This window comes from Aeromicrobium sp., from assembly GCF_047607065.1.
Taxonomy (GTDB): Bacteria; Actinomycetota; Actinomycetes; order Propionibacteriales; family Nocardioidaceae; genus Aeromicrobium.
Map to the genome: position 1 here is coordinate 1 of NZ_JASGDU010000010.1, position 46,799 is coordinate 46,799.

At 67.1% G+C, this 46,799-nt stretch carries 43 protein-coding genes, 3 tRNA genes and 2 pseudogenes; 25 read left to right on the top strand and 23 right to left on the bottom strand.

Annotated features, from left to right (window positions below):
- Window positions 1-135 precede the first annotated feature (135 nt).
- Both QM597_RS01140 and QM597_RS01145 read left to right on the top strand, forming a co-directional pair.
- Complete coding sequence (locus QM597_RS01140) at window positions 136-1,299, top strand: DNA cytosine methyltransferase (RefSeq protein WP_415003043.1); 1,164 nt, start codon at window positions 136-138, stop codon at window positions 1,297-1,299.
- Window positions 1,292-1,804, top strand: a complete 513-nt coding sequence (locus QM597_RS01145) for a GIY-YIG nuclease family protein (RefSeq protein WP_415003044.1) — start codon at window positions 1,292-1,294, stop codon at window positions 1,802-1,804. Before QM597_RS01140 ends, QM597_RS01145 begins: the two co-directional genes overlap by 8 nt.
- A gap of 525 nt (window positions 1,805-2,329) precedes the next feature.
- Here QM597_RS01145 and QM597_RS01150 read toward each other — a convergent pair.
- Entirely contained in the window at window positions 2,330-3,136 is an 807-nt protein-coding gene (locus tag QM597_RS01150) for a crotonase/enoyl-CoA hydratase family protein (protein ID WP_415003045.1), read from the bottom strand.
- A 42-nt stretch (window positions 3,137-3,178) separates the two neighbouring features.
- On the opposite strand from QM597_RS01150, the gene QM597_RS01155 reads away from it, so the two are divergent.
- The 3 genes from QM597_RS01155 (at window position 3,179) to QM597_RS01165 (ending at window position 4,121) form a co-directional block, all read left to right on the top strand.
- Window positions 3,179-3,424, top strand: coding sequence for a hypothetical protein (locus tag QM597_RS01155; RefSeq protein WP_415003046.1), 246 nt, complete (start codon window positions 3,179-3,181; stop codon window positions 3,422-3,424).
- Window positions 3,425-3,489: 65 nt separating this feature from the next.
- Window positions 3,490-3,735, top strand: a complete 246-nt coding sequence (locus tag QM597_RS01160) for a type II toxin-antitoxin system Phd/YefM family antitoxin (protein ID WP_415003047.1) — start codon at window positions 3,490-3,492, stop codon at window positions 3,733-3,735.
- On the top strand, window positions 3,732-4,121 hold the full coding sequence (locus QM597_RS01165; RefSeq protein ID WP_415003048.1) for a type II toxin-antitoxin system VapC family toxin: 390 nt from the start codon (window positions 3,732-3,734) through the stop codon (window positions 4,119-4,121). The genes QM597_RS01160 and QM597_RS01165 overlap by 4 nt, the downstream gene beginning before the upstream one ends.
- 113 nt (window positions 4,122-4,234) lie before the next feature.
- Here the strand turns inward: QM597_RS01165 and QM597_RS01170 are convergent.
- Window positions 4,235-4,317: transfer RNA gene (locus tag QM597_RS01170), tRNA-Leu, on the bottom strand.
- A gap of 116 nt (window positions 4,318-4,433) precedes the next feature.
- On the opposite strand from QM597_RS01170, the gene QM597_RS01175 reads away from it, so the two are divergent.
- The 6 genes from QM597_RS01175 to pknB all read left to right on the top strand — a co-directional run bounded on the left by QM597_RS01175 (window position 4,434) and on the right by pknB (window position 11,570).
- A complete protein-coding gene (locus tag QM597_RS01175; RefSeq protein WP_415003049.1) occupies window positions 4,434-5,162 on the top strand; it encodes an FhaA domain-containing protein in 729 nt (242 codons plus the stop codon).
- Complete coding sequence (locus tag QM597_RS01180; RefSeq protein ID WP_415003050.1) at window positions 5,162-5,659, top strand: FHA domain-containing protein; 498 nt, start codon at window positions 5,162-5,164, stop codon at window positions 5,657-5,659. The genes QM597_RS01175 and QM597_RS01180 overlap by 1 nt, the downstream gene beginning before the upstream one ends.
- Before the next feature lie 2 nt (window positions 5,660-5,661).
- Window positions 5,662-6,939 carry a BofC C-terminal domain-containing protein gene (locus tag QM597_RS01185; RefSeq protein ID WP_415003051.1) on the top strand — a complete coding sequence of 426 codons (1,278 nt, stop codon included), beginning with the start codon at window positions 5,662-5,664 and terminating at the stop codon, window positions 6,937-6,939.
- Entirely contained in the window at window positions 6,936-8,306 is a 1,371-nt protein-coding gene (locus QM597_RS01190; RefSeq protein ID WP_415003052.1) for an FtsW/RodA/SpoVE family cell cycle protein, read from the top strand. The genes QM597_RS01185 and QM597_RS01190 overlap by 4 nt, the downstream gene beginning before the upstream one ends.
- Window positions 8,303-9,772 carry a peptidoglycan D,D-transpeptidase FtsI family protein gene (locus tag QM597_RS01195; protein ID WP_415003053.1) on the top strand — a complete coding sequence of 490 codons (1,470 nt, stop codon included), beginning with the start codon at window positions 8,303-8,305 and terminating at the stop codon, window positions 9,770-9,772. The genes QM597_RS01190 and QM597_RS01195 overlap by 4 nt, the downstream gene beginning before the upstream one ends.
- Before the next feature lie 79 nt (window positions 9,773-9,851).
- Window positions 9,852-11,570: a Stk1 family PASTA domain-containing Ser/Thr kinase gene (gene pknB / locus QM597_RS01200; RefSeq protein ID WP_415003054.1), complete on the top strand. Its 1,719-nt coding sequence runs from the start codon at window positions 9,852-9,854 to the stop codon at window positions 11,568-11,570.
- Window positions 11,571-11,645: 75 nt separating this feature from the next.
- Here the strand turns inward: pknB and QM597_RS01205 are convergent, their stop codons facing one another.
- On the bottom strand, window positions 11,646-12,368 hold the full coding sequence (locus tag QM597_RS01205; protein ID WP_415003055.1) for a DUF881 domain-containing protein: 723 nt from the start codon (window positions 12,366-12,368) through the stop codon (window positions 11,646-11,648).
- Between the two features lie 104 nt (window positions 12,369-12,472).
- On the opposite strand from QM597_RS01205, the gene QM597_RS01210 reads away from it, so the two are divergent.
- Entirely contained in the window at window positions 12,473-12,922 is a 450-nt protein-coding gene (locus tag QM597_RS01210) for a cell division protein CrgA (protein ID WP_415003056.1), read from the top strand.
- Window positions 12,923-13,185: 263 nt separating this feature from the next.
- Here QM597_RS01210 and QM597_RS01215 read toward each other — a convergent pair whose 3' ends face one another.
- Window positions 13,186-14,022: a rhomboid family intramembrane serine protease gene (locus tag QM597_RS01215; protein ID WP_415003057.1), complete on the bottom strand. Its 837-nt coding sequence runs from the start codon at window positions 14,020-14,022 to the stop codon at window positions 13,186-13,188.
- Window positions 14,019-14,543, bottom strand: a complete 525-nt coding sequence (locus QM597_RS01220; protein WP_415003058.1) for a peptidylprolyl isomerase — start codon at window positions 14,541-14,543, stop codon at window positions 14,019-14,021. Before QM597_RS01220 ends, QM597_RS01215 begins: the two co-directional genes overlap by 4 nt.
- Window positions 14,544-14,768: 225 nt before the next feature.
- Here QM597_RS01220 and QM597_RS01225 point away from each other — a divergent pair, with 225 nt between their 5' ends.
- Window positions 14,769-15,542 (top strand): enoyl-CoA hydratase/isomerase family protein, encoded by a 774-nt coding sequence (locus QM597_RS01225; RefSeq protein ID WP_415003059.1) that lies wholly within the window; start codon window positions 14,769-14,771, stop codon window positions 15,540-15,542.
- 206 nt (window positions 15,543-15,748) lie between these two features.
- Here the strand turns inward: QM597_RS01225 and QM597_RS01230 are convergent, their stop codons facing one another.
- From QM597_RS01230 to glyA, 3 genes are read right to left on the bottom strand one after another with little or no spacing between them, the layout of a single operon-like run.
- Entirely contained in the window at window positions 15,749-16,093 is a 345-nt protein-coding gene (locus QM597_RS01230; RefSeq protein WP_415003060.1) for a DUF3817 domain-containing protein, read from the bottom strand.
- Window positions 16,094-16,102: 9 nt separating this feature from the next.
- Window positions 16,103-16,891, bottom strand: a complete 789-nt coding sequence (locus QM597_RS01235) for an SURF1 family protein (protein WP_415003061.1) — start codon at window positions 16,889-16,891, stop codon at window positions 16,103-16,105.
- Window positions 16,892-16,900: 9 nt separating this feature from the next.
- Window positions 16,901-18,169: a serine hydroxymethyltransferase gene (glyA, locus tag QM597_RS01240; protein ID WP_415003062.1), complete on the bottom strand. Its 1,269-nt coding sequence runs from the start codon at window positions 18,167-18,169 to the stop codon at window positions 16,901-16,903.
- 166 nt (window positions 18,170-18,335) lie between these two features.
- Between glyA and QM597_RS01245 the strand changes: the two are divergent.
- Window positions 18,336-18,636: pseudogene (locus QM597_RS01245) on the top strand (NAD-dependent epimerase/dehydratase family protein); the annotation flags it as partial.
- Window positions 18,637-19,331: 695 nt separating this feature from the next.
- On the opposite strand, the gene QM597_RS01250 reads toward QM597_RS01245, so the two are convergent.
- The 6 genes from QM597_RS01250 to gyrB form a co-directional block, all read right to left on the bottom strand.
- On the bottom strand, window positions 19,332-19,487 hold the full coding sequence (locus QM597_RS01250) for a hypothetical protein (protein WP_415003063.1): 156 nt from the start codon (window positions 19,485-19,487) through the stop codon (window positions 19,332-19,334).
- Between the two features lie 392 nt (window positions 19,488-19,879).
- Window positions 19,880-19,952 (bottom strand) — tRNA-Ala (locus tag QM597_RS01255).
- A gap of 143 nt (window positions 19,953-20,095) precedes the next feature.
- A tRNA-Ile gene (locus QM597_RS01260) sits at window positions 20,096-20,170 on the bottom strand.
- A 49-nt stretch (window positions 20,171-20,219) separates the two neighbouring features.
- Entirely contained in the window at window positions 20,220-20,993 is a 774-nt protein-coding gene (locus QM597_RS01265) for a DUF3566 domain-containing protein (protein ID WP_415003064.1), read from the bottom strand.
- Window positions 20,990-23,542 carry a DNA gyrase subunit A gene (gene gyrA / locus QM597_RS01270; RefSeq protein ID WP_415003065.1) on the bottom strand — a complete coding sequence of 851 codons (2,553 nt, stop codon included), beginning with the start codon at window positions 23,540-23,542 and terminating at the stop codon, window positions 20,990-20,992. Before gyrA ends, QM597_RS01265 begins: the two co-directional genes overlap by 4 nt.
- A 108-nt stretch (window positions 23,543-23,650) precedes the next feature.
- Window positions 23,651-25,618: a DNA topoisomerase (ATP-hydrolyzing) subunit B gene (gene gyrB, locus QM597_RS01275; protein ID WP_415003066.1), complete on the bottom strand. Its 1,968-nt coding sequence runs from the start codon at window positions 25,616-25,618 to the stop codon at window positions 23,651-23,653.
- A gap of 231 nt (window positions 25,619-25,849) precedes the next feature.
- On the opposite strand from gyrB, the gene QM597_RS01280 reads away from it, so the two are divergent.
- On the top strand, window positions 25,850-26,659 hold the full coding sequence (locus tag QM597_RS01280; protein WP_415003067.1) for a phosphatase PAP2 family protein: 810 nt from the start codon (window positions 25,850-25,852) through the stop codon (window positions 26,657-26,659).
- A 310-nt stretch (window positions 26,660-26,969) separates the two neighbouring features.
- On the opposite strand, the gene QM597_RS01285 is transcribed toward QM597_RS01280, so the two are convergent.
- From QM597_RS01285 to dnaA, 5 genes are all read right to left on the bottom strand, one after another.
- On the bottom strand, window positions 26,970-27,458 hold the full coding sequence (locus QM597_RS01285) for a DUF721 domain-containing protein (RefSeq protein WP_415003068.1): 489 nt from the start codon (window positions 27,456-27,458) through the stop codon (window positions 26,970-26,972).
- On the bottom strand, window positions 27,451-28,575 hold the full coding sequence (gene recF / locus QM597_RS01290; RefSeq protein WP_415003069.1) for a DNA replication/repair protein RecF: 1,125 nt from the start codon (window positions 28,573-28,575) through the stop codon (window positions 27,451-27,453). Before recF ends, QM597_RS01285 begins: the two co-directional genes overlap by 8 nt.
- Before the next feature lies 1 nt (window position 28,576).
- Complete coding sequence (gene gnd / locus QM597_RS01295) at window positions 28,577-29,488, bottom strand: phosphogluconate dehydrogenase (NAD(+)-dependent, decarboxylating) (protein ID WP_415003070.1); 912 nt, start codon at window positions 29,486-29,488, stop codon at window positions 28,577-28,579.
- Window positions 29,489-29,510: 22 nt separating this feature from the next.
- Window positions 29,511-30,656 (bottom strand): DNA polymerase III subunit beta, encoded by a 1,146-nt coding sequence (gene dnaN / locus QM597_RS01300; RefSeq protein WP_415003071.1) that lies wholly within the window; start codon window positions 30,654-30,656, stop codon window positions 29,511-29,513.
- A gap of 610 nt (window positions 30,657-31,266) precedes the next feature.
- Window positions 31,267-32,724: a chromosomal replication initiator protein DnaA gene (gene dnaA, locus QM597_RS01305; RefSeq protein WP_415003072.1), complete on the bottom strand. Its 1,458-nt coding sequence runs from the start codon at window positions 32,722-32,724 to the stop codon at window positions 31,267-31,269.
- 356 nt (window positions 32,725-33,080) lie between these two features.
- Here dnaA and rpmH point away from each other — a divergent pair, with 356 nt between their 5' ends.
- From rpmH to QM597_RS01345, 8 genes and pseudogenes are all read left to right on the top strand, one after another.
- Entirely contained in the window at window positions 33,081-33,218 is a 138-nt protein-coding gene (gene rpmH / locus QM597_RS01310; RefSeq protein WP_414988839.1) for a 50S ribosomal protein L34, read from the top strand.
- Window positions 33,219-33,221: 3 nt separating this feature from the next.
- Complete coding sequence (gene rnpA / locus QM597_RS01315) at window positions 33,222-33,593, top strand: ribonuclease P protein component (protein ID WP_415003073.1); 372 nt, start codon at window positions 33,222-33,224, stop codon at window positions 33,591-33,593.
- Window positions 33,593-33,784, top strand: a pseudogene (yidD, locus tag QM597_RS01320) (membrane protein insertion efficiency factor YidD); the annotation flags it as partial. The gene rnpA and the pseudogene yidD, both read left to right, overlap by 1 nt.
- Window positions 33,785-33,839: 55 nt before the next feature.
- Window positions 33,840-34,784, top strand: a complete 945-nt coding sequence (gene yidC / locus QM597_RS01325) for a membrane protein insertase YidC (protein WP_415003074.1) — start codon at window positions 33,840-33,842, stop codon at window positions 34,782-34,784.
- Complete coding sequence (locus QM597_RS01330; RefSeq protein WP_415003075.1) at window positions 34,781-35,254, top strand: protein jag; 474 nt, start codon at window positions 34,781-34,783, stop codon at window positions 35,252-35,254. The genes yidC and QM597_RS01330 overlap by 4 nt, the downstream gene beginning before the upstream one ends.
- Window positions 35,254-35,874: a 16S rRNA (guanine(527)-N(7))-methyltransferase RsmG gene (rsmG, locus tag QM597_RS01335; RefSeq protein WP_415003076.1), complete on the top strand. Its 621-nt coding sequence runs from the start codon at window positions 35,254-35,256 to the stop codon at window positions 35,872-35,874. Before QM597_RS01330 ends, rsmG begins: the two co-directional genes overlap by 1 nt.
- A gap of 52 nt (window positions 35,875-35,926) precedes the next feature.
- On the top strand, window positions 35,927-36,844 hold the full coding sequence (locus QM597_RS01340) for a ParA family protein (RefSeq protein WP_415003077.1): 918 nt from the start codon (window positions 35,927-35,929) through the stop codon (window positions 36,842-36,844).
- Window positions 36,841-37,740, top strand: a complete 900-nt coding sequence (locus tag QM597_RS01345) for a ParB/RepB/Spo0J family partition protein (protein ID WP_415003078.1) — start codon at window positions 36,841-36,843, stop codon at window positions 37,738-37,740. Before QM597_RS01340 ends, QM597_RS01345 begins: the two co-directional genes overlap by 4 nt.
- Window positions 37,741-37,897: 157 nt before the next feature.
- Here QM597_RS01345 and trxA read toward each other — a convergent pair whose 3' ends face one another.
- From trxA to murJ, 4 genes are all read right to left on the bottom strand, one after another.
- The gene (trxA, locus tag QM597_RS01350) at window positions 37,898-38,221 is read right to left on the bottom strand and encodes a thioredoxin (protein WP_415003079.1); all 324 of its coding nucleotides are present in this window, start codon (window positions 38,219-38,221) and stop codon (window positions 37,898-37,900) included.
- A gap of 41 nt (window positions 38,222-38,262) precedes the next feature.
- Window positions 38,263-39,198, bottom strand: a complete 936-nt coding sequence (gene trxB / locus QM597_RS01355) for a thioredoxin-disulfide reductase (protein WP_415003080.1) — start codon at window positions 39,196-39,198, stop codon at window positions 38,263-38,265.
- A gap of 67 nt (window positions 39,199-39,265) precedes the next feature.
- Window positions 39,266-40,843 carry a protein kinase family protein gene (locus QM597_RS01360; protein WP_415003081.1) on the bottom strand — a complete coding sequence of 526 codons (1,578 nt, stop codon included), beginning with the start codon at window positions 40,841-40,843 and terminating at the stop codon, window positions 39,266-39,268.
- A gap of 185 nt (window positions 40,844-41,028) precedes the next feature.
- Complete coding sequence (gene murJ, locus QM597_RS01365; RefSeq protein ID WP_415003082.1) at window positions 41,029-44,730, bottom strand: murein biosynthesis integral membrane protein MurJ; 3,702 nt, start codon at window positions 44,728-44,730, stop codon at window positions 41,029-41,031.
- 113 nt (window positions 44,731-44,843) lie between these two features.
- Here murJ and QM597_RS01370 point away from each other — a divergent pair, with 113 nt between their 5' ends.
- On the top strand, window positions 44,844-46,277 hold the full coding sequence (locus QM597_RS01370) for a CCA tRNA nucleotidyltransferase (protein ID WP_415003083.1): 1,434 nt from the start codon (window positions 44,844-44,846) through the stop codon (window positions 46,275-46,277).
- A gap of 156 nt (window positions 46,278-46,433) precedes the next feature.
- Window positions 46,434-46,799 (top strand): hypothetical protein (locus QM597_RS01375; RefSeq protein WP_415003084.1); only part of this gene is annotated, 366 nt, incomplete at its 3' end.

Genomic DNA, 46,799 nt, shown 5'->3' on the forward strand with positions numbered 1-46,799 from the left:
GACCTCCCGGTCACCGTCGGCATCAACGGTTCCATCACCGACCACACCTCGTCAGAGATCTCCTGCCGCATCACCGTTCAAGACTCACCCATGCGAAGACGAAACCACTTGATCAACACGCCCTAGGGTGCTCATATGGGAAACGTGACCCTGATCGACGCCGCCCGGCCGCGCGTGCTGGAGTTCTTCGCTGGGATCGGCCTCGCTCGCATAGGGCTGGAAGCGGCGGGGTTCCGGGTCGCCTGGGCCAACGACTACGAACCTGACAAGAAGGCGATGTACGACGCGCACTTTGGCGAGTCCGCCGGCCACACCTTCTCGCTTGGTGACATTGCCGAGGTTCCGGCCGCTGATCTGCCACGGGACACCGCACTCGCCTGGGCATCGTCGCCCTGCACCGATCTTTCACTTGCAGGTTCACGGGCAGGTCTGGCGGGCACACAATCTGGGACGTTCTGGCACTTCGTGCGCCTTCTTCAAGAGCTCGAAGGCCACCGCCCACCGGTGGTCGTACTGGAGAACGTCGTTGGCCTGGCCACGTCGCATGGTGGTGATGATCTGACAGCGGCGATCCGTGCCTTCAACGAACTCGACTACTCGGTTGATGTCCTGTCCATAGATGCCAGGCGATTCCTCCCGCAATCACGACCTCGCCTGTTCTTGGTCGGAGCCAAGAACCCGCCCACTGACGTGCCCGAGTCCAACTCTGAACTGCGACCCGACTGGCTTCAATGGGTCTTCGGCGACGAATCGCTGAGAACCCATCGCGCTCAGATCCCAACACCCCCTGCGCCGAAGACACAAGGGCTGGGTCAAGTCATCGAGGACATTCCTTTGACGGACGAGCGCTGGTGGGACAGTGCTCGAACTAGCGCATTCGTCTCCTCTCTTTCCTCAACTCAATCCGCGCGACTCGCAGAATTGAAGAGAGGTAGTGGGGTCAAGTACCGGACGGCCTACCGTCGCACGCGCAACGGGGTCGCGGTATGGGAAGTCCGTCCGGACGACATTTCCGGATGCTTGCGCACTGCCCGTGGCGGCTCATCCAAGCAGGCCGTCGTGCGGCTTGGAAACAATCGTCTCCAGGTTCGCTGGATGACACCCCGTGAATACGCACGCCTTATGGGTGCCGATGACTACGACCTGAGCAAGGCGCGCACCAACCAGGCATTTTTTGGCTTCGGCGACGCTGTGGCCGTCCCTGTCGTGTCCTGGCTTGCAGAGAACTATCTGATGCCCCTCGTGCGCGGCCACATGGCGCCCGGAGAGTCGGTCAACGAGGAGGCCGTCAATGGGTAGCAGGGGCATCGCAAGCTACAACGAATCCGACAAGAGGCCGCCGACGAAGAAGTCGATGCCAACTCGCTTCGTGCAGGGTTTTCGCGAACTACTCACAGAGGCTCTCGACACAGTCGACCCGGCGAGCAGCAAGAAGCTCAACAAGTGCATCGGCGTGTACGCCTTCTACGACTACGACGGCGAGCCGATCTACGTCGGGCAGACGCGGGAAGACTTCGGCACGAGGATCGGACGACACCTCCGCGGTCAGCGCTCCGACACCCTTGCCTACCGCATTCTCGATCCATTTGAGGTCGCCGACGTGGAGTTGTACCCCATCGAGGACCTCAGAACCGACCCTGACAGGAAGTCGAAACTCGATGCGATCGAGTACTCGGTCTATGTGAACGCGATCAAGAACTCGAAGTACCAGGCCATCCTCAACGAGAAGATCCCTCCCCGTCTCAACGCCCGTCGCCTTGCCCGCGTCATACCGTTTCGGTCTCATACCCCCGGACATGCGTGAAGATCGAGAGCATCCCGACGTGCGCATTGCTCGTAGGGCCGAGACACTCGCCAGAGTCGCAGCCGTCGCTCATGAGCGCGGTGAAGTCTCGGCTGGACTTCGCCGCGTCATAGTGATTCAGGCAGTTCGACTGGCGGACCTCGCGGCGGCGCGTCTCGCCTACGCAGAAGGCCGCGTGCGCCCCGCGCCCGATGCAATCGACGTACCCGCACTTGTCGGCAACGTGATGGCCGAACTCTCACACGAGAACGAGTCCGACTAAGAACATGCTCCCATAGGTGAACCTCGATCCCTGAGGAGCGAGCGCAGCACATTCGAAGGGACCCGCCCACAGCAGGCTTCGAGGCTCGCTCGTTCCTCGCTCGCACCTCAGCCAACGGGACCTACTGGCGGAATCTCTATGAACATGCACCATATAGCCTCGGGACTGAGAACTGACCCCACGCCGTGCCCCCACCTGAGTTCGATGACTGCGGATCCGGGGTCGAACTTCTCCCTCGTGGCTACGTCATCAGGGCATCACAGCTAACGCAGGGTGCGGGGGCCGAACGCGGGAGCCTCGCCCGTGGTACCGGCCTTCCGGGCGATCTTGGCATTGGCCGATCGGAGCATGTGGAACTGCAGCCGCCGCTCCAGCGCGAACTGCGCGCGGACACTACGCCGCGCGGCCTCGTTGAGCAGCCGCTTGGTGCCGCTGACCGAATCCGGTGAACGCGCGATGAGCTGATCGGCCAGGTCGAGCGCGAGCTTCTCGGGATCGGTATCGCAGCCCGTCGCCAGTCCCCACGCGGCAGCCTGCTCCCCGGAGAAGATCTCGCCGGTCATCGTCAGCCGCTTGGCCAGGTCCAACGGCACCTGCTCGACCAGTGGGATCGTGCCGCTCATGTCCGGCACCAGGCCCCACTTGGCCTCCAGCACCGACCATTTCGCGTCCGGCGTCGTGAACCGGAAGTCGGCCGCGAGTGCCAACTGGATACCCGCACCGAAGACATGCCCGCGGGTGATCGCGATGACCGGTACCGGAAGGCGACGCCACGCCCACAGCGCCTGCTGGAACAGGTTCGTGCCGCGCAGCGGGTTGGGAACGAAGCCCAGGGCGACCCGTCGCGGCTGCTTCATCACGGCGGGGAAGTCCAGGCCCGCGCAGAACGAGTCGCCCTCGCCCGACAACAGCACGACCCGCAGGTCACGGTTCGCGGACAGCTGCGACGCGCTCGCCAGGAGACCGTCAAGAATCCCGAAGTCAACGCCGTTGAGCTTGCCGGGACGGTTGAGCCGCACCCGGGCGACAGGGCCGTCGACGTCGGTCACCACGCGAGGAGCAGAAGCCATGCGCCCGATGCTACGCGGCGCGCGTCGGGCTAGGGTCGGATCATGGACCCGATCGGCATGGTCATCTGGGGCGTGGGCCTGCTGGCCGTCGGCACCGTGATCGCCGCAGCGCTCGGCTGGCGGACGCCGGCGGTCCCCGTGGCTGCGCTGACGGGGATCGGCTGCATCGCCACGCGATTGTTCAGCGACGGCGACCTCTCGCGGCGCTGGACCGCACTGCCCGCCGCAGCCATCTGCGTCGTCGTCGCGCTGACGCTCCTGTCCTGGCTCCGCACCGCCCACCGCTGAGCCGCTTCCGTGCCTCTCGCCAGTCGCGCCGCCTCAGAAGTGCTACAGGGTGCTACATTCGGGGCATGGAGGCGATCAGTCAGCGCGAGTTGCGCAACGACAACGCCGAGGTGATCCGCCGCGTCGAGGGCGGCGAGTCCCTGACGGTGACGCGCCGCGGCGTCCCGGTGGCCCGACTGGTGCCCATGACCGAAGACACCCTGCGATGCGAGCGCCCCGCGCGCCTGCGGGTGTCGTTCTCCGGCCTTCGCCGTGTTCGCGCCGAGTTGTCGTCACAGACCGTGCTCGATGACCTCCGAGGGGAGCGATGAGCCGCTGGCTGCTGGACTCATCGGCCGCCTTGAAACTGGTCCTGGAGGAGGACGAGTCTGCGGCGCTCGCGGCAATCCTTGACGGGTTCGACGGCGATCTGGTGGGCTGCTGGCTCCTGGAGACCGAGGTGCGGCGGGCAGCGCAGCACGTGGAGTCTCTCGATCAATCCATGGTGTCGGCTGTGCTGGCCGGCGTCTCACTGTTCGAGCTCTCCTCGTCGGTGTTCCGCGAGGCTGGACTCCTGCCGGGGCAGAGCCTGCGGTCCCTCGACGCGATCCATCTCGCCGTGGCGGTCCGCCTGGGCGTTGACGCCGTCGTGACCTACGACCTGCGCATGCAGGAGTCCTGCCACGCACTCGGCCTGGATGTCGTCGCCCCGACCTGAGATCGATACGAAGCGTGAGGGGGACCCGCGCGTTCTCCTCACATCACCGGCCCAGGAAATGAAGATCGGTGGGAGGGTTCAAGGAGCGAACCTTCCCACCGATCTTCGTCGCGTGCGCGAGGGGGGATTTGAACCCCCACGCCCATAAGGACACTGCCACCTGAAGACAGCGCGTCTGCCGTTCCGCCACTCGCGCGACATCGTCCGGCAACGCCGAACGGGAAGTGAGTCTAGCACCGGTCAACGACACCGTGGAGCGGGTGTCGATACGATCAGGGTGGCACACGACTCGTCAACGGGAAAGGGGCTGTCATGGCCGGAGTGCTCCAGCGCTTCGAGCAGCGGCTCGAAGGTGTGGTCACCGGCGCGTTCGCGCGCGCCTTCCGCAGTGCTGTCCAGCCGGTCGAGATCGCTGCGGCCCTCCAGCGGGAAATCGACAACAGCGCGCAGATTCTGTCGCGCCACCGCCGGCTCGTACCCAACGACTTCACCGTCGAGTTATCCCCGAGCGACCACGAACGGCTCGTCCCCTTCGGCGAGACACTGACCAACGAGTTGTCGACCCTCGTCCGCGAATACGTCCACGAGCAGCGCTACACCCTCGCCGGACCCCTGACGATCTCCTTCACCGAGGCCCCCGAACTGGGCACCGGCCGCTTCCGTGTCCGCAGCCGCACCAACGCCTCGGTGCGCTCAGCCGCCAGTACCGACGTGAGCGACTCCGCAGCCCGCAACGCCGAGGCCCGCCTCGAGATCGGCGGCACCCGACACCCCCTGACCCCGCCCGGCCTGGTCATCGGCCGCGGCTCGGAATCGGACCTGCGCATCGACGACCCGGGCATCTCCCGGCGGCACTGCGAGATTCGCATCCACGACACCGGGGAGGCCGTCCAGATCACCGTCCTGGACCTCGATTCGACCAACGGTGTGATCCTCAACGGCCATCGCGTTTCCTCGGCGCCAGTGCCCGACGGATCCGAACTGCGCCTCGGCAACACCACCATCCTCGTCCGGCTCACCCCTCGGGAGGACCCGTCGTGATGTCGGAACTGACGCTGACGCTGATCAAACTCGGCTTCCTGGCGGTGCTGTGGATCTTCGTGTTGTCGGCCGTCTCGGTCATCCGCACTGACATCTTCGGCACCAAGGTGCCCAAACCACCTGCGGCTCGCAGTGCTTCGACGCCCAAGAAACGTGTCACCCCTCCCGCCGCCGCGCCCCGCAAGCCCCGCAAGTCCCAGCGCGGTACCCCCCAGACTCTCTATATCGTCTCCGGCCCGAACGCCGGCCAGAGCGTCCCGCTCGGTGACGAGCCGATCCTGCTCGGGCGCGGAACCGACGCCGCGATCCGACTCAACGACGACTACGTCTCGACCCGCCACGCGCGCTTCTCCACCAACGGCCAGGAGTGGTTCGTCGATGACGTCGGCTCCACCAACGGCACGTTCATCGGCAGCCAGCGGATCACCAATCCCGTTCCGATCACCCTCGGGACCCAAGTCCGCCTGGGCAAGACGATCGTCGAATTGCGGAAGTGACGATGAGCCACCACCTCGCCCTGCGCTACACGGCCCTGACCGATGTCGGACTTCGGCGCTCCAACAATCAGGACTCCGGCTACGCCAGCTCGCACCTGCTGCTGCTGGCCGACGGCATGGGCGGCGCAGCGGCCGGCGACCTCGCCTCGTCAGCAGCCGTCACCGTCATCCGGCGCGCCGACTCTGGCACCGACGACGACGCACTCGACCGGCTGAGCGAGGCCGTCGACGCCGCCAACCGCCGCCTGGGCGACCTCATCGAGGCCGATCCAGCCGTCGAAGGCATGGGCACCACCATCGAAGCGATGCTGTGGGACGGCCAGCGGTTCGCCGTGGCCCACCTCGGCGATTCACGCGCCTACCGCCTGCGCGACGGCGAGTTGACGCAACTCAGCACCGACCACACCTTCGTCCAAAGCCTCGTCGACGAAGGCCGCATCACCCCCGCTGAGGCCCGCTACCACCCGCACCGCTCCCTGCTGCTGCGTGCGATGCTCGGCCGCGACGACTTGGAGGTCGACTACTCCTGGCTGGAGCCGCGCGAGGGCGACCGCTACCTGCTGTGCAGCGACGGCCTGTCCGACATGGTCACCGACGACCTCATCGCTGAGGCGCTCGCCGCTGATTCCATCGACGTGGCCGCCACCGAACTGGTGCGCCTGGCCCTCGAAGGAGGCGGGGCCGACAACGTCACCGTCGTCATCGGCGAGATGGTTGACGCCCGTGCCGAAGCCGATTCGGGCCTTTCCTGCGCCGACGGTCGGCCGCACCTCGTCGGCGCAGCTGCCGAGGCACCGCAGCCGCGCATCAGTGCGGAGGTCGACCTGCACGACTCCACTGCAAGCTTGGCGGTCGATCCTGAGGAACTTCGTTACGCGCCACGGCCCCCGTCTCGCTGGCGCGCTCTGTGGTGGGCCGCGTCGATCCTCACCGTCCTGCTGGCCATCGGTGCCGCCGGCTGGCTCGCTTACCAATGGAGCCAAGAGCAGTACTTCGTCAGCGAAGACGACGGCTACGTCGCTATCTACCGTGGCGTCAACGTCGATCTGCCGCTGCTTACGCTCAAGCACCTCGAATCGGTCACCGACCTCGACGTCGACGACCTCCCCTCCTACCAGCGCGACCAGATCCGCGAAGGTATCGAGGCCAACAGCCTCGACGACGCCGAGCAAATCGTCGACGACCTGCGCGACGAAGCCGCGCCCGAATCCAGCCCGACCCCTTCGCCGACCGTGCCCACCACAACCCCCTCCACAGCCCCGGCGGTGGTGACGCAGTGAGCGAGGCCGCCTGGATGCCGCGCAAACGCCGCGGTGCCGAACTCGTCTTGACCGTCATGGCTGTCGCTTTGGCGATCTTCGCCTATTGCGCGGTCGGTCTGGGCGCGAAAGGGCGCGTGCCGGCCGGAGTGGTGGGCCTGTCGATCACCCTCATCGCGGTCGCGGTCGCGGCGAACCTGCTGATCCGCCGGTTCGCGGCCTATGCCGACCCGGTGCTGCTGCCACTCGTGCTGTGCCTCAACGGCCTCGGCCTGGCGATGATCTACCGGATCGACCTCGGCTACCGCGAGATCCGCGACCACTGGGGCAGCCTGGCACCCAACCAGCTCATGTGGACCGCCCTCGGCCTGCTGGCCTTCGCCGCCGTGCTGCTCGTCGTGCGTGACCATCGGCGACTACAGACCCTCGGCTACAGCTTCGGTCTCGCGGCCCTCGTGCTGCTGATCCTGCCGCTGTTGCCGGGCCTCGGCCAGAACATCCGCGGCGCGCGCATCTGGATCAGCCTCGGCCCGTTCAGCTTCCAGCCCGGTGAAGCCGCCAAGATCTGCCTGGCGATCTTCTTCGCCAGCTACCTCGCCCAAAAGCGAGACGTTCTCGCGCTGGCCGGCCGCCGCGTCGCGGGTATCGACCTGCCACGGGCCCGCGACCTCGGACCGATCATCCTCGGTTGGCTCATCAGCATCGGCATCCTCGTGCTGCAGCGCGACCTCGGCTCGTCACTGCTGTTCTTCGGACTGTTCGTCGTCTTGCTGTACATCTCCACCGAACGGCCCGGCTGGCTGCTCGTCGGCGGCCTGCTGTTCGTCGCCGGGGCCTGGTTCGGCTACCTGCGCTTCGGGCACGTGCGGGCACGCTTCGACGCCTGGCTACACCCCTTCGACGATCCCGACACCAACTTTCAGGTCATCAACGGCCTGTACGGGCTGGCCCACGGCGGACTCCTCGGCCGCGGCTGGGGCCAGGGCAGCCCGGAATCCACGCCGTTCGGCTTCTCGGACTTCATCGCCGCCTCGATGGGCGAGGAGTTGGGCCTGACCGGGATCATGGCGATCCTGCTGATCTACGGTCTCATCGTCGAGCGCGGCCTGCGCATCTCGCTAACCTGCCGGGACGCCTTCGGCAAACTACTCGCGGCGGGCCTGGCGATCTCGCTCGCGCTGCAAGTGTTCGTGGTCATCGGCGGTGTCACTCGGCTTATCCCGCTGACCGGCCTGACCACGCCCTTCCTCGCCCAAGGCGGGTCATCCATCGTGATGAACTGGGCGATCATCGCCATCTTGCTGCGTATCAGCGACCAGACCCGGCGCCCCGCACCGAGCGTCCGCCCGGTCACCGAGGACGAGGCGACCCAGGTGGTGAAGCTGTGAACACCCCGATCCGCCGCCTGGCCATCGCCTGCCTGGTGCTGTTCCTGGCGCTCATGGGCAATGCGACGTGGATCCAGTACGTCCAGGCCGGCGATCTCAACGCCCGGCCCAACAACAAGCGTGTCCTCGACGACGAATACTCCCGCGAACGCGGGGCCATCCTCGTCGGCGGCGAACCCATCGTCGAGAGCGTGCCGTCGAACGACCAGTACGTCTACCAGCGCACCTACGCCAACGGCCCGCTGTACGCCCCGATCACCGGCTACTTCTCCTACACCTACGGCCGCTCCGGCATCGAGAACAGTCAGAACTCGATCCTGTCCGGTAGCGACGACCGGCTGTTCGTCAACCGGGTCGTCGACCTGCTGGCCGACAACCAGCCGAAGGGCGGCAGCGTCGAGTTGACCCTCGACCCGGTCGCGCAGAGCACCGCCGCCGCCGCACTGGCCGCCATGCCCGAGGGAACCAAGGGTGCCGCTGTCGCCCTCGACGTCAAGACCGGCGCGATCTTGGCGATGGTCTCCCAGCCGTCCTACGATCCCAACGCGCTCGCCTCGCACGACTTCGCCGCAGTCCGTCAGACCTGGGCGGCGCTAGACGCCGATCCGAACAAACCCACCCGCAATCGGGCCACTCAGGAGATCTTCCCGCCGGGGTCGACCTTCAAGTTGGTCACCGCCTCGGCGGCCATCGCCAACTTGAACCTCACCCCCTCCTCGATCGTCCAAGGCGGCTCTCAGCTGACCTTCCCCGGCATGGACTACACGCTGCCGAATGCCGGCGGCGGAAACTGCGGCGGCGAGCAGATCACCTTGGAGCATGCGCTCAACGTCTCGTGCAACGTCAGTTTCGGCTCACTGGCCATGCAGGTGGGGCAGGGCGCGCTGGCCGAGCAAGCCGCCAAGTTCGGCTTCGGAGACAAGGTCATCGAGCAGGTGGCCTCCTCGGCGAGCCGGTTCACCCAGGGCGGCGACGACCTGGAGGCCCCGCAACTGGCGCAGTCCGGCATCGGTCAGTTCGAGGTGGCCGCCACTCCGCTGCAGATCGCCATGGTCGCGGCCGGGATCGCCAACGACGGCGTCGTGATGAAGCCCTACCTCGTCGAAACGGTCCGTGACCCGAGCTTGCGGGTGCTGGAGGAGGCAGACGGCGGCGAGGAGTACAGCACCGCGCTGACTCCCGATCAGGCCGCGATGCTGCAGCAGATGATGGTCAGTACCGTCCAACAGGGCACCGCCTCGTCGGCGCGCATCGATGGTGTCGAGGTCGGCGGCAAAACCGGCACCGCCCAGCGCGGCGGCGGCCTGCCGAACCTCGCCTGGTTCGCCTCCTATGCCAAGTCCGGCGACCGTCAGGTGGCCGTGGCCGTCATGGTCGAATCGGCCCAGGCCACCGACGATATTTCCGGCGGGCGACTCGCCGGACCGATCGCCCGCGCGGTCATGGAGGCGTTGCTGACACCATGATGACCCGAGCCTCCGACGCACCACAGATCCCCGCCGACTTCGGCCCCTTCGCCCTCGACTTTCTGGGAGAATGACCCACATGACCGAATCGCACAACCCCGCGCTCCTCGGCGGCCGCTACGAACTCCGCGAGGTTCTTGGCCGCGGCGGCATGGCCGATGTCCGGATCGGCACCGACCTGCGCCTGGGGCGCGCGGTGGCCGTCAAGCAGTTGCGCGCCGACCTGGCCTCCGACCCGACCTTCCAGGAGCGGTTCCGCCGCGAGGCCCAGTCGGCCGCCGCATTGAACCATCCCTCCATCGTCGCGGTGTATGACACCGGTGAGGCACCGAACGCCCAGGGCACATCGATCCCCTACATCGTCATGGAATTGGTCGAGGGCCAGACGCTGCGCGAGGTGTTGCGCGACGGCCGCAAGATCCTGCCCGAAAGGGCGATGACGATCACCGCCGATATTCTGAGCGCGCTGGACTACAGCCACCGCTCGGGCATCATCCACCGCGACATCAAGCCGGCCAACGTCATGCTGACACCCACCGGCCAGGTCAAGGTCATGGACTTCGGCATTGCGCGGGCCATCGCGGACTCCTCTTCGGCCATGACGCAGACCGCTGCGGTCATCGGCACCGCGCAATACTTGTCGCCCGAGCAGGCGCGTGGCGAAACCGTCGATGCGCGCAGCGACATCTACTCAACCGGCTGCGTGCTGTACGAGTTGCTGACCGGACGCCCGCCCTTCGTCGGCGACAGCCCGGTGTCGGTGGCCTACCAGCACGTACGGGAGGAGGCCCGGCCGCCGTCGCAACTCAATCCCGAGGTGTCGATGACGATCGATCACATCGTGGCCAAGGCACTCGCCAAACGAGTCGACGACCGGTACCAGTCGGCCGCCGACATGCGCCGCGACATCGACCGAGCGGTGGCCGGCCACCGTGTCGATGCCCCGACCACCACCGCTCCCGTGGTCGGTGCCACGCAGGTAGCCCCGGCGGTCGCCCCGCCCCCGCGCGATCCGGGTGCCCGCCGCGCGCTGCCGACGGAGGAGGACGAGCAGAGCGGCAAAGGTAAGTGGTGGGCCATCGGCGCGCTCGTCGTCTTGCTGCTGATCGCGGCAGGCTTCGGTATCTGGAAGCTCACCGAGCCCGATACCCCGGATGTCGCCCAAGTCGAGGTGCCCGATGTCGCCGGGCAAACAGTCGAAGCGGCCACGGGTCGACTCACTGAGGCCGGATTCACCGTCGCTAGCGAGCAGGAGACCCGCGCAGACGCCTCAGTGCCCGAGGGGTCGGTTATCACCACCGACCCGGCGGCCGGCCAGGAAGTTGACGAGGGCAGCGAGATCACGCTCATCGTCAGCAGCGGACCCGAACCAGTCGAGGTGCCCGATGTTCGTGATCTCACCTATGACCAGGCTGCGGCCACCTTGCAGGGCCTTGGCCTACAGGTGACCCGGGAGGACCGTGACTCCGAAAAGCAGAAGGACACGGTCATCCAGACCAATCCGCCGAACGGCACGATGGTCGACCCCAATACGACCATCACGCTCATCGTTTCCAAAGGCCAGATCACTGTGCCGAACATCGAGGGTATGGATATCGAAGCTGCCAAGTCGACGCTCACCTCGGCCGGCTTCGACGTGTCCAAGATCGCCCAGCAGAGTGATCCGACGTCCTCGGAAACCGCCGGTACGGTAATCGCGCAGTCGCTGACGGCTGGCTCGAAGGTGTCTTCGGACTCGTCGATCTCGCTGACCGTCTCGGCTGGAACGGGTACCAGCACCACTGACTCCGGCGACTGACGCCACCTGCGGCCGGACCGGTCATTGAGGTGCGAGCTTGCGAGCCTCGAAATGACCCGCCTGCGGCAGGCTTCGTCAGTCCTGGAGGACGGTGGCGTGCTGCAGTGCGACCTGGCCGGTATAGGCCGGGGCGACGAGCGACGGTTTGGTCTCGGTCTGCAAACCGAGGCCGTATTTGCGCGCGTACTCGCGGTACACCTCGACCTGTGCCGAGCCATCGAGACCGGCCTGCAACTTCGACGGAGTGCCGATGGCCTCGATGACGTAGGGCGGCGCGTACGGAACGCCGTCAACAACCACCGTACTGCCGACGCACTTGATACCCGACGTCGACACGAGCCGCTGCCCCTGCAACGTCACCGCACGTGCGCCGCCGGCCCACAGAGCGTTGACGAATCCCTGGATGTCCTGCTGGTGGACGACGAGTTGGTTCGGGTCGACTGCGTCGTCGTCAGACGAGCGCGGCGCGTCGGTCAGCGTGACGCGCATCCCCGATCCGCTGACCACTTCGACCCCGGCGGCAAGAGCGGCGTCGTCGGCCGCAGCGAGTAGCTGTTCCAGCTCCGGCGACCCGACGGCGGCCGAGAGATCGGCGATCTGATCCTCCAGCGCGGTGGCGCTTGATCGCTTGACCTCGACCTGGCGGGCACGATCTTGCAGCAACGTACTGATGTCGCCGCCGACCGAGCGCAGATCCGAACCCCGCGAGGTGACCGCGCTGGACACGAAAACGTACCCGGTCAACACGCTGACGCACAGCGCCCCGATCCGCCACGCGCGCGAATCCACTTCTGCCATGCCGATCTCCCGGTGTCTCGGTGCGGTGACTACGCTAGCGGAGGCACCGCTTCGGTCCGCCGATGCGCACTGTTGTTTTCACCACCGAGACCAGAGGTATACCTGTGAGCACGAAGCCCTCCTCGACCCCACGTTTCCGCGGCGGCTGGTGGCATCCGGCCGCCATCGTCTTGGGTGTGCTCGGAGCCGGCTGGCTGGTGGCCTGGCTGTTCTACACGATCGAAACGAACCTGCCCGGTCCGCACATCCCGCAGTTCGTCACCGACCTCGGCAACTGGAACTGGGCCATCGCTGCGGTATTACTACTGGCCGGCTCGTGGGTTGCCTCGGGCACGCGCCCGGAGCCGGCACCGGGGGCGAGCCTGGGCTGGCGCTACGCCCCGCACCTGATGATCGCCAGCGCGCTGATCGGCCTGCTGTGGATCGTGACCTTCTACACGATCTCCAACACCGAGGTCGACCTGCCGGTCATCACCGACCTCGGCAACTGGAACCTCGTGGTCGGCATGGGCTTCATCGTCGCGGCCTTCGGTTTCGCGACCAAGTGGGAGTAGGCACTTACGTCAGTAGGCGGGTCCGGTCATTGAGGTGCGAGCGCAGCACACCTCGAAATGACCCACCCACGGCAGGCTTCGCCCTTCGAGGCTCCTCGTTCCTCGTCGCACCTCAGGACCCGGCTCCGACCGCTTGCGGCCTACGCACCCAGCCAGCGGACCTACCGGCGGGTAATGACACCGGTGTAACTATGCACAGTGTGCATAACCCCTGTGGATAACTAGCGCCTCCCGCGTCACACCGGTCACAACGACCGGCGGGGCTAGACCGTCAGGGACGCGGTGCGCAGCACGACGATGCCTGCGGCCACCGCGACGAGCAGCAGCACCCCGAGACCCTGTGCCAGCGCCCCGCGGCGCGGCGGCACCACCACCAGCGCCAGGCCGAACAGCACCCCCGCGACGAAACCGCCCAGGTGCCCCTGCCAGCTGATGCCGCCCTGGAGGCTCATCACCGCGTTGATCGCCAGCAGCACGATCAGCGTGCGCACATCCTGTCCTGCCTTCAACAGCACCACCAGCGCCAGGCCGAACAGCGCGAACACCGCGCCGGAGGCACCGACCGTCACCGTGTGAGGGCCGGACAGCCAGTACACGACCGCCCCGGAGAACAACGCCGCCGCCAGGTAGAACACCGCGAAGCGCACTGTGCCGAGCACGTTCTCCAGGAACGGCCCGAACAAATACAGCGCGAGCATGTTGAAGGCCAGATGCAGGACGCCCACGTGCAGGAACGCCGAAGTCACCAGCCGCCAATACTCGCCGCCGGCCACCCCGTCAATCAGGTGATCGTCGTAGACGACCAGGTCTCCGACCAGCGAACCGTAGACCTCCAGGTCGCGCAAGCCGAGCAGATCGGTCAGGACGAAGATCGTCACGTTCACGCCGATCAGCGCCAGCGTCGCCACCCCCGCGTGGCCCGGCAGCGCTCCCCCGGCCACCGTGCGCGGCTGGCGCACCGCCTTGGCCCCCGACGAAACGCACTCGGGACACTGGAATCCCACCGCCGCCTCGCGCATGCACTCCGGGCAGATCGACCGGTCGCACCGCTGACAGGCGATGTAGGCTTCCCGCCCCGTGTGGCGGTAGCAGACGCTCACGCGCGGGTAATGCTGACCTTCTCGACCACGACAGGCTTGACCGGGCGGTCGAAGCGGTCGGTGTCGACCTCGACGACCATGTCGACGACCTTCTGGCTGGACGGGTCGGTGACCTCGCCGAAGATCGTGTGCTTGCGGTTGAGCCACGGGGTCGCGCCGACGGTGATGAAGAACTGCGATCCGTTCGTGCCCGGCCCGGCGTTGGCCATCGCCAACAGGTAGGGGCGGTCGAACTTCTTCTCCGGATGGAACTCATCGGCGAACTCATAGCCCGGTCCGCCGGTGCCGGTGCCGAGCGGACAGCCGCCCTGGATCATGAATCCGGAGATGATGCGGTGGAAGCCCAAGCCGTCGTAGAACGGCTCGGTGCTGACCGACCCGGACTTCGGATTGACCCACTCCTTAGTGCCCTCGGCCAGGCCGACGAAGTTCTCAACCGTCGCCGGCGCGTGATCGGGGAACAATTCGATCTGGATATCGCCGAGATTGGTGTGCAAGGTGGCGATCAACTGGGCAACCACGGGAATCCTTTCGGGGGGAACGATCCTCGTTCATTGTCCCACGCCCCACGGTCCCCATTTGTCACCCACGCTCGGCACGTCGGACGTGATTTGCGCGATAATCGTCCCTATGAAGCCCCTCTCTCGTCGCATTCTGCTGTTCCTCGCGCTCGCCGGCCTCGCCGCGACCGTCATCGGCCTGGCCACCGCCGACCGCGGCGGCGTCTACGACCCGCAGGAGCGGGCATGAGCGTCGAGATCGAACGGCACGGCGACATCGCCGTGATGACCTTCGCCAATGGCGACCTCAACCTCTACACGCTGGAGTTGCACGCCCAGTTCGACGAGGCCCTGGACCGGCTCGACGCCGCGCCTCCGCGGGCGCTAATCGTGCGCGCGAGCGGCAAGCTCGTCACCGGAGGGGTCGACGTCGCGCAGTTCTACGCGCGTAAGACCAAGGCCGACACGCTCGACCTGTATGACCACATGCTCACGTTGACGCACCGCTTTGCAGCGCTGGAGTATCCGACGATCTTCGCCGCGCACGGGCTGACATTGACGTGGGGCATCGAGATCGCCCTGGCCTGCGACGTCCTGATGGCGACGCCTCGGGCCAAGTTCGGCCTGGTGGAGCGGGTCATCGGCCTGACACCGACGATGGGCGGCACCCAGCGGTTCGCCGAGCGGGCCGGCACCGCGCGCGCCAAAGAGTTCGTCTTCAGCGGCGACCTGTACGACGCGGCGACGCTGGAGCGCTGGAATGTCGTCAACCGGGTTCTGGAAGATGAGGATTTCGACGCGGCGGTGCTGCGGTTCGCCGACCACCTCGCGACCGGCCCCACGAAGGCGTTCGGGGCGGCCAAGGAGATCCTGCGGCACTTCGCCGCCGGAGGCGTGGCGCAGGCCGACGCGCACACGACCGCTATCGCTGCGGAACTGTTCGACACCGAGGACCTGCAGAGCGGCATGGTCTCGTTCCTGGAGAACGGCCCCGGCAAAGCCACCTTCAACGGCCGCTGACCGGGACCGGATCAGGCCCACGGAACCCATGCGCACGACCGTGTCGAGGTAGTCCCGGTCCGCTGGCTGAGGTGAGGCCCCAGGCGGTCAAGCCGGGTCCTGAGGTGCGACGAGGAACGAGGAGCCTAGAAGAGCGAAGCCTGCGGGGTCGTCGTTTCGAGGCTCGTCGCACCTCAATCACCGGTTTTGCCTATGGGTGCTGTCTCTTATGCGGCGGTCTTGGCCTGGACGGCCTTGGTGGTGCGGCGCTCGGCCCAGAAGCTGACGAACGGCACGCAGGCCAGCAGGATCGTGGTGAGCGTGAACGCCGGGGCGAAGCGGTGCCGCGACGCGAGGATCGCGATGAGCACCAGCAGGACCATGAACAAGAAACCGTGGGCCTGGTCGATGACCATGAAGGTGTCCTGGTGCCGGTGCCACCAGGATCCTTGTTCGGTCAGTAACTTGCCGAGGAAGCCCGCCATGACGACGAGCAGGTTGAGGCCGACGATGGTGGCCATGACCTGATAGGCCAGCAGCGGTCCGGGCTTCGGGGCGTCAGGGTCATTCACAACGCCAGACTATCGGTCCCTGAGGTGCGAGCTTGCGAGCCTCGAAGGGCGACCGGCCGCACTGGTCCCGGCCGCCTGCTCGCGCCGGGCGCGCTCGGCGGCGACCAGGTCACGGCCCATGCGCCACCACATGAACACGGCGAAGGCGGCGAAGGCCCACCACTGGGCGGCGTAGGCGAGATTGCGCAGGCCCACCGTCCACGACACCTCCGGGGCGGGTACGTCGACCAGGGTCAGGCCGCCGGCGACCTCGGGGGTGGTACTGATCCCGAAACCGGGAAAGAGCGCGTACGGCAGCTCGTTGACCAGCGCGGGGACCCGCACCGAGGCGACCACGCGAGGATCGGCCGGCGTCTCGGCGGCGACCGGCTCGCCCGGTTCGAGCACCACCCGCAACGTGTGTTCGCCGGTCGGCGGCTCCGGCAGCGCCCCATTGTCCTCGGCGAATCCCCGCACGACGAGCACCGCCCGTCCGGGCGAGACCACCAGCGGCGTCAGCAGCCAGTAGCCGTCGCGCCCGTCCTGCTCGCGTCCGGAGACCCAGCGCTGCTCGTCGGCGGTGCCGAAAGTCCCGGTCACAGTCACCGGCCGGTGGTTCATCGTCTCCAGGAACGGCTCCCCGGCGGACCAGACCTCCGCCAGTGGCACCGTCGGCACCTCACGCCGGTCGGCCCGCTCGTGCTCCTGGCGCTGGTCGTACACGCCGAGTTGCCACGATCCGCCGACCAGGCAGAACACCGCCACGATCACCGCGACGGCATGCAGCCCCCACATGCGCGGGCGCAGCCACAGCCGCACGGACACGAGTCAGGCCACGGGCGGGAGATCGGGGTACAGCGGGAACGCCTCGGCGAGGACCGCAGTGCGCTTGCGCAGGGCCTCCAGGTCGGCGTCCGGCTTGAGCGCCTCGGCGATGACGTCGGCGACCTCGGCGAACTCCTCGGCACCGAAGCCGCGCGTGGCCAGCGCCGGAGTGCCGACCCGCAGGCCGGAGGTAACCTTCGGTGGGCGCGGGTCGTTGGGCACCGCATTGCGGTTGACCGTGATGCCGACCTCGTGCAGCCGGTCCTCGGCCTGCTGACCGTCGAACTCGGAGTTGCGCAGGTCGACGAGCACCAGATGGACGTCGGTACCGCCGGACAGGACCGAGACGCCCGCGGCAGCGACATCGGGCTGCATGAGGCGGTCCGCGATGAGCTTGGCGCCCTCCAGCGTGCGCTGCTGCCGGTCGGCGAATCCGTCCTCCAGCGCCATCTTGAAGGCGACGGCCTTCGCCGCGATGACATGTTCCAGCGGACCGCCCTGCTGTCCGGGGAACACCGCCGACTGCAGCTTCTTGGGCACGTCGGGGTCGTTGCTGAGGATCGCGCCGCCGCGCGGGCCGCCCAGGGTCTTGTGCGTCGTGGTCGACACGACGTGCGCATGCGGCAGCGGGCTGGGGTGCAGGCCGGCGGCGACGAGGCCGGCGAAGTGCGCCATATCGACCCACAGGTAGGCACCGACCTCGTCGGCGATATCGCGGAAGGCGGCGAAGTCGAGCTGGCGCGGGTAGGCCGACCAGCCGGCGATGATGACCTTCGGCTGGTGTTCGCGAGCGAGGCTGCGGACCTCGTCCATGTCGACGAGGCCCGCGTCGTCCACGTGGTACGCCGCGACGTTGTACAGGCGGCCGGAGAAGTTGATCTTCATGCCGTGCGTGAGGTGGCCGCCGTTGGCCAGGTCGAGGCCGAGGATCGTGTCGCCAGCGCGGGCGATGGCGTGCAGGACCGCGGCGTTGGCGCTGGCGCCGGAGTGCGGCTGGACGTTGGCGTACTCGGCGTCGAAGAGCTGCTTGAGCCGGTCGATGGCGATCTGCTCAACCTGGTCGACGACCTCGCAGCCGCCGTAATAACGCGCGCCCGGATAACCCTCGGCGTACTTGTTGGTCAGCACGCTGCCGTTGGCCTGCAGCGAGGCGACCGGCGCGAAGTTCTCCGACGCGATCATCTCGAGCGTCGTCTGCTGGCGACGCAACTCGGCGTCGATCAGCGCGGCGATCTCCGGGTCGGCAACGGACAGGGGCGCGTTGTGATCCATGCCCGAATCCTACCGGCGCGGGAAGCGGCACCGTGCGCATGCAGGCGGTCATCGAATCACATGGATGTAGTTTTCCTCAGGCTTACCCACACCTGTGGGCAACTCCGGGGCCGTGGCGGCACCGTTGCGCGATCGATCGATTCGTGCCGATCACGGGAGACAGGCCCTGGCCCATGTGATCGTCACCGGCGGCGCGGGCTTCCTCGGGGTGAGCTTCGCCCGCACCTGCGCGCACACCGCGCATCGGGTGACGGTGCTCGACGCGCTGACCTACGCCGGCAACCGCGCCTCCCTGGACGATCCGGGCCGGTTTCACCGAGGAGAGCGGCTACGACCCGTCATCGCCGTATGCGGCCACGAAGGCGGGCACCGACCTGTTGGCGGGGTCGTACGGGGTGCGCGCGACGCTCAGCAACTGCTCGAACTGCTATGGGCCGTATCAATATGTCGAGAAGTTTATTCCTCGATAGATCACCCGCATACTGCACGGCCTGCGGATCGGCCGTGCCGTCCCCCGACATGCCAGGGCCGCCTCTCTCCCGAGAAACGTCCTCAGACCTGGGGCTTGGAGATTCCGCCAGTAGGCGGACCCGGTCATTGAGGTGCGAGCTTGCGAGCCTCGAAATGACCCGCCCATGACAGGCTTCGAGGCTCGCTTCGCTCGCGCCTCAGCCAGCGGGTCGAGAGGCTCGCTTCCGCGTGGAATCAGGGCATCCGCACCGATGCCGAGTCCGAGGACGGGGCCAGGGCCGATGACCCGTTGATCGGTGCGTCGGCGGAACCAAAGAAACGACCTCGAACACGGCTGACAGACACCGAAGTGGACACTATGCGAAAACCTGCGCGTAGGGCGTGAGCGTGAACGCGCTGGTGCCCCGGTTCGGGGTTCACCGGGGCACGGTCTGGGCAAAGACCCAGTGAGGCTGGGGGCCGACGCAGGATTTGACCTGACCTCGGTCATGCGCACGCCGGATCAGTCCGGTGCGGTGATTGCCTGCTGCTGTGAAGGAGACAGGTGTCGGGCGAAGAAGTGGGCGGCGTCCTGGCCCGCGTACGGCGAGACGCCGGTGTGGCCGCCCATGTTGGCGTACAGCGTCTTCTCCTTCGACCCGAAGGCGTCGAACAGGTCGAGGGCCGTGTGCCGGTCGTTGCCCTCGTCGTCCTACTGCAGGAGCACATGCAGCGGGATCGTGACCTCACGCGCCTGCTCTGCGCCAGGTAGTCGCGGCCAGTCACCGGCACCGGGCAACTCGACGCAGACAGCGGAGAACCCGTGCGTGGCGACGCTTCGTGCCCGCGCGACCAGGCGGGGATACATCCGGTGCATCCCGATCCCGCCGGGCTGTCCCATCACCATGACAGGTACTGGTGCAGTCGAGGATGCGGAGGGCGGCGTCCAGAGAATCCCGGGGACACCATTGAGGGTGAACGCGCGTTCGACGGTTCCCTCATCGAGACACCGTTCAGAAGTAAAGTGCATGGTCGTGCCTTCGGGGAATGCTGCTGATTAGCGGCGCTCCCGGACGACCTATCGCCCGACCGAAACTCCTACGAGGAGCACCCATGTCGAATCGTTCACGGGTATCACCTCCTCTGCGTGATGCGCGGCCGTCAACGACGACTACCTTCTCCACATCATCACCCGTAACAACGCCAAACGGGAACACCCGTCATCTACCGATGTCGCGTGTTCCCGTAAGACACTTTGGGTGGAGCCTAGGGGACTCGAACCCCTAACCCCCTGCTTGCAAAGCAGGTGCGCTACCAATTGCGCCAAGGCCCCTCGGCGTCAAACCCGGTCGGTGGCGTCCGCCCAGGGATTCGGTCGCGGCCGACGGCCTCGTGCCACGGTGAGCACCACGCCCGCGACACCGATCACCACCACGGTCAACTTCTTCATGCGATCTCCCTCATCGGGTTTGATCGTGGGCCTAGCTGGACTTGAACCAGCGACCTCTTCCTTATCAGGGAAGCGCTCTAACCAAGCTGAGCTATAGGCCCGCAACAGCGCTGAACTCTACCTCACCGCTGCGGTATTGACCCCATCGGGTCAGGTCCGGTCGCGGAACGTCACCTGGATTCCCCCGACCAGATGGGTCGCGGTGTTGTACAGGCGTGTCCCGACGGCAGCCAGCGCCGTCATCAAGATGACGTTGATCGCCGACAACACGAGCGTCAGTCCGACGACTCGTGTGAAGCCGAAGTAGTTCTTGACCTCGAAGGTGCCGTCCTCGCTGCTGAGCACCGAGTTGATCGCATCGTTGAGATTGTCCCAGACGCCAGTGACGTTCAAGACCAGCCAGAAGACCGTGACTGCGACCACGGCGACCACCATGAGTGCGGTCGACACCACGAACGCCAACTGCGTCACCGACCACGGATCGACGTGGACCAGGCTCAACCGCGCCTGCCGACCGGGGTTCGACCCCGACGTGACCGGCGAACCGGAGGACTTCGGTGCCGCCTTGGCCTCGGCCGGCGGCGTGACTGGCGGGAACATCGACGTCGAGGCCGGGTCTTCCGATACCGTGCGAGCGTAATCCGCTGCGGTCATCGGTCGAGTCAACGGCGACGATCCGGCCGAGCCGGACGGACGCGGCTCCGGCTCGGAATCCACCGACTCGGGACCTTCTTCGACGGCCTCGCCCGACTCCTCCGTAGCCGGAACCTCGGACACCTCGGACTCGATCTCGGCGGCCACGGCCACGTGGTCGTCGGCCGGCGGGTCGTCAGCAGGCGGTACCACCCCCGACACGTCCACCGGTTCGGGCAGGGGCTTCGGGGGGGCGGGCTTCGTCCCGCCACCGGGCTTGCGCTTCGTCACGCCTGTGCCTCATCCTCGGTCGACTCGGAGGCGTCGCCTCCCTCAGCAGATGCCAGCTCCGCGTTCCGGGCGATCGTGACCACGCGGTCATCCCCCTTGAACTTCACGAAACTGACTCCCATGGTGCCACGGCCGGTCGGATTCACGCCGGAGACCAGGCTCCGGGTGACCTGGCCGTTAGCCGTCACACTGATGACGTCGTCACTGTCGCGCAGCACGAGGCCGCCGACAAGCCGTCCGCGGTTCTCGCTGATCTGCATCGCCTTGATACCCAAACCGCCACGACCCTGCAGCCGGTACTCGCCGACGAAGGTCTTCTTGGCGAAGCCGCCATCGGTCACGGTGAACACGTACAGCCGCTCCTCAGCCGCAACGTCGGTCTCCTCGCGGGCCGACTCCTCGTGACGGATGACCGCCATCGACAGCAGTTCGTCGTCACCACGGAACTTCATGCCCGTAACGCCCGATGTGGCCCGGCCCATCGGGCGCAGCTGCTCGTCATCGGCTCGGAAACGGATCGCCTGCGCCCGCTTGGAGATGAGCAGCAAGTCATCCTCGGGACCGACCAGCTCGGCACCGATCAGCTCGTCGTCCTCGTCACGGAAGTTGATCGCGATGACGCCGGCCTGCCGCGGGCTGTTGTAGTCGGCCAGCCGGGTCTTCTTGACCAGGCCCTTGCGCGTCGACAGCACCAGGTACGGTGCCTGGTCGTAGTCGCGGATCGCGAGCACCTGCGCGATCTGCTCGTCGGGCTGGAAGGACAGCAGTCCGGCGACGTGGCCGCCCTTGGCGTCGCGTCCAGCCTCGGGCAGGTGGTACGCCTTGGCCCGGTAGACGCGCCCGGCCGTGGTGAAGAACAGGATCCAGTGGTGCGCGGTCGTCGGGAACAGGTGCTCGACGTAGTCGCCGTCGCGTAGCTGCGCCCCCCGCACGCCCTTGCCGCCGCGATGCTGCACCCGGTACAGGTCGGTCTTGGTGCGCTTGGCGTACCCGCCGGCGGTGATCGTCACGACGACCTCCTCGTCGGGGATCAGGTCCTCGTCGGACAGGTCGCCGTCGGCGGCGATGATGCGGCTGCGCCGGTCGTCGCCGTACTTGTCGGCGATCTCGGCCAACTCGGTCGAGACGATGGACCGCTGCCGCTCCTCGGAGGCCAGGATGTCCTTGTAGTCGGCGATGAGCCGTTCGAACTCGGCCAGCTCGTCGATGATCTTCTGGCGCTCCAAGGCCGCCAGCCGGCGCAGCTGCATGTCGAGGATCGCGCGGGCCTGCAGCTCGTCGATGTCAAGCAGTTCGCGCAGCCCCAGGCTCGCCTCCTCGACAGTCGGGCTGCGGCGAATGAGCGCGATAACGTCATCGAGCGCGTCGAGCGCCTTGACCAGGCCGCGCAGGATGTGGGCGCGCTCCTCGGCCTTGCGCAGCCGGTACTCGGTGCGGCGCCGGATCACATCGATCTGGTGGGTGATCCAGTGCGTGACGAAGCCGTCCAGGCTCAGCGTGCGCGGCACGTCGTCGACCAGCGCAAGCATGTTCGCGCTGAAGTTGCTCTGCAGATCGGTGTACTTGTAGAGGTTGTTGAGCACGACGCGCGCCACGGCGTCCTTGCGCACCTCGATGACGATGCGCCGGCCGACGCGCGAGCTGGACTCGTCGCGCAGGTCCGAGACGCCCTGCAGCCGCCCGGAGTTGACCAGCTCGGCGATCTTGCGCATGAGCGCATCGGGGTTGACCTGGTAGGGCAGTTCGGTGACGACGAGCTGGATACGGCCCTTGGTGTCCTCCTCGATGTTCACCACGGCGCGCATCGTGACCGAGCCGCGGCCGGTGCGGTACATCTCCTCGATGCCCTTGGTGCCGACGATCAGCGCGTGCGTCGGGAAGTCCGGACCCTTGACCCGCTCCATGAGCGCGGCCAGTAGCTCCTCGCGCGAGGCGTTCGGATGCGCCAGCGCCCACTGCGCGGCGTCGGCCACCTCACGCAGGTTGTGCGGCGGGATATTGGTGGCCATGCCGACGGCAATACCGGCCGAGCCGTTGACGAGCAGGTTCGGGATACGCGACGGCAGCACCGTCGGCTCCTCGGAACGGCCGTCGTAGTTGGGCTTGAAATCAACGGTGTCCTCGTCGATGTCGCGCACCATCTCCATCGCGATGGGCGCGAGCTTGCACTCGGTGTACCGCATCGCGGCGGCCGGATCGTCGCCCGGCGAACCGAAGTTGCCCTGCCCGAGGATCATCGGCGCGCGCATGACCCACGGCTGCGCGAGGCGGACGAGGGTGTCGTAGATCGCGGTGTCGCCGTGCGGGTGGTACTGGCCCATGACATCGCCGACGATGCGGCTGCACTTGGAAAAACCCCGGTCGGGCCGGTAGCCGCCGTCGTACATCGCGTACAGGACGCGGCGGTGGACCGGCTTGAGGCCGTCGCGCACGTCGGGCAGCGCGCGAGCCACGATGACGCTCATCGCGTAGTCGATGTACGAGCGCTGCATCTCGTCTTGCAGCTCGACCGGTTCGATCCGGTCCCGCTCGATCGGCGTGTCAGTCACAGTGTGTCCTTAGGTCGAATCCGGTCCCTGAGGTGCGAGCCTGCGAGCCTCGAAGGGGGGTGAGGTGGCTTCGAGGCTCGCTTCGCTCGCGCCTCAACCACCGGGTTGCTAGATGTCGAGGAAGCGGACGTCTTTGGCGTTGCGCTGGATGAAGTTGCGGCGCTGCTCGACGTCCTCGCCCATGAGGATGGTGAAGATCTCGTCGGCGACAGCGGCGTCGTCGAGGGTCACCTGGCGCAGGATGCGGGCGTCCGGGTCCATCGTGGTCTCCCACAACTCCGAATCGTTCATCTCGCCCAGACCCTTGTAGCGCTGCACCGGGGCCTCCTTCGGCAGACGGCGCCCGGCTTCCTCGCCCGCAGCCAGCAGCACGTCGCGCTCCCGGTCGGAGTAGGCCAGCTCGTGCGGGGCGTTGGTCCACTTGATCTTGTACAGCGGCGGCTGCGCGAGGTAAACGTGGCCGGCGTCGATGAGCGGCTTCATAAACCGGAACAGCAGCGTCAGCAGCAGCGTCGAGATGTGCTGGCCGTCGACGTCGGCGTCGGCCATGAGCACGATCTTGTGGTAACGCAGTTTGGCGATGTCGAAGTCGTCGTGGACGCCGGTGCCGAGCGCGCTGATGATCGCCTGGACCTCGGCGTTCTGCAGGATCTTGTCGATCCGCGCCTTTTCGACGTTGAGGATCTTGCCACGCAGCGGGAGGATCGCCTGGGTGCGCGGATCGCGCCCGCCCTTGGCCGAACCGCCGGCGGAGTTGCCCTCGACGACGAAGATCTCGCACTCTTCGGGATTGCGGCTGGAGCAGTCGGCGAGCTTGCCGGGCAGGCCGCCGCCGCCGAGGAAGCCCTTGCGGTTGCGGGCCAGGTCGCGCGCCTTGCGGGCGGCCATGCGCGCCGCAGCCGCGTCGATGGACTTGCGCACGATGGTCTTGCCCTCGGTCGGATGCTGTTCGAGCCAGGCCCCCAGCTCCTCGTTGAGCACCTGCTGCACGAAGCTCTTGGCCTCGGTGTTGCCGAGCTTGGTCTTGGTCTGGCCCTCGAACTGCGGCTCGGCGAGCTTGACCGAGATGATCGCGGTCAGGCCCTCGCGGATGTCGTCGCCGGTGAGCCGGTCTTCCTTCTTCTTGATGAGGTTGTTGGCCTCGGCGAAGCGGTTGACCGTGGAGGTCAGCGCCGCCCGGAAGCCCTCCTCGTGGGTGCCGCCCTCGTGGGTGTTGATGGTGTTGGCGAAGGTGTGGACCGACTCGGCGAAGCTGGCGTTCCACTGCATCGCCAGTTCCAGTGACAGGCCACTGTCGGGATCCTCGCGTTCGATGGAGATGATGTCGCCGTGGATCGGCGTCTTCGCGCCGACGTTGATGTGCTTGACGTAGTCGACCAGGCCGCCGCCGTAACAGAACTCGACCCGCCGCTCGACGTCGTCGTCCTCGCCCGGCCGCTCGCGCTCGTCGATCAGCACGATCTGCAGGCCCTTGTTGAGGAAGGCCATCTCCCGGAACCGCGTCTTGAGGGTGTCGTAGGAGTATTCGGTGGTCTCGAAAATGTCGGCGCTGGCGTAGAAGGTGTTGGTGGTACCGGTCTCGTCAGTGGCTTCGCCGCGGGCCAGTGGCGCGTCGGGTTCCCCGTAAGTGAACGACTGCGTCCAGACATAGCCGTCGCGCTTGACCTCGACGTACATCTTGGTACTCAGCGCGTTGACGACCGAGACGCCGACGCCGTGCAGGCCGCCGGAGACCTTGTAGCCGCCGCCGCCGAACTTGCCGCCGGCGTGCAGCGAGGTGAGGACGAGCGTGACCGCAGGGATCTTCTGCTCGGGGTGTTCCTTGACCGGGATGCCGCGGCCATCGTCGACGACCCGCACGCCTCCGTCGGGCTGGAGCGTCACTTCGACGCGCGTGGCGTAGCCGGCGAGGGCTTCGTCGACGGAGTTGTCGACGACCTCCCAGACCAGGTGGTGCAGGCCGCGCTCGCCGGTCGAGCCGATGTACATGCCCGGTCGCTTGCGGACCGCTTCGAGTCCCTCAAGAACCTGGATATTGCCGGCGTCGTAGTTCTCGGGTTCGGGAGTCTGGGTCACTCGATGAGTATACGGGGCTATTGCGTGGCTCTGAGTGACCAGTGCCACATGTCGGTGCCTCGGCTGCCCGGCAGAGGTCGCGCTGAGAGGCCGTTGAAGGCCCCTGGGAGGCTTTCGCGGGCCGCCTTCTGAACACTAGGACGGTCCCAGTGCCCATCACGCCCCGAAGGGTGCATTCGGCCAGTGGACGCATCGCCGGGGGTCTTGACCCGCATACGGCACAGTGGGGGCATGACCACCGACACCCTCGCTTCACCGCCAGCCGGGGTGCGCGGGCGGGCCGTGCTGACCGGAACTGCGGCGGCCATCGTCCTGGCTGCCTGCATCGTGGTGGCGCTGCGCACGGCGTCTGGGCAACAGTTCGACCACTGGGCGATGACCACCGTGGTTGCCGGACGCGACGCGCATCTGGCGGTGCTGAGCGTGCTGGGCTACGTGTCCATCGGTGCCCTCGCCCTGGCGGCCAGCGGCAGCGTCGCCTTGGCCCTCCTGCGGCGGCAGGTCCGCCTGGCGCTCGCGGCGCTGCTGGTCATCGGCGGGGCGAACGCCACGACCCAGGTGCTCAAGCAGTACGTGCTGGAGCGCGCCGAGCTGGCCGACGGGATCATCGCGCACAACAGCCTGCCGAGCGGACACACGACGGTCGTCGCGTCGAGCCTCGGAGCGCTGTGCCTGGTCTGCCCGACGTGGCTGCGGCCGTTCGTGATGACCGCCGGTTCGTGCGCGGTGACCTTGACCGGTGCCGCAACCGTAGTGGCCGGCTGGCACCGGCCCTCCGACGTCATCGCGGCGGTACTCGTCTGCTTGATCTGGACAGCGATAGCCGCATTGGTTGTTGGCGGTGCACTGCGTCCGGGTCTTGCTGGATTCACGGCGGCGATCGTCGGTGCGGCGGCGGCGATCATCTTCCTCATCGTCATCGGGGTACGCCCGTCTGCCGGGTGGGACGCCTTCGCCACCGCCGCGCTCGTACTCGGTTCCATCGCTCTGCTGACCGCCGTCGTCACCGCAACGATGGACCGGGTCAGCCCCGCGCACTGATCCGGCTGCGGTTTCACACCGCTCACGGAGTGATCCCTAAGGTGCGAAGGCCGCTCGCGGCCGAGCCTCGAAGGGACTCAAACCGCAGCTCATTTCGAGGCTCCGCTCGTTCCTCGCTACGCACCTCAATGAGCGGAATCGGCCGATAAATCAGCACTTCTAGGAGATGCTGCAGAAGACAGACCCGGTCATTGAGGTGCGAGGAGCTTGCGACGAGCCTCGAAATGACCACACCGCAGGCTTCGCCCTTCGAGGCTCCTCGTTCCTCGTCACACCTCAGGAACCGGGGCGAGCGGAGCCGGTCACGTCCTCAGCCGTAGGTGTCGCGGGGACCCCGGCCGCCTCGCACCGTACGGCGGCCATGCTTCCAGGACGGTGCCTCCGGACCGCGGACCTCGATGCGCAGCACCGAACCGTCGCCGAGTTCGTCATTCAGCCGCGCGACGATGCGCGGAGCAAGCAATTGCAGCTCCTTGCGCCAGGCTGTCGAATCGGTCCGCACCGAGACGATGTGGTCGGCGTAGCCCTCCACCACGCTGTGCTGGGCGATATCGGGTCCGACGATGGAGGCCCAATCACCGAAGACCCGCGCTGCGGCCATCTGATCGGTCCAGCCCTGCTGCGCGATGAGGTCGCCCATCGCCCGCGCCAGCGGAACGGCATCCTCGCGGTCGTCTCGACGGCGTGCGCCGGAGCCGTCCTTGCCACGGCGGGTCCGGCGGGGTCGGCGCGGTGCGTTCGGGTCGCGGAAACCCTCGGCGAGTTCGCGCGCGAGGTTCAGCGGATCGTCGTCACTCACCGCGCACCTGCCCTCCAGAGACCGTGAACCGCCGCCCGCGAAGGCCGTCCGGCACGTCGTTGGGCACTGCTGCGGTGACCAGCACCTGTTCGACGCCGGCGGCCATGTCGGCCAGATGACCGCGCCGACCGCTGTCGAGTTCGGCGAAAACATCATCGAGGATGAGGATCGGATCGTCGTCGACGCGCAGGTGGTCGAAAGAGGCCAACCGTAGCGAGAGTGCGAGGGACCACGACTCACCGTGACTTGCGTACCCCTTGGCGGGAAGATCGCCGATGGCCAGGGCGACGTCGTCGCGGTGCGGACCGACGAGGGTCAGCCCCCGGTCGAGTTCATCGCGCCGCCGCTCGGCGATAGCGGTGAGCAGGACATCACGGCAGGCCTCGGGATCGCGAGGGTGATCGTCGTGCGCGATACCAGTTTTGGCGACATAGGTAGCGCTCACACAGCGGCGAGCCTCGGCCGCCGACGCCGCAACGGCCTCGTGACGGCGTTGCAGATCGGGAGCCAGGTCGTCGAGAACCTGCAGCCGCCGGGCGGTGATCTCGCCGCCGAAGGTCGCGAGCCGCTCATCCCAGATCTCTAGAGTAGATAAATCAACTTGTCTACCTCTGGCACTCTTGAGAAGAGTGTTCCTCTGGCGCAGGGTCCGTTCGTAGTCCGCCTTGACCCCGGCCACCCGCACCGACTGCATGACCAGGTGATCGTCGAGGAATCGCCGCCGGTCGGATGGATCGCCCTTGACCAGGGCCAAATCCTCGGGTGAGAACAGCACCGTGCGCACGGTGCCGAGCAGGTCGCGCACACGCGGCAACTCCGAGCGGTTGACGCGCGCCCGGTTGCTCCGTCCAGGGGTGATCTCGACCTCGATCAGCGCCGAGCGTTCGCCTTTGACCACGTCGGCCCGCACAATGGATCGCTCGGCGCCGGCCCGCACCAGCGGAGTGTCACCGGAAACCCGGTGCGAGTCCAGCCGCGCAAGGTAGTCAACGGCCTCGACGAGATTGGTCTTGCCCTGGCCGTTGGCACCGATGAAGGCGATGGGTCCAGCACCGAGGTCGACCTCGACCTCGGGGTACGAGCGGAAGTCGACGAGCGCGAGTCGGTCAACGTACACGTCAAGCCGGCGGAGTACTCGCCGACTGCACCGCGTGGCCGCCGAACTGCTGGCGCATCGCGGCGATGGCCTGCATCGCCGGCGACTCCTCCTGCTGGGAGGTGAACCGGGCGAACAGCGACGCGGCGATGGCCGGTGTCGGCACGCCTTGGGCGATGGCCGCCTCGACCGTCCAGCGGCCCTCGCCCGAATCGGCGGCGTAACCACGGATGTCGGACAGGCCCGGATGCTCGTGCAGGGCCTTGACCAGCAGGTCGAGCAGCCAGGAGCGCACGACCGTTCCTTCACGCCACGAGTCGAGCACGGCCGGCACGTCCGAGACGATGCCCGAGGTGCTCAACAGCTCGTAGCCCTCCGCGAAAGCCTGCATCATCGCGTACTCGATGCCGTTGTGAACCATCTTCGAGTAGTGACCCGCACCAGTCGAACCGGCGTGGACGAAGCCCGCATCGCCTTCGGGAGTCAGCGCGTCGAAGACCGGACGGACTGCCGCAACCTGTTCGGCGTCGCCGCCGACCATGAGCGCATAACCGTTCTGCCGGCCCCACACGCCGCCGCTGACACCGCAGTCGAGGTAGCCGATGCCGCGCCCGGCGAGCAGGTCGGCGTGGACGAGGTCGTCACTCCAGCGCGAGTTGCCGCCGTCGATGACGATGTCGCCTTCGCCGAGCAGGCCGGCCAGTTCCTCGACCGTCGCGCGGGTGGGCGCGCCGGAGGGCACCATGACCCACACGATGCGCTGTTCCTCCGGCAGCGCCGCCACGAGTTCGGCGAGTGAGGCGACGTCGCTGACCGAGGCGTCGCGGTCGTATCCGGTGACGGTGACTCCGCGCGCGCGAAGCCGCTCGCGCATATTGCCGCCCATCTTGCCCAGGCCGATAAGTCCGAGATGCGTGCTGGTGTTCTGAGACATGGGCGCCCTTTCGACGAGACTGTCAGGTTTGGAGCCGGACCGGCATGATCAGGTAACGGAACGCGCCGTCGGGTTCCGCGCCGATCTCACCGACGCCGCTCATCGCGGCTGGTTTGGTGTGCTGAGTGAAGGCCAAATGAACCACCGGATCGGCCATGACACTCAGGCCCTCCAGCAGGTACGAGGGGTTGAAACCGATGGAGATGTCCGTGCCGTTGACCGACGCCTCGATGGATTCACTCGCCTGCGCCTCGTCGCCCGTGCCGGCTTCGAGCAGCAGGGAACCCTCGGTGGAGAAGGTCAGCCGGACCGGGGTGTTTCGCTCGGCGACCAGGGCGACGCGCTTGACCGCATCGACCAGCTCGGCGGTCGAGACGTAGGCGATGGTCTCGGGCTGCGTGGCGAACAACTGACGCACGCGGGGGAAGTCGCCTTCGAGCAGGCGGGTCGTCGTGCGGCGAGTGCCCGTGCCGACAGTTCCCTCGAAACCGATCAGTCCGTCACCGGACTCGCCGGAGGACACCGCGACGGTGATGTCGCTGCCGCCGGCGAAGGAACGTGCGGTTTCCGACAGTACGCGGGCCGGTACGAGTGCGCGCGCCGACAGGTCGCCGACTTCGGGGAACCACTCCAGGTCGCGCAGGCTCGCGCGGAAGCGGTCGGTGGCCATAAGCGAGATGGTCGACCCCTCCAGTTCGAGCCGGACGCCGGTCAGCAGCGGCAGCATCTCGTCGCGCCCCGCAGCGGCCCCGGCCTGCTGGACGGCAGTGACGAAGGCGTCGGCCTTGACCGTGCCGGTGGCCGTGGGCATCTGGGGCAGTCGGGGATATTCCTCGACCGGCATGGTCTGCAGACTGAAGCGGGCGCTGCCGCATTCGACCCGGACCTTCGTGCCATCGAGGGTGACGTCAATGGGCTTGGCCGGAAGCGACTTGACGATCTCGCTCAGCAGCCGGCCGCTGACCAGGGCGCGGCCGTCGGCTTGCACTTCGGCGGCCAGCGTGGCGCGAGTAGAGGTCTCGTAGTCGAAACCCGACAACGCCAGGCCGGCCGAATCAGCCTCGATGAGTAGACCGGCGAGGACCGGGACGCTCGGGCGAACCGGCAGGCCACGCGCGGTCCAGGCCACCGCGTCGGCGAAGGTGTCGCGCTCGATCCTGAACTTCACGAGAGGAGGTGCCTTTCGACTGCGGCCGGTGAGTGTCGGTGTGTGCATCCTCGCACGGTTCCCGGTTCGATCCTAGGCCAGGGTTGTGACAAGAAGCGAACCGCTGATTCTAGGTCGATGCCTCTCATTTCGAGGCTCGTCGCAAGCTCCTCGCACCTCAGGGACCGGCCGGCGGCACACAACCCGAGTAGATCGGCACTTCCGAAGGTCTTCCACACATCACGAGCCGTGACCCCTTCAACGAAGGGTGAGATATAGATCAGGTTAGTAGTTGTTGTAGCCGGTGTGGACAGTGTGGAGAACCGGTATCTGCGCAGGTCACCGCGCTGATCTGGTGGTGGACGACAGCGGGACGGCGACGTGGAGGCACCCCCGCAGGGTGTGGACGGGGTGTTGGTCGTTCGCCGACTGTTCACACGAAATTGTCATCTATCCACCTCAGGTGGAGAGTTACCCACAGACTCGTCCCCAGCTGGGGACGACGGGAGTCGGTCATTGAGGTGCGCCCTTCGAGGCTCGGCCGCAGGCGGCCTCACACCTCAGGGACCGGGCCCGGTGGCTGAGGTGCGAGCTCGCGAGCCTCGAAGCCACCCCACTTGCCCGGTGGGGCCTACGCCTGGCGGGCCTGTTGCTTGATCCGGTTGGTCAACTCGGTGACCTGGTTGAACACCGTATGCTTCTCAGTCATCAGGCTGCTGATCTTCTTGACCGCGTGCATGACGGTCGTGTGGTCGCGGCCGCCGAACTCCTGACCGATCTTCGGCAGCGAGGTCTCGGTCAGCTCGCGACACAGATACATCGCGATCTGGCGGGCCAGCACGAGATCGCGCGCGCGGCTCGGGCCGCAGATCTCCTCGATGGAGAACTCCGAATAGGCGGCGGTCTGCGCGATGATGAGCGCGGGAGTCACCTCCGGGTCCTCCCCGGCCGTGACGAGATCCTTCAGCACGATCTGGGCCAGGCTCATATCGACGACCGACTTGCTCAGGTTGGCGAAGGCGGTGACGCGGATGAGCGCGCCCTCCAGTTCGCGGATATTGCTCTGCACCTTACTGGCGATGAACTCCAGCACATCGGCCGAGACCGTTAGTCCGTCGTTGGAGGCCTTCTTACGCAAGATAGCGATGCGGGTCTCCAGTTCCGGCGGGGTGACGTCGGTGGTCAGCCCCCACTCGAACCGGTTGCGCAGCCGCTCCTCGAGGGTCTTGAGGTTCTTCGGCGGGCGGTCGGAGGTCATCACGATCTGCTTGTTCTCGTTGTGCAGCGCGTTGAAGGTGTGGAAGAACTCCTCCTGGGTGGCTTCCTTGCCCTCGATGAACTGGATGTCGTCGACCAGTAGTACGTCGATCTCGCGGTACTTGCGCTTCAGCTCACCGGTACGCCGTTCGCCGATGGCGTTGATGACGTCGTTGGTGAACTCCTCGGTGTTGACGTAGCGCACCCGCGAGGAGGGGTACAGGCTCAGCACGTAATGACCGATGGCGTGCAGAAGGTGGGTCTTGCCTAGGCCGGAATCGCCGTAGATGACCAGCGGGTTGTAGGCCTTGCCGGGTGCCTCGGCGGCTGCGACCGCCGCAGCGTGCGCGAACCGGTTCGACGAACCGGTGACGAAGTTCTCGAACAGATAGCGCGGGTTGAGCCGGGCCTCGGCGATGTCGGCCCTGCGGGACGAGACCGGAATCGGGCCGCGCTGCGGGACGAAGTGATCCATGTCGTTGTCGCTGTCGTTCTCGTCGGCCGGGGTGATCGCCGCGGGCGGAGCCACGGGTGGCTCTTCGGCGACGGCCGGCGGCTTCGGCGGTGCCAAGCTCGGATCGATGGTCACCACGAGGCGGACCTCGGTGTCGAGTTCGCGGCTCAGCGCCTGTTCGAGCACCGGGCGCACCCGAGACTCCAACTGAGCGCGCGCCAGGTCGTTCTGCACCGCAGCGATGAGGATGCCGTTGTGGAAAGTCAGAGGCACCGCCGGGAAGACCCACACACGCGCGCCGGGCGAGAGCTGATCGATGGCGGCCTGCCACGCCGCTAGGAGATCAGCGTCCGGTGACGGCTCTCGTGTGTTGGTCATGCGGCCTCCCGATGAGGTCCACATGGTTATCCCCATCTGTGGATGGTGATGTCCGGGACCACCTGAAATCTGTGGACAACGTTGTAACGCGGTGACGCTAGCAGCCGAGAAGCGGCTCAGACAAGCGCCGGTGGGTAAATCTACGGGCCTGGTCGGCGTGTCGCATGGACGTGTTCGAGGCTCACCGGGTAAGACAGTTGGTTTGACCGGTGTCCGACGGCCCCCGTACCGTTGGACCGTCGCGCGACCGTCGGCCGCGTACCCGCGACTGAATCGAGCGATCTCGATGGTGGTCGTGGGTGAGCGGTGATCGTCGATTCGATCAGTGATTCCCCTTTCGAGAAGGACTTTGTGTCGTGAGCAAGCGCACCTACCAGCCCAACAACCGTCGTCGTGCCAAGAAGCACGGCTTCCGCCTCCGCATGCGCACCCGCGCCGGTCGCGCGATCCTGGCCTCGCGTCGCAGCAAAGGCCGCGCGAAGCTCTCTGCCTGAGCCGTGCTCCCGCAAGCGGCGCGAATGCGTGACGGCGAGGAGTTTCGCCGCACGATGCGCCGTGGGTCGGCCGCCTCGATGCCGGCGGTCGTCGTCCATGTCTGGAGTGGCGAACCCGGCGACAACCAGACCCGTGTCGGGCTGATCGTCGGCAAGAAGGTCGGCCCGGCGGTGGTCCGCAATCGGGTCAAGCGGCGCATCCGACATGCGGTGCGCGCGGAGTTCAGTTCGATTCCGGCGGGATCACGAGTCGTGATCCGCGCCCTGCCCTCGGCGGCCGTCGATCCTGCGCTGCAGGCGACGGTCGCCGAGGGTCTATCTCGGGCTGTGCGCCGCAGCCGCGCCGCACAACACTCCGCATCGGTGCGCGACTAATGCGTCGGGTGCTCATCGCGGCCTTGAAGGCGTACCGCTTCGCGATCAGCCCCCTGTACGGACAGGTGTGTCGCTACCATCCCACTTGTTCGGCCTATGCCCTCGGTGCCGTGGAAACCCACGGTGCCTGGCGCGGTTCGTGGCTCGCCCTCCGGCGGCTGCTGCGATGCCATCCCTGGAGTCCTGGCGGGTACGACCCCGTCCCCCCGACGCCGGCTGCGGCCGGCGTCTCATCGAGGAGAAAACGTGGAGATCTTCGGACTGATCGGTTCGGCGATAATGACGCCGCTGTACTACGCGGTGTCGGCGATCCTGCTGGCCTGGCACTGGGTTTTCGAGCAGGTGCCGGGTCTGTCGAACGGCTGGACCTGGGCGCTGTCGATCATCGGCCTGACGGTGACGATCCGTGCGCTGCTCATCCCGCTGTTCGTCAAGCAGATCAAGAGCAGCCGCAACATGCAGCTGTTGCAGCCGCAGATGAAGGAGCTGCAGAAGAAGTACGGCCATGACCGCGAGCGCCTGACCCAGGAGCAGATGAAACTGTGGAAGGAGACGGGCACCAACCCGTTCGCTTCCTGCCTGCCGCTGCTGGCGCAGATGCCGATCTTCTTCGCGCTGTTCCGCACCATCGACCAGGCCGCGAAGAATGGCGGCGCGGGTGCGAAGGGTTTTCTCAGCGAGGCTGATGCGGAGTCGTTGAAGGCCGCCATGTGGCTGGGCGGCAAGATTTCCGACACCTTCATGGGTGCTGAGCACACCGAGACGCGCATTGTCGCGGCGGTGCTTGTGCTGGCGATGTGCGCCACGCAGTTCCTCACACAGCGTCAGCTCATGGCCAAGAATATGCCGGCCGACGCGCTCAACGGCCCGTACGCCCAGCAGCAGAAGATGCTGCTCTACATCCTGCCCCCAGTCTTCGCGATCAGTGGCGTGATCTTCCCAGTGGGCGTCTTGATCTACTGGACGACGACGAACCTGTGGACCATGGGTCAGCAGTTCTACGTCATCCGCAACAACCCGGCTCCGGGGACGCCGGCTTTCAAGGCTAAGCAGCAGCGCGACCTGGCCAAGGGCAAGGGTTCCGCGCAGGACGTGATTGACGCATCCTCGGCCAGTGAAGCCGCGCCGAAGCCGCGCACCCAGCCGAAGAAGACCTCTCGTAGTGAGCGCAAGAAAGGCGGCGGTCGATGAGCACCGATGCAACGAAGTTGGAGGCCGAGGGCGATATCGCCGCTGACTTCCTCGAAGGCCTGTTGGACATTGCCGATCTAGACGGTGACATCGACATGGACGTCGATGGCGACCGTGCGGCGGTCAGCATCGTCGGTGGTGACCTGAAGCATCTCGTCGGTGGCGAGGGCCGGGTGCTCGACGCCCTCCAGGAGTTGACGCGGTTGGCGGTTTACCGCGAGACCGGCGAGCGGAGCCGGCTCATGCTCGACATCGCCGGATACCGGGCGGGTCGCCGTGAGGTGCTGCGCGAGGAGGCCTCCGGCGCAGTCGCGGCCGTGCGTGACGGCGCTGAGCGCATCGAGTTGTCCCCGATGTCGGCCTTCGAACGCAAGATCGTCCACGACGTGGTGGCCGAGGCAGGCCTGCGCAGCGAGTCTGAAGGTGCCGAGCCGCGGCGTTTCGTGGTGGTTCTTCCCGCCGGTGCCTGATGTCCGTTTCACGTGAAACGGAACCACCGGAGAACGCAGCCGACCTGTTCGGCGAGGCCTGGCCTCAGGCGCAGCGCTACGCGGAAATCCTCGGTACTTGGGGTGTTGACCGCGGCATGATCGGTCCGCGCGAGGTGCCGCGCCTGTGGGATCGGCACCTCGTAAACTGCGCTGTTGTGGTGCCCCGACTCCCCCACGGCTCCACGGTGGCCGACGTGGGCACTGGTGCGGGCCTCCCCGGCCTGGTGTGGGCCATCGCTCGGCCCGATATCGAGATGACGCTCGTCGAGCCGCTGCTGCGCCGGGTGACCTTCCTGGAGGAGGTCGTGGCCGATCTCGGGCTGACCAATGTCGTCATCTCCCGGCAGCGGGCCGAAGATCACCAGGGCCGCTACGCGGTGGTGACCGCCCGAGCGGTGGCCGCCCTGGACAAACTGGTGCGCTGGTGCTGGCCGCTGGTGGCTCCCGGTGGCGTGCTCTTGGCGATGAAGGGCCGCTCGGCACCGGACGAGGTGGAGGCCGCGCGGCCGTTACTGAGGCGTCTTGGAGTGTCGGATGTCCGTATCAGCACCTATGGTGAAGTCGCGGTGCCGACGACCGTGGTGGAGATCAGCCGGTGACCAGTCACGTACAGACGTTTCACGTGAAACACGAATGAATGAGGAAGTGGCGATGACCGTGGTGTATCCCGATGAACCCACGCCCCTGGCCCGCGCGGCCGAAGAGCACGTCTCCCTGGCGCGCAAAGTGCAGAGCATCACGAGTCTGCCTCGGCCGGAGCAGACGCGGATCTTCGTCGTCGCCAATCAGAAGGGCGGCGTCGGCAAGACCACGACGACGGTGAACCTCGCGGCGGCCATGGCGGTCAAGGGCCTGCGCATCCTCGTCATCGACCTCGACCCGCAGGGCAACACCTCTACGGCGCTCGACATCGAGCACTCCGAGGGCACCCCCGGCGTGTACGAGGTCCTGGTGGAGGGCGAGTCCATCGGCTCGGTCATCCAGCCCTGTGAGGCACACGAGAGTATTTCGGTGCTGCCCGCGTCCATCGACCTCGCCGGCGCCGAGATCGAGCTGGTCTCGCTGGTGGCCCGTGAGACGCGCCTGGACAAGGCGGTCCAGTCCTACCTGATCGAGTCCGAGCGCGCCGGGGACCGATTCGACTACGTCTTCATCGACTGCCCGCCCTCACTCGGCTTGTTGACGGTTAATGCGCTGGTCGCCGGCCGTGAGGTGATCATTCCCATCCAGTGCGAGTACTACGCGCTGGAGGGCCTGGGCCAGTTGCTGCGCAACATCGAGCTGGTCAAGGCGCACCTCAACCCGCGCCTGGAGGTCTCCACGATCCTGCTGACCATGTACGACGGCCGCACCAACCTTTCCTCCGGTGTGGCCCAGGAGGTGCGCCGGCACTTCGGGGACACCGTGCTCAAGACGGCGGTCCCCCGGTCAGTACGTATCTCTGAGGCCCCGAGTTACCAGCAGAGCGTTGTTACCTACGACCCGTCGTCCTCCGGTGCGCTGTCGTACATCGAGGCTGCGCGGGAGATCGCCGAAGCCGCTACCCCGCTGACGGAGGCCGCCCGATGAGTAATCGCCGAAGCCGCGGTCTCGGCCGCGGCCTGGAAGCCCTGATCCCGCAGAACTCCGAGGAAGCTGCCAGCGCAGGCCTGCAGCAAATCGAGGGCGCGCGCTTCGCGGAACTGCCGGTGGAGTCGATCAGCCCGAATCCGCGCCAGCCCCGCACGGTCTTCGACGAAGAGGCCATGTCAGAACTGGTCCACTCGATCACGGAGATCGGCCTGTTGCAGCCGGTCGTCGTCCGCGAGGTGGCACCGGATCGCTACGAGCTCATCATGGGCGAGCGCCGCTGGCGGGCGCATCAGCAGGCGGGCCTGGCGACTATCGCCGCAGTCATTCGCGAAACGCAGGACGAGGATCTGCTGCGTGACGCCCTGCTGGAGAATCTGCATCGTTCGCAGCTCAACCCGTTGGAGGAGGCGGCGGCCTATCAGCAGTTACTTGACGACTTCGGTTGCACGCACGAGGAGCTGGCTTCGCGTATCGGCAGGTCGCGCCCGCAGATCAGCAACACGCTGCGACTGCTCAAGCTCACTCCCCCAGTGCAGCGCCGGGTGGCTGCCGGGGTGCTGAGCGCCGGCCACGCCCGGGCGCTGGTCACCGTGGTCCATCCAGAGATCCAGGAGCGGCTCGCTGCGCGCGTGGTTGCCGAGGGGTTGTCGGTGCGCGCGCTGGAGGAGATCGTCACGCTGAGTGACGACTCCCCTTCGGATCGCTCGTCGCGCCGGTCCACGCCGACGGTGTCGTCGCCGAAGGTCGAGGAGGTCGCTCGGCGGCTTTCGGATCGCTTCGATACTCGGGTCAAGGTGGCGCTGGGCCGCTCGAAGGGGCGGATCACCGTGGAGTTCGCCACGGTCGACGACCTGGAGCGCATCGTCGCCCTCATGGATCCGAAAAAGGACTGAATCGGCGGGTTCGCTGCTATTCGGTCCCTTCGAGGCTCCTTCGTCGCACCTCAGGGACCGGGCTTCGGGTCTCTGAGACACCTCGAAGGCACCTACAAAGTCGATAAAGAGAGAAATCCCCCTGTCTCCGAAGAGACAGGGGGATTTCTCGATGAATTCAGAGATACTTGTCGATCTCGGCGACCAGGACTGACTTGGGGCGCGCCCCCTTGATGGACGAGACCAATTCACCGTTGCGGTAGAAGTTGATCGTCGGCATCGCCGTCACACGCGCGGCAGCCGTGGTGATCGGGTTGGCATCGGCGTCGAGCTTGAGAATAGTCAGGGCATCGCCCTTGTCCTCCGCGATCTCCTCCAGGATCGGTGCCAACTGACGGCACGGTGCGCACCAGGAGGCCCAGAAGTCGACGATGACCAGGCCGTCGGCCTGGAGGACCTTCTCGTCGAAATCGGCGTCGGTGACGTTGTCGAGCGTGGACATATTTCTCCTCAGGGACGTAGTCGTAGATGACACAACATGGATCAGTGGGCTAGAGCAGCGAGGAATCGCTCGGCGTCGAGCGCGGCCGCACAGCCGCTCCCGGCAGCGGTGATGGCCTGCCGGTAGGTGTGGTCGACGAGGTCGCCTGCGGCGAATACGCCGGTCAGGTTGGTCGCGGTCGAACCGGGCTGGACCAGCACGTAGCCCTCGTCGTCGAGGTCGACTTGGCCGGTGAGCAGTTCGGAACGCGGATCGTGGCCGATGGCGATGAACAGGCCGGTCGCGTCGAGGCGGCGGGTTTCGCCGGTGATCGTGTCACGCAGCGTCAGCCCCTCCAGGCGCTCGTTGCCGTGCAGTTCGGCGACCTCGCTGTTCCAGGCGAACTCGATCTTCTCGTTGGCCTGGGCGCGGTCTTGCATGATCTTGGACGCGCGCAGCTCGTCGCGGCGGTGGACGAGGGTGACCTTCGAGGCGAAGCGGGTCAGGAAGGTGGCCTCCTCGAGCGCCGAGTCGCCGCCGCCGACCACGACGATCTCCTGCTCACGGAAGAAGAAGCCGTCGCAGGTGGCGCACCAGCTCACGCCGCGCCCGGACAGTTCGTCCTCGCGCTCGATGCCGAGCTTGCGGTAACCCGAGCCGGTGGCCAGGATCACCGCGTGCGCGGAGAAGGCCGAGCCGTCGGCGAGCTTGACGGTCTTGACGTCCCCGGTCAGGTCGACCGAGACGACGTCGTCGGCCACCAGCTCGGCACCGAAGCGCTCGGCCTGCGCACGCAACTGGTCCATGAGGTCCGGCCCCATGATGCCCTCGGGGAAACCGGGGAAGTTTTCGACCTCGGTGGTGTTCATCAGCGCACCGCCGGCGGTCAGAGACCCCTCGAAGACCAGGGGGTTGAGGCTGGCCCGGGCCGCATAGATCGCCGCCGTGTAGCCCGACGGTCCGGACCCGATGATGATGAGGTTGCGCACGCTGCTCATGGCCTGCTCTCTGCTGGGGACAGTGGTACCAACACAGCCTAGTCGCCGTGCATTCCCGGCCGAGCGGTCAGGAACGCCCCTCGACGCGCACCTCGCGGATCTCGCCGCGGAACTCCCCCGGAGCCACCGATGGCAGCGAGGTCAGCCACACGACGACGTAGCGACTGGTGGTATCTGCCGGCAGAGCCAAGGTGACGTCGGTTCCGGCGTCTTGGATTGAGCCGACCTGACTCAAACCGGTCAGTGATTTCGGCGGGCCGTCGAGGCTGGGCGGGGCGGTGAAGATCGCCAAACTGGTCGGTGCGCCAGCCAGATTGAGGCGGACGGATTCGATTTGTGCGGTCGATCCGAGGTCGATCACCAGCCCGACTCCGTCCTTTAGCCCACCGAGATCGGCGCGGGATCGGTAGGTTTGAGTGCTCCAGCCGGTGTCAGGATCGCCGTCGATGACGAGATCAACCAGGTCGGGGGACTCGTCTCCGTCGCCGTCGGGGTCGAAGTCGACCACCCCGTCGATGGATAGCGACCCGACCTCACCGGTCGATAGCCCGGGAGCATCGTTGATGACGACCGATGTTCCTTCTCGGCCGACGAGGGCGATGATGACCAGCAGTAGGGCCAGGGTGCCGCATACGCCGAGCAATACCAGCCCCCGCTCCCCCGCAGTGAGCTGGCGGGCCTGGGCCTTGCGTCGTTGCAACAGCGTGGGTGGGGCCGGCTCGAAGGCCTTGGGCCGAGGGCGCGGAGGTGTCAGGCCCGGCGGCGGTCCGAGGGGTTCGATGACGGGGTCGTAGGGTGCCAGATCGGTCTCGATCACGTCGGTCTGCTCCGCGTCCTCCGCGACGGCCGGTTCGAGGTGGTCGAGGATCGTGCGTAACTCGTGGGCCACCTCTGCCGCAGTGGTGATCGGACGGCGGTGGTGAGCCGGTGGGCGGCCGAGAATACGGTCACAGACGGCGTCAATCCGTCGGTCTACCCCAGCGCGCACCTGGCGGGGCCGCAGGTAGCGTCCGTGTTCGGTCGGAGCGGGGTCTAGGCCGTCGACGTAGCCGCCCGGCCAACGTGCGACGAGACACGCGTACAGCAACTTGCCGAGACCCTGGACGTCGAGCCGTTCGAGTTCCTCATGTTTCGGCGGCTCGTCGGAGCGGCTGATGGGGACGAGTGCGGTGGCGACCCCGAGGCCCGTGACCCGCACGCCACCGCTCTGTTTGAGCAGGATCTGCTGAGGACTCAGGCGTTGGTGGTACTGGCCGTGTTCGTGGGCCTGTGCGAGCGCTTCGGCGACCTCGGCGACGACCAGGGCGGCACGAGTGCTGGGCAGTGGTGCCTGAGCGAGAACGGCGTTGAGGGGGAAGGCGCGCGCCCATTCGCGCACGACGAGGTGGTGGCCGTGGTCGTCGCGGATCAGGTCGAGGACGCGCAGGAAGCGAGGGTCGCTGACCTTAGTCGAGTCCCTGGCGGCGTCGAGGAAACGCTGGGCGCGCTCGTCGTCGTCGGGTAAGAACTCCAGGCCGACATTGCGTGACAGCACTGTGTCGTGCGCGCGCCAGGTGGTCACGCCGAGGCGCTCGTAGACGCGGTCCTGCAGGTGATAACGCTCGGCGATGACGTCACCGGAAACCAGGGTTCGCCGGTCTGTCATGAAATATCCACCCCTTCCCACCAGCAGTCTAGAAGATCGCTCCCGGCCAGCGGCGCTCCCTGAGGTGCGACGAGGAACGAGGAGCCTCGAAGGGCGAAGCTTGCGATGGTAGGTCATTTCGAGGCTCGCACCTCAATGACCGTGGCTCCGCAACCGCCGCGAGCGTGAAACGCCGAAGTCCGGACTTACCTGCGGGAGGCGATTGCGGCGAGCTGGCGCAGTTCGGTCATGCCGGTCAACGTGGCGGTGAGCAGATAGGCGGCCGCGCCGAGTGATCCGGCCACCGCCAGGCGAGCGAGTGCGGGGATCGGGTCCATGCTGTCGAGTCCGAGGTGCTGGAGCAGTTCGCGCATGCCGACCATGCCCGCCGCCGAGACACTGCACGCCAAGGTCAATTTAGCGATGAAGGTACACATCGATTTATCGATGAGGCGACCGAAACGTCGATGAATCCACAGGATCGCCCCGATCACACCAGTCAGATAGGCCAGACTCAGCGCGATGCCGAGCACGGGGGCAACGTGCTGCGGGGACACCGAGCCGGTCAGGCTCACCGCCGCGACCACGTTGACCGCCGCGACGAGTGCTTGCAGAACGAACGGGACGCGAGTGTTCTCGTCGGCGTAGAACGCCCGCACCAGAAGGAACATCGTGCTGAACGCCACGATGGCCGGTGCCAGCGCGACCAGCGTGTCGCCGATGGCCTCGCTGCTGTCACCGGCGGCACCGAGCGAGATGCTACGCGCCAACTCGTGCCCGAGGCAGGCCAACGCCACCGCTGCCGGCACCAGCAGGAACAGCGCGGTACGGGCGGTGTCGGCGAGCGAGGCCAGGAATCCCCGGTAGTCGTGCGCGTGCGCGAGCGCGGCCAGCGAGGGCATGATCGCGGTCGCCAGCGAGACGGTGATGACACCGTGCGGCACCTGGCTGACGATGTAGCCGAGACTGTAGATCGCCGAGCCGGAGCTGGCCTCGCCGGTTGAGGCCCCCTGCAGATTGCCGCGGGTGCCGAGGCGGCTGACGACGATGAACGCGATCTGATTGACCACGATAGAAGCGAGCGTCCATGCACCAAGTCGCAGGGTGTGGCCGAGGCCTACGCCGCGAAAGTCGAAGCGTGGCCGGTAGTGGAAGCCCGCCGAGCGCAGGTAGGGGATCAGCGCCGCCGCCTGGGCCGCGATGCCGAGCGTCGAGCCGATGCCGAGCACCAAGCATTCACCGGCTGTGAAGCCGTCCGAGCCGCCCTGACGGCCGAACATCACCATGTACAGTGCCAGCGCGCCGCAGGCGACGACATTGTTGACGATGGGTGCCCACATCATCGGCCCGAACCGCTCGCGGGCGTTGAGCACTTGCCCGACCAGCACGAAGGCGCCGTAGAAGAACACCTGCGGCACGCACAGGTACATGAGCCACAGCGCCGAGGTGTGCTGGGTGGAGAACTCGTCGGTGAAGAGCAGCGAGTCGAAAACCAGCCGTACCAGCAGCGGCGAGGCGACAACGAGGATCACCGTGGCTGCGGCGAGCACCAGTAGCCCGAGGGTGATGACCCGGTTGGCGTAGGCCGCGCCGCCGTCGGCGTCCTCGCGCATGGTGCGGACCAGCTGCGGCACGAGCACGACGTTGAAGATGCCGCCCGCGACGAGGATGTACAGCGCATTCGGCACGGTGTTGGCGTTGTTGAAGATGTCGCCGTTGAGGCCGGTGCCGATGGCCCAGATCAGCAGCAGCGCGCGTAGAAATCCGGTCAGCCGCGAGACGACAGTGCCGAGTGCCATCCACGCGCTCGCACGGGCCACCCGTGAGGCGTCCGGGGCTGTCGGGTTACCGGCGAGGCGCCGGGACTCGTCAGGCCGGGCCGGCTTCCCGTGTTTCGGCTTCGGAGGGAAGCGCCGCCGCCACAGTCGCCGCCCGACCGCTACGACGAGCAGCGCCGCCGCGATACCCATGCCGATCCAGACGACGATGCCGGTGTTGCTGGAGCGTACGTTGAACTGTGCAGCGTGTCCGAGGGCGATGCCGTCCGGCGTCACGAGTTGCGCGGTCAGGGAGGTGGTGTTCTGCTGACCCACGTCGAGCGGGATCGTGACCGTGGTGCGTGACCCGGCAGGGACTGCGACCGGGGCGATGTCGTCCACCCGCAGTTGCGGATTGGACGAGCGCACTCGGATGCCGACTTCGAGGGCGTAGTCGGTGGGGTTGTCGATAGTGACCGGAACCTCTCCGTGACGGCCCGCGAGGAGGAAACTGGGCGGTCCCTCGATGGACGGGGCGGCGAGGTCGGTCTCGATCTCACCGAGCCGGTCGGCGGCGATCTGGATGGCTTCGGCGGTACGCGAGTGCCACGACAGGCCGAGCAGGTCGGCGATGAGCCGCTCGTCACCGTTCGTTGCGGCATCGTCGGGAGTAATCGAATCCAACTGTGTGACGGCGACGAGCAACGGCTGCATTGCGTCGACGACGGTCGTATCGGCACCTGCGCTCGCGGTCGGTGACTCCAGTTCGGATCCAGGCGGGCGGGTCGTCAGGTCCGATATTCCCGGGTGCAGCCGGCCGGTCCCCCACAGCGCGGCGAGGTCGGCTGAATACCAGACGGAGCCGGGATCCCAACCCGGCGCGGTCACGATGACGGCGTCGGCCTGCGATCCGGAATCCTCGGCGCGGCTACGAGCGGCGAGGTCGGCCTCGGCGAGGAGTTGCTGGCGCAGGGTCGCGGCGGTCTCCGCTCCGGGCATAGCCCCCGACAGATCGCGTCGCACCAGCGTATCGGCACCGGCCAGCCGGACGACGGAACCGTCGGCTTCACTCCACCCGGTCAGATCGTCGACGGAGACCAGGTAACGGTCGCCCTCGGTTCCCCCGGCGACCACCCCGTTGTCCAGTCCGCCGGCGTCGACCCACGAGGCCGTCGGGAAGCCGGCCAATTCGAGGTCGTCGATGACCTGTCCGGTCACCGAGCGCAGCATCTCGCGCAGCGCGTTCGCTCCGTCGCTCGCGGCGATAGCGCCGAGGTCGGGCAGCCCGTAGTCGAGTAAGAGCGTCGGCATCGTGCTCATGGCCTCGGTCAGATCGGCCGTGAACGCGGTGAGATGGTCCCGGTCTACGGGGTTCAGGTCGTGGCCGACGGGTGATTCCTCATCGGTTGCTTGGGCAAGTGCGTCGAGCAGTTGCGCGTCGACGGCCAAGCCGGCCGTTCCGCCCGGCAGGCTGCGCGCGAGGTCGATGAGGTGACGTAGCGACCCGGCCGGCTCGGTCTCTTCGATGAGATCGGTCAGATCGGCGAGTTGCCCATGCCCGTCGAGATCGACCGGTGAGGCCAGGGTGAGCACGAGGCCGGTAGGCACCGCAGAGGTGGGGGAACCGACGGGGGCGAGGGTGGCGGCGCGGCCGATGGGACTGGTCGAGCGCGACCCGTCCGGCGCGGTGCCGAGCACCTGCACGCCGAGAGTGTGGACGCCTGCGGTGGTGGAGATGCCGAGCGAGGCCCACGGCACGGTGATCGAGAAGGCGCTGGTTTCACCGGCCTGTAACTCGCCGAGGTCGGCGATGCTGTCGAGCGCGGTGATACGCCCGCCGGAGAATCCCTTCTGCGCCTCGACGGCCTCGGTCAGGTCAGTGCGGTCGGTGTAGGCCGTGTCGGAGATCGACACGTAGACCTGAGCGTTGGTCCAGGCGTTGTCGTTGTCGTTGCGCACCGTTCCTGTGATCGTCACCGGAGCACCGGGGACCAGCGTGTCCGGGGTGAGTGAGTCGATACGCACTGAGACGGCCGGATCGGTACCGCTCTCGCCGGGGGCTGCGATGGCCTGCGGGACCCAGGAGAGCGTCGCCGCGGCCACGAGGGCGGCGACGAGGCACACCCATCGTCGCTCCTGTCGCTGGCTCACCCGGCCAATGGTAGGGCGTGGACCCGGCATCCGACCCGATCCCGAAGCAGCCGGTGTAGGCGGAGTGTCTGCGGGCCTGCCGGGCGCTCGGCGGCCACGTAGACTTCTGGCCCGTGTCGCCTGCCCCCATCACCGACGAGCACCACCGCCGTATAGCCGCGCTCCTGAGCGAACATCCGCTGTTGACCGCGCTCGGGCGGCGGTTCGCCGAGCAAGGCCACGAGATCGCCCTCGTCGGGGGTCCGGTCCGCGATGCGCTGCTAGGCCGGCCGGTCTCGGATTGGGACTTCACGACCTCGGCGCGACCCGACCAGATCGACGAGGTGGTCGCGGGCTGGGCCGACGCGAAGTGGGACATCGGCCGCGACTTCGGCACCATCGGCCTGCGCAAGGGCGGCGAACAGGTCGAGATCACCACCTACCGCAGCGAGACCTACGATCCGGACTCGCGCAAGCCGAGCGTCGCCTTCGGCGATTCGATTGCCGGGGATCTGTCGCGCCGCGACTTCACCGTCAATGCGATGGCCGTCGCGCTGCCGAGTGGTGAGTTCATCGATCCGTTCGACGGGCGGAGCGCGCTGGCGCAGCGGCGGCTCTCGACCCCGGTGACCGCGCGGCAGTCCTTCGACGACGATCCGCTGCGCATGATGCGAGCGGCGCGCTTCGTGGCGCAGCTGGGCTTCCGGGCCGATACCGAGGTGATCGCGGCGGTCGAGGATCAGGCCGAGCGCATCGACATCGTTTCGGCCGAGCGGGTGCGCGACGAACTGGACAAGCTCCTCTGCGCCGCCGATCCGGTGGCCGGGCTGCGGCTCCTGGTCGACACCGGCCTGGCCGAGCGGGTGCTGCCGGAGTTGCCCGCGCTGCGCCTGACCGACGACGAGCATCACCGTCACAAGGACGTCTACGAGCATTCGCTGACGGTGCTGGAGCAGGCCATCGCCCTGGAGGACCGGCTGGAGCAGCGGCCCGATCTGGTGGTGCGGCTCGCGGCACTACTGCACGACATCGGCAAGCCGCGCACCCGCCGGTTCCAAGCCGGTGGCGTGGTGACCTTCCACCATCACGATGTGGTCGGTGCCAAGATGACCCGCAAGCGGATGAAGGCGCTGCGCTACAGCAACGAGGTCGTCGAGCAGGTCTCGAAGCTGGTCGAGCTGCACCTGCGCTTCCACGGCTACGGCTCGGGCGAGTGGACGGACGCTGCGGTCCGCCGCTATGTCCGCGACGCTGGCGACCAACTGGACCGGCTGCACATTCTCACGCGGGCCGACTGCACGACCCGCAACGCGCGCAAGGCGGCGCGGCTGCAGCGCACCTACGACGACCTGGAGCGGCGCATCGCCGAGCTGCGCGAGCAGGAGGAGATCGACGCGATCCGGCCGGACCTCGACGGCACGCAGATCATGGCGATCCTCGGCATCGGTCCGGGCCGGGAGGTGGGCGAGGCCTACCGCTTCCTGCTCGACCTGCGCATGGATCGCGGGCCGCTCGGCGAGGAGTTGGCGACCGAGGCCCTCAAGGCCTGGTACGCCGCCCGCCCTTGAGGTGTGGTCCCTTCGAGGCTCCTCGTTCCTCGTCGTACTTCAGGGACCGGCGGGCGACGCATAACCCGAATACATCAGCGGTTCCTAGGGCGGCGTGATCCGGAGCGCTGCCGGAAGACGGGAGGCAGTGTCTGTGCGCTGTGACACACTGAAGGCATGAGCGACGAGCAGCCCAAGAAGAAGGTCGTGCGCCGCGTCGTCAAGAAGACGGTGGCACCGCGCCAGGCCGTCGCGCCGGGCGGTCGCGTCCGCACGATCACCAATCCGCACACCGGCCGCACGGTCACCATCGACCGCGGAGCCTCCACGCCCGAGGTGCCCGCAGTGCCCACCCGGAGCACCGCCGCCCAGGCCCGCCGCGACCAGCGCGAGAAGAAGTCCTCCCGCCCCGAGGCCGCGGTCCCCGTCACGCCGCGCCGCAGCGCGCGCGACGTCTGGGACGACTGGCGCCTGGCCGCCTCCGAGCACTCCGCCTCCCTCGCCCGCGCGGCCCGCCGCGGCGGTGTCGCGGTCGGCTCGGCC

What these genes read in the sequence shown, in the direction of transcription:
- QM597_RS01140 (WP_415003043.1), top strand. Translation starts at nt 136, where the DNA reads ATGGGAAACGTGACCCTGATCGACGCCGCCCGGCCGCGCGTGCTGGAG.
- QM597_RS01145 (WP_415003044.1), top strand. Translation starts at nt 1,292, where the DNA reads ATGGGTAGCAGGGGCATCGCAAGCTACAACGAATCCGACAAGAGGCCG.
- QM597_RS01150 (WP_415003045.1), bottom strand. Translation starts at nt 3,136, where the DNA reads ATGGCTTCTGCTCCTCGCGTGGTGACCGACGTCGACGGCCCTGTCGCC.
- QM597_RS01155 (WP_415003046.1), top strand. Translation starts at nt 3,179, where the DNA reads ATGGACCCGATCGGCATGGTCATCTGGGGCGTGGGCCTGCTGGCCGTC.
- QM597_RS01160 (WP_415003047.1), top strand. Translation starts at nt 3,490, where the DNA reads ATGGAGGCGATCAGTCAGCGCGAGTTGCGCAACGACAACGCCGAGGTG.
- QM597_RS01165 (WP_415003048.1), top strand. Translation starts at nt 3,732, where the DNA reads ATGAGCCGCTGGCTGCTGGACTCATCGGCCGCCTTGAAACTGGTCCTG.
- QM597_RS01175 (WP_415003049.1), top strand. Translation starts at nt 4,434, where the DNA reads ATGGCCGGAGTGCTCCAGCGCTTCGAGCAGCGGCTCGAAGGTGTGGTC.
- QM597_RS01180 (WP_415003050.1), top strand. Translation starts at nt 5,162, where the DNA reads ATGTCGGAACTGACGCTGACGCTGATCAAACTCGGCTTCCTGGCGGTG.
- QM597_RS01185 (WP_415003051.1), top strand. Translation starts at nt 5,662, where the DNA reads ATGAGCCACCACCTCGCCCTGCGCTACACGGCCCTGACCGATGTCGGA.
- pknB (WP_415003054.1), top strand. Translation starts at nt 9,852, where the DNA reads ATGACCGAATCGCACAACCCCGCGCTCCTCGGCGGCCGCTACGAACTC.
- QM597_RS01205 (WP_415003055.1), bottom strand. Translation starts at nt 12,368, where the DNA reads ATGGCAGAAGTGGATTCGCGCGCGTGGCGGATCGGGGCGCTGTGCGTC.
- QM597_RS01225 (WP_415003059.1), top strand. Translation starts at nt 14,769, where the DNA reads ATGAGCGTCGAGATCGAACGGCACGGCGACATCGCCGTGATGACCTTC.
- glyA (WP_415003062.1), bottom strand. Translation starts at nt 18,169, where the DNA reads ATGGATCACAACGCGCCCCTGTCCGTTGCCGACCCGGAGATCGCCGCG.
- QM597_RS01250 (WP_415003063.1), bottom strand. Translation starts at nt 19,487, where the DNA reads ATGTATCCCCGCCTGGTCGCGCGGGCACGAAGCGTCGCCACGCACGGG.
- QM597_RS01280 (WP_415003067.1), top strand. Translation starts at nt 25,850, where the DNA reads ATGACCACCGACACCCTCGCTTCACCGCCAGCCGGGGTGCGCGGGCGG.
- gnd (WP_415003070.1), bottom strand. Translation starts at nt 29,488, where the DNA reads ATGTCTCAGAACACCAGCACGCATCTCGGACTTATCGGCCTGGGCAAG.
- dnaA (WP_415003072.1), bottom strand. Translation starts at nt 32,724, where the DNA reads ATGACCAACACACGAGAGCCGTCACCGGACGCTGATCTCCTAGCGGCG.
- QM597_RS01330 (WP_415003075.1), top strand. Translation starts at nt 34,781, where the DNA reads ATGAGCACCGATGCAACGAAGTTGGAGGCCGAGGGCGATATCGCCGCT.
- rsmG (WP_415003076.1), top strand. Translation starts at nt 35,254, where the DNA reads ATGTCCGTTTCACGTGAAACGGAACCACCGGAGAACGCAGCCGACCTG.
- QM597_RS01340 (WP_415003077.1), top strand. Translation starts at nt 35,927, where the DNA reads ATGACCGTGGTGTATCCCGATGAACCCACGCCCCTGGCCCGCGCGGCC.
- QM597_RS01345 (WP_415003078.1), top strand. Translation starts at nt 36,841, where the DNA reads ATGAGTAATCGCCGAAGCCGCGGTCTCGGCCGCGGCCTGGAAGCCCTG.
- trxA (WP_415003079.1), bottom strand. Translation starts at nt 38,221, where the DNA reads ATGTCCACGCTCGACAACGTCACCGACGCCGATTTCGACGAGAAGGTC.
- trxB (WP_415003080.1), bottom strand. Translation starts at nt 39,198, where the DNA reads ATGAGCAGCGTGCGCAACCTCATCATCATCGGGTCCGGACCGTCGGGC.
- QM597_RS01360 (WP_415003081.1), bottom strand. Translation starts at nt 40,843, where the DNA reads ATGACAGACCGGCGAACCCTGGTTTCCGGTGACGTCATCGCCGAGCGT.